This is a genomic window from Flavobacterium caeni, assembly GCF_900101895.1.
Classification (GTDB): Bacteria; Bacteroidota; Bacteroidia; order Flavobacteriales; family Flavobacteriaceae; genus Flavobacterium; species Flavobacterium caeni.
Genome location: NZ_FMVF01000005.1, coordinates 66,463 through 121,763, shown reverse-complemented (window position 1 = coordinate 121,763; position 55,301 = coordinate 66,463). Strand labels below are relative to the sequence as shown.

General features: G+C 47.7%; 66 protein-coding genes and 1 pseudogene (1 of these 67 running past the window's edge). 20 read left to right on the top strand and 47 right to left on the bottom strand.

Going from position 1 to position 55,301, the window contains the following annotated elements:
• The 3 genes from eno to BLP55_RS06120 form a co-directional block, all read right to left on the bottom strand.
• Window positions 1-774, bottom strand: partial view of a phosphopyruvate hydratase gene (gene eno, locus BLP55_RS06130; protein ID WP_091141454.1) — the 5' portion only. 522 nt of this gene lie to the left of the window's left edge; only the first 774 of its 1,296 coding nucleotides appear in the window; it begins with the start codon at window positions 772-774; its stop codon lies off the left edge, out of view.
• Window positions 775-912: 138 nt separating this feature from the next.
• The gene (locus BLP55_RS06125) at window positions 913-2,421 is read right to left on the bottom strand and encodes a sensor histidine kinase (RefSeq protein ID WP_091141453.1); all 1,509 of its coding nucleotides are present in this window, start codon (window positions 2,419-2,421) and stop codon (window positions 913-915) included.
• Complete coding sequence (locus BLP55_RS06120) at window positions 2,422-3,156, bottom strand: LytR/AlgR family response regulator transcription factor (protein ID WP_091141452.1); 735 nt, start codon at window positions 3,154-3,156, stop codon at window positions 2,422-2,424.
• Between the two features lie 237 nt (window positions 3,157-3,393).
• Between BLP55_RS06120 and BLP55_RS06115 the strand changes: the two genes are divergently transcribed.
• On the top strand, window positions 3,394-7,119 hold the full coding sequence (locus BLP55_RS06115; protein ID WP_091141451.1) for a tail fiber domain-containing protein: 3,726 nt from the start codon (window positions 3,394-3,396) through the stop codon (window positions 7,117-7,119).
• A 45-nt stretch (window positions 7,120-7,164) separates the two neighbouring features.
• On the opposite strand, the gene carA is transcribed toward BLP55_RS06115, so the two are convergent.
• From carA to BLP55_RS06090, 5 genes are all read right to left on the bottom strand, one after another.
• Window positions 7,165-8,274, bottom strand: coding sequence for a glutamine-hydrolyzing carbamoyl-phosphate synthase small subunit (gene carA / locus BLP55_RS06110; protein ID WP_091141450.1), 1,110 nt, complete (start codon window positions 8,272-8,274; stop codon window positions 7,165-7,167).
• Window positions 8,275-8,531: 257 nt separating this feature from the next.
• On the bottom strand, window positions 8,532-10,220 hold the full coding sequence (locus BLP55_RS06105) for a DEAD/DEAH box helicase family protein (RefSeq protein WP_091141449.1): 1,689 nt from the start codon (window positions 10,218-10,220) through the stop codon (window positions 8,532-8,534).
• A complete protein-coding gene (locus BLP55_RS06100) occupies window positions 10,201-12,483 on the bottom strand; it encodes an ATP-binding protein (RefSeq protein WP_091141448.1) in 2,283 nt (760 codons plus the stop codon). Before BLP55_RS06100 ends, BLP55_RS06105 begins: the two co-directional genes overlap by 20 nt.
• A 2-nt stretch (window positions 12,484-12,485) precedes the next feature.
• The gene (locus tag BLP55_RS06095) at window positions 12,486-12,785 is read right to left on the bottom strand and encodes a hypothetical protein (RefSeq protein ID WP_091141447.1); all 300 of its coding nucleotides are present in this window, start codon (window positions 12,783-12,785) and stop codon (window positions 12,486-12,488) included.
• A complete protein-coding gene (locus tag BLP55_RS06090; protein ID WP_139149618.1) occupies window positions 12,763-14,370 on the bottom strand; it encodes a DNA cytosine methyltransferase in 1,608 nt (535 codons plus the stop codon). The genes BLP55_RS06095 and BLP55_RS06090 overlap by 23 nt, the downstream gene beginning before the upstream one ends.
• Window positions 14,371-14,710: 340 nt before the next feature.
• On the opposite strand from BLP55_RS06090, the gene BLP55_RS06085 reads away from it, so the two are divergent.
• A complete protein-coding gene (locus BLP55_RS06085) occupies window positions 14,711-15,235 on the top strand; it encodes a helix-turn-helix domain-containing protein (RefSeq protein ID WP_091141446.1) in 525 nt (174 codons plus the stop codon).
• A gap of 127 nt (window positions 15,236-15,362) precedes the next feature.
• Here the strand turns inward: BLP55_RS06085 and BLP55_RS06080 are convergent, their stop codons facing one another.
• Window positions 15,363-15,737, bottom strand: coding sequence for a type II toxin-antitoxin system death-on-curing family toxin (locus tag BLP55_RS06080; protein WP_091141445.1), 375 nt, complete (start codon window positions 15,735-15,737; stop codon window positions 15,363-15,365).
• Complete coding sequence (locus BLP55_RS06075; RefSeq protein WP_091141444.1) at window positions 15,734-15,925, bottom strand: hypothetical protein; 192 nt, start codon at window positions 15,923-15,925, stop codon at window positions 15,734-15,736. The genes BLP55_RS06080 and BLP55_RS06075 overlap by 4 nt, the downstream gene beginning before the upstream one ends.
• A 165-nt stretch (window positions 15,926-16,090) precedes the next feature.
• Here BLP55_RS06075 and BLP55_RS06070 point away from each other — a divergent pair, with 165 nt between their 5' ends.
• From BLP55_RS06070 to BLP55_RS06010, 12 genes are all read left to right on the top strand, one after another.
• Window positions 16,091-16,573 (top strand): LPXTG cell wall anchor domain-containing protein, encoded by a 483-nt coding sequence (locus BLP55_RS06070; protein WP_091141443.1) that lies wholly within the window; start codon window positions 16,091-16,093, stop codon window positions 16,571-16,573.
• The gene (locus BLP55_RS06065; protein ID WP_091141442.1) at window positions 16,557-16,757 is read left to right on the top strand and encodes a helix-turn-helix transcriptional regulator; all 201 of its coding nucleotides are present in this window, start codon (window positions 16,557-16,559) and stop codon (window positions 16,755-16,757) included. The genes BLP55_RS06070 and BLP55_RS06065 overlap by 17 nt, the downstream gene beginning before the upstream one ends.
• A gap of 39 nt (window positions 16,758-16,796) precedes the next feature.
• Entirely contained in the window at window positions 16,797-16,985 is a 189-nt protein-coding gene (locus BLP55_RS06060) for a hypothetical protein (RefSeq protein ID WP_091141441.1), read from the top strand.
• Window positions 16,986-17,188: 203 nt separating this feature from the next.
• Window positions 17,189-17,617, top strand: coding sequence for a hypothetical protein (locus BLP55_RS06055; protein WP_091141440.1), 429 nt, complete (start codon window positions 17,189-17,191; stop codon window positions 17,615-17,617).
• A gap of 419 nt (window positions 17,618-18,036) precedes the next feature.
• Entirely contained in the window at window positions 18,037-18,609 is a 573-nt protein-coding gene (locus BLP55_RS06045) for a Crp/Fnr family transcriptional regulator (RefSeq protein ID WP_091141438.1), read from the top strand.
• Between the two features lie 72 nt (window positions 18,610-18,681).
• Window positions 18,682-19,044 carry a hypothetical protein gene (locus BLP55_RS06040; protein WP_091141437.1) on the top strand — a complete coding sequence of 121 codons (363 nt, stop codon included), beginning with the start codon at window positions 18,682-18,684 and terminating at the stop codon, window positions 19,042-19,044.
• An 86-nt stretch (window positions 19,045-19,130) separates the two neighbouring features.
• Complete coding sequence (locus BLP55_RS06035) at window positions 19,131-20,000, top strand: CPBP family intramembrane glutamic endopeptidase (RefSeq protein ID WP_091141436.1); 870 nt, start codon at window positions 19,131-19,133, stop codon at window positions 19,998-20,000.
• Between the two features lie 72 nt (window positions 20,001-20,072).
• Window positions 20,073-20,456 carry a hypothetical protein gene (locus BLP55_RS06030; RefSeq protein WP_091141435.1) on the top strand — a complete coding sequence of 128 codons (384 nt, stop codon included), beginning with the start codon at window positions 20,073-20,075 and terminating at the stop codon, window positions 20,454-20,456.
• Window positions 20,457-20,612: 156 nt separating this feature from the next.
• Window positions 20,613-21,143 (top strand): hypothetical protein, encoded by a 531-nt coding sequence (locus BLP55_RS06025; RefSeq protein ID WP_139149617.1) that lies wholly within the window; start codon window positions 20,613-20,615, stop codon window positions 21,141-21,143.
• Window positions 21,144-21,268: 125 nt separating this feature from the next.
• Window positions 21,269-21,934 carry an O-methyltransferase gene (locus tag BLP55_RS06020; RefSeq protein WP_091141433.1) on the top strand — a complete coding sequence of 222 codons (666 nt, stop codon included), beginning with the start codon at window positions 21,269-21,271 and terminating at the stop codon, window positions 21,932-21,934.
• A 41-nt stretch (window positions 21,935-21,975) separates the two neighbouring features.
• On the top strand, window positions 21,976-23,058 hold the full coding sequence (locus tag BLP55_RS06015) for a serine hydrolase domain-containing protein (RefSeq protein ID WP_091141432.1): 1,083 nt from the start codon (window positions 21,976-21,978) through the stop codon (window positions 23,056-23,058).
• Between the two features lie 36 nt (window positions 23,059-23,094).
• A complete protein-coding gene (locus tag BLP55_RS06010; RefSeq protein ID WP_139149616.1) occupies window positions 23,095-23,880 on the top strand; it encodes a DUF3108 domain-containing protein in 786 nt (261 codons plus the stop codon).
• A gap of 72 nt (window positions 23,881-23,952) precedes the next feature.
• Here BLP55_RS06010 and BLP55_RS17390 read toward each other — a convergent pair whose 3' ends face one another.
• From BLP55_RS17390 to rpsL, 33 genes and pseudogenes are all read right to left on the bottom strand, one after another.
• A complete protein-coding gene (locus tag BLP55_RS17390; RefSeq protein WP_317040280.1) occupies window positions 23,953-24,339 on the bottom strand; it encodes a PKD domain-containing protein in 387 nt (128 codons plus the stop codon).
• Window positions 24,340-25,224: 885 nt separating this feature from the next.
• Window positions 25,225-25,671, bottom strand: a pseudogene (rplQ, locus tag BLP55_RS06000) (50S ribosomal protein L17); the annotation flags it as partial.
• Window positions 25,672-25,732: 61 nt separating this feature from the next.
• Window positions 25,733-26,725, bottom strand: a complete 993-nt coding sequence (locus BLP55_RS05995) for a DNA-directed RNA polymerase subunit alpha (protein WP_091141428.1) — start codon at window positions 26,723-26,725, stop codon at window positions 25,733-25,735.
• Between the two features lie 17 nt (window positions 26,726-26,742).
• A complete protein-coding gene (gene rpsD, locus BLP55_RS05990; RefSeq protein ID WP_091141427.1) occupies window positions 26,743-27,348 on the bottom strand; it encodes a 30S ribosomal protein S4 in 606 nt (201 codons plus the stop codon).
• Window positions 27,349-27,565: 217 nt separating this feature from the next.
• On the bottom strand, window positions 27,566-27,949 hold the full coding sequence (gene rpsK / locus BLP55_RS05985) for a 30S ribosomal protein S11 (RefSeq protein ID WP_091141426.1): 384 nt from the start codon (window positions 27,947-27,949) through the stop codon (window positions 27,566-27,568).
• Window positions 27,950-27,958: 9 nt separating this feature from the next.
• Window positions 27,959-28,333, bottom strand: coding sequence for a 30S ribosomal protein S13 (gene rpsM, locus BLP55_RS05980; protein ID WP_091141425.1), 375 nt, complete (start codon window positions 28,331-28,333; stop codon window positions 27,959-27,961).
• Between the two features lie 2 nt (window positions 28,334-28,335).
• Entirely contained in the window at window positions 28,336-28,452 is a 117-nt protein-coding gene (gene ykgO, locus BLP55_RS05975) for a type B 50S ribosomal protein L36 (RefSeq protein ID WP_002987490.1), read from the bottom strand.
• 83 nt (window positions 28,453-28,535) lie between these two features.
• Window positions 28,536-28,751 (bottom strand): translation initiation factor IF-1, encoded by a 216-nt coding sequence (infA, locus tag BLP55_RS05970; protein WP_007136545.1) that lies wholly within the window; start codon window positions 28,749-28,751, stop codon window positions 28,536-28,538.
• Between the two features lie 4 nt (window positions 28,752-28,755).
• On the bottom strand, window positions 28,756-30,099 hold the full coding sequence (gene secY / locus BLP55_RS05965; RefSeq protein WP_091141424.1) for a preprotein translocase subunit SecY: 1,344 nt from the start codon (window positions 30,097-30,099) through the stop codon (window positions 28,756-28,758).
• Window positions 30,100-30,112: 13 nt separating this feature from the next.
• Window positions 30,113-30,565, bottom strand: a complete 453-nt coding sequence (gene rplO / locus BLP55_RS05960; RefSeq protein ID WP_091141423.1) for a 50S ribosomal protein L15 — start codon at window positions 30,563-30,565, stop codon at window positions 30,113-30,115.
• A gap of 14 nt (window positions 30,566-30,579) precedes the next feature.
• A complete protein-coding gene (gene rpmD / locus BLP55_RS05955; protein ID WP_091141422.1) occupies window positions 30,580-30,762 on the bottom strand; it encodes a 50S ribosomal protein L30 in 183 nt (60 codons plus the stop codon).
• A gap of 12 nt (window positions 30,763-30,774) precedes the next feature.
• Entirely contained in the window at window positions 30,775-31,296 is a 522-nt protein-coding gene (gene rpsE, locus BLP55_RS05950) for a 30S ribosomal protein S5 (protein ID WP_091141421.1), read from the bottom strand.
• A 4-nt stretch (window positions 31,297-31,300) separates the two neighbouring features.
• Entirely contained in the window at window positions 31,301-31,654 is a 354-nt protein-coding gene (gene rplR / locus BLP55_RS05945; RefSeq protein ID WP_091141420.1) for a 50S ribosomal protein L18, read from the bottom strand.
• Between the two features lie 11 nt (window positions 31,655-31,665).
• Window positions 31,666-32,208, bottom strand: coding sequence for a 50S ribosomal protein L6 (rplF, locus tag BLP55_RS05940; RefSeq protein WP_091141419.1), 543 nt, complete (start codon window positions 32,206-32,208; stop codon window positions 31,666-31,668).
• Window positions 32,209-32,226: 18 nt separating this feature from the next.
• A complete protein-coding gene (gene rpsH / locus BLP55_RS05935) occupies window positions 32,227-32,625 on the bottom strand; it encodes a 30S ribosomal protein S8 (RefSeq protein ID WP_091141599.1) in 399 nt (132 codons plus the stop codon).
• 153 nt (window positions 32,626-32,778) lie between these two features.
• Window positions 32,779-33,048: a 30S ribosomal protein S14 gene (gene rpsN, locus BLP55_RS05930; RefSeq protein ID WP_091141418.1), complete on the bottom strand. Its 270-nt coding sequence runs from the start codon at window positions 33,046-33,048 to the stop codon at window positions 32,779-32,781.
• Between the two features lie 3 nt (window positions 33,049-33,051).
• Window positions 33,052-33,603, bottom strand: a complete 552-nt coding sequence (gene rplE / locus BLP55_RS05925) for a 50S ribosomal protein L5 (RefSeq protein ID WP_091141417.1) — start codon at window positions 33,601-33,603, stop codon at window positions 33,052-33,054.
• 2 nt (window positions 33,604-33,605) lie between these two features.
• The gene (rplX, locus tag BLP55_RS05920; protein WP_091141416.1) at window positions 33,606-33,920 is read right to left on the bottom strand and encodes a 50S ribosomal protein L24; all 315 of its coding nucleotides are present in this window, start codon (window positions 33,918-33,920) and stop codon (window positions 33,606-33,608) included.
• Window positions 33,921-33,932: 12 nt separating this feature from the next.
• Window positions 33,933-34,301: a 50S ribosomal protein L14 gene (rplN, locus tag BLP55_RS05915; RefSeq protein WP_007803649.1), complete on the bottom strand. Its 369-nt coding sequence runs from the start codon at window positions 34,299-34,301 to the stop codon at window positions 33,933-33,935.
• Window positions 34,302-34,303: 2 nt separating this feature from the next.
• Complete coding sequence (gene rpsQ, locus BLP55_RS05910; RefSeq protein ID WP_091141415.1) at window positions 34,304-34,564, bottom strand: 30S ribosomal protein S17; 261 nt, start codon at window positions 34,562-34,564, stop codon at window positions 34,304-34,306.
• 15 nt (window positions 34,565-34,579) lie between these two features.
• Window positions 34,580-34,771 (bottom strand): 50S ribosomal protein L29, encoded by a 192-nt coding sequence (gene rpmC / locus BLP55_RS05905; protein WP_091141414.1) that lies wholly within the window; start codon window positions 34,769-34,771, stop codon window positions 34,580-34,582.
• A gap of 12 nt (window positions 34,772-34,783) precedes the next feature.
• On the bottom strand, window positions 34,784-35,209 hold the full coding sequence (rplP, locus tag BLP55_RS05900; RefSeq protein WP_091141413.1) for a 50S ribosomal protein L16: 426 nt from the start codon (window positions 35,207-35,209) through the stop codon (window positions 34,784-34,786).
• Window positions 35,210-35,229: 20 nt separating this feature from the next.
• Window positions 35,230-35,991 carry a 30S ribosomal protein S3 gene (gene rpsC, locus BLP55_RS05895; protein ID WP_091141412.1) on the bottom strand — a complete coding sequence of 254 codons (762 nt, stop codon included), beginning with the start codon at window positions 35,989-35,991 and terminating at the stop codon, window positions 35,230-35,232.
• Between the two features lie 5 nt (window positions 35,992-35,996).
• Window positions 35,997-36,407 carry a 50S ribosomal protein L22 gene (gene rplV, locus BLP55_RS05890; protein WP_091141598.1) on the bottom strand — a complete coding sequence of 137 codons (411 nt, stop codon included), beginning with the start codon at window positions 36,405-36,407 and terminating at the stop codon, window positions 35,997-35,999.
• Between the two features lie 4 nt (window positions 36,408-36,411).
• On the bottom strand, window positions 36,412-36,690 hold the full coding sequence (gene rpsS / locus BLP55_RS05885; protein WP_091141411.1) for a 30S ribosomal protein S19: 279 nt from the start codon (window positions 36,688-36,690) through the stop codon (window positions 36,412-36,414).
• Window positions 36,691-36,696: 6 nt separating this feature from the next.
• Window positions 36,697-37,521 (bottom strand): 50S ribosomal protein L2, encoded by an 825-nt coding sequence (gene rplB, locus BLP55_RS05880; protein ID WP_091141410.1) that lies wholly within the window; start codon window positions 37,519-37,521, stop codon window positions 36,697-36,699.
• Window positions 37,522-37,535: 14 nt separating this feature from the next.
• Window positions 37,536-37,826: a 50S ribosomal protein L23 gene (gene rplW, locus BLP55_RS05875; RefSeq protein ID WP_091141409.1), complete on the bottom strand. Its 291-nt coding sequence runs from the start codon at window positions 37,824-37,826 to the stop codon at window positions 37,536-37,538.
• A gap of 7 nt (window positions 37,827-37,833) precedes the next feature.
• Entirely contained in the window at window positions 37,834-38,463 is a 630-nt protein-coding gene (gene rplD, locus BLP55_RS05870) for a 50S ribosomal protein L4 (protein ID WP_091141408.1), read from the bottom strand.
• Window positions 38,463-39,080: a 50S ribosomal protein L3 gene (gene rplC, locus BLP55_RS05865; RefSeq protein WP_091141597.1), complete on the bottom strand. Its 618-nt coding sequence runs from the start codon at window positions 39,078-39,080 to the stop codon at window positions 38,463-38,465. Before rplC ends, rplD begins: the two co-directional genes overlap by 1 nt.
• 111 nt (window positions 39,081-39,191) lie before the next feature.
• Window positions 39,192-39,497 carry a 30S ribosomal protein S10 gene (gene rpsJ / locus BLP55_RS05860; RefSeq protein WP_091141407.1) on the bottom strand — a complete coding sequence of 102 codons (306 nt, stop codon included), beginning with the start codon at window positions 39,495-39,497 and terminating at the stop codon, window positions 39,192-39,194.
• An 11-nt stretch (window positions 39,498-39,508) separates the two neighbouring features.
• A complete protein-coding gene (fusA, locus tag BLP55_RS05855; protein WP_091141406.1) occupies window positions 39,509-41,668 on the bottom strand; it encodes an elongation factor G in 2,160 nt (719 codons plus the stop codon).
• A gap of 6 nt (window positions 41,669-41,674) precedes the next feature.
• A complete protein-coding gene (rpsG, locus tag BLP55_RS05850) occupies window positions 41,675-42,151 on the bottom strand; it encodes a 30S ribosomal protein S7 (protein WP_091141405.1) in 477 nt (158 codons plus the stop codon).
• Window positions 42,152-42,269: 118 nt separating this feature from the next.
• The gene (gene rpsL, locus BLP55_RS05845; protein WP_007136570.1) at window positions 42,270-42,653 is read right to left on the bottom strand and encodes a 30S ribosomal protein S12; all 384 of its coding nucleotides are present in this window, start codon (window positions 42,651-42,653) and stop codon (window positions 42,270-42,272) included.
• Window positions 42,654-42,915: 262 nt separating this feature from the next.
• On the opposite strand from rpsL, the gene BLP55_RS05840 reads away from it, so the two are divergent.
• From BLP55_RS05840 to rlmB, 4 genes are all read left to right on the top strand, one after another.
• Window positions 42,916-44,583 (top strand): BamA/TamA family outer membrane protein, encoded by a 1,668-nt coding sequence (locus BLP55_RS05840; RefSeq protein WP_244503427.1) that lies wholly within the window; start codon window positions 42,916-42,918, stop codon window positions 44,581-44,583.
• A gap of 101 nt (window positions 44,584-44,684) precedes the next feature.
• On the top strand, window positions 44,685-47,924 hold the full coding sequence (locus BLP55_RS05835) for a SusC/RagA family TonB-linked outer membrane protein (RefSeq protein ID WP_091141404.1): 3,240 nt from the start codon (window positions 44,685-44,687) through the stop codon (window positions 47,922-47,924).
• A gap of 12 nt (window positions 47,925-47,936) precedes the next feature.
• Window positions 47,937-49,415, top strand: coding sequence for a SusD/RagB family nutrient-binding outer membrane lipoprotein (locus tag BLP55_RS05830; protein ID WP_091141403.1), 1,479 nt, complete (start codon window positions 47,937-47,939; stop codon window positions 49,413-49,415).
• Between the two features lie 65 nt (window positions 49,416-49,480).
• Window positions 49,481-50,215, top strand: a complete 735-nt coding sequence (gene rlmB / locus BLP55_RS05825) for a 23S rRNA (guanosine(2251)-2'-O)-methyltransferase RlmB (RefSeq protein ID WP_091141402.1) — start codon at window positions 49,481-49,483, stop codon at window positions 50,213-50,215.
• A 92-nt stretch (window positions 50,216-50,307) separates the two neighbouring features.
• Here rlmB and BLP55_RS05820 read toward each other — a convergent pair whose 3' ends face one another.
• Entirely contained in the window at window positions 50,308-51,075 is a 768-nt protein-coding gene (locus BLP55_RS05820; protein WP_091141401.1) for a rhomboid family intramembrane serine protease, read from the bottom strand.
• Window positions 51,076-51,200: 125 nt separating this feature from the next.
• On the opposite strand from BLP55_RS05820, the gene BLP55_RS05815 reads away from it, so the two are divergent.
• Window positions 51,201-52,478, top strand: a complete 1,278-nt coding sequence (locus BLP55_RS05815) for a replication-associated recombination protein A (RefSeq protein ID WP_091141400.1) — start codon at window positions 51,201-51,203, stop codon at window positions 52,476-52,478.
• On the opposite strand, the gene BLP55_RS05810 is transcribed toward BLP55_RS05815, so the two are convergent.
• The 3 genes from BLP55_RS05810 to radC are packed head-to-tail and all read right to left on the bottom strand — an operon-like array spanning window position 52,475 to window position 54,625.
• Complete coding sequence (locus BLP55_RS05810) at window positions 52,475-53,203, bottom strand: hypothetical protein (protein WP_091141399.1); 729 nt, start codon at window positions 53,201-53,203, stop codon at window positions 52,475-52,477. The genes BLP55_RS05815 and BLP55_RS05810 overlap by 4 nt on opposite strands.
• The gene (locus tag BLP55_RS05805) at window positions 53,200-53,883 is read right to left on the bottom strand and encodes a YjjG family noncanonical pyrimidine nucleotidase (RefSeq protein ID WP_091141398.1); all 684 of its coding nucleotides are present in this window, start codon (window positions 53,881-53,883) and stop codon (window positions 53,200-53,202) included. Before BLP55_RS05805 ends, BLP55_RS05810 begins: the two co-directional genes overlap by 4 nt.
• Window positions 53,884-53,929: 46 nt before the next feature.
• A complete protein-coding gene (gene radC / locus BLP55_RS05800; protein WP_091141397.1) occupies window positions 53,930-54,625 on the bottom strand; it encodes a RadC family protein in 696 nt (231 codons plus the stop codon).
• Window positions 54,626-54,688: 63 nt separating this feature from the next.
• Between radC and BLP55_RS05795 the strand changes: the two genes are divergently transcribed.
• Window positions 54,689-55,258 (top strand): DUF1287 domain-containing protein, encoded by a 570-nt coding sequence (locus BLP55_RS05795; protein ID WP_091141396.1) that lies wholly within the window; start codon window positions 54,689-54,691, stop codon window positions 55,256-55,258.
• Window positions 55,259-55,301: the final 43 nt, after the last annotated feature.

Sequence of the window (55,301 nt, the reverse complement as noted above, 5' to 3'; positions counted from 1 at the left end):
TTTGCTGTAATCGTATTTGCCGTCTTTGTAGAATTCAGACGCGGCGCAATCGAGCGCGATCATGATCTCGTCGCCGAATTTGTAACCCGCCATCTCGACCGCTTTCTTGATCGTATCGAGCGCATCTTCGGTACCGCCCGCGAGGTTGGGCGCAAATCCGCCTTCGTCGCCCACGGCCGTAGACAAATGACGGTCGTGCAATACTTTCTTGAGGTTGTGGAAAATCTCGGTACCCATTTGCAACGCCTGCGTAAAAGTCTTGGCCTTGACCGGCATGATCATGAATTCCTGGAATGCGATAGGCGCATCGGAGTGCGACCCGCCGTTGATGATGTTCATCATGGGTACCGGCAACGTATTGCCCGAAACCCCGCCCACATAACGGTACAACGGAAGCCCGAGTTCGTTGGCGGCCGCCTTGGCCACGGCCAATGAAACGCCCAAAATGGCGTTGGCGCCCATGTTGCCTTTGTTGTGCGTACCGTCGAGCTCGATCATTTTCTGGTCGATCAAATTCTGTTCGAACACCGACATGCCGATCAGTTCCTCGGCAATGTGCGTGTTGACATTCTTGACCGCCTTCAAGACGCCTTTGCCCATGTAGGTTTTCCCGCCGTCGCGCAATTCCACCGCTTCGTGTTCGCCCGTAGACGCCCCAGAAGGAACGGCAGCGCGCCCGAGGACGCCATTTTCGGTAACCACATCTACCTCTACGGTAGGATTTCCGCGTGAATCAAAGATTTGCCTTGCGTGGATTTTGATGATGATGCTCATGATTTATTGTTTATTGTTTATTATTATTTTTTATTGTTGTTGTTTATTTGTTATTTCTCGATGGCAATTTTTTCGAAATATTTACAAATATAACCATTACGGGCATACCAAAATAGAATGTTATCAACGATAACGTTTTCAAGGCGACTGTGTAGATGTCAAGGATCGGTCGAAGCAAAACACCACGCGTGTCCCCGCGGCCGCGGCCGCATCGTCGTACAAATCCTCGAACGCAAACGAGTAGGCCGTGCCGTTCTTCGCGTTGAAATGGTTGAGCCGCTCGGCCGCCAACTTGACCCCGAACGACTCGCTCTGATACGGTTTTTGCGCGGCTTTCTCGGCCGCCCTTTCCCTGCCTATGCCGTTGTCGGTGACCGATAGTTTGTATACGCCGTCTTCCTGGTAGACGCTAACCGAAAGCGTCTTCTCACCTTCCTTGAGCATCAGCCCATGCCAAAGCGCGTTTTCGATGAAAGGCTGCAAGATGAGTCCCGGCAGTTGGATTTGCGCCGACACCGCATCCAGTTCGGGCAGGTCGGTCTTGATTTCGTGGCGGTACCGGATGCTTTCGATGCTCAGGTAGACCTTTATGATTTCGAGCTCCTCGGCCAATGCGATGCTGTTGGTTCTCGAAGTCTCGAGGATTTTTCGAATCAGCAGCGCAAACTTGCTCAGGTAAAAAACCGCTTTTTCCTTGTCGTTCTCGATCAGGTAGGCCTTGATCGAATTGATCGCATTGAAAATGAAATGCGGGTTCATCTGCGACCGAAGCGCATCGAGCTTAAGCCCCGAAAGCTCCGATTCAAACGCCACAGACAACGCCCGGACACGCTGCTCTTCATTCCCTTTCAACTCTTTCTTAAGCGCCGCGATGTGCGTCTTGAGCGAGGCTTCCAACTCTTGCTGGTAATGTCGTTCGAGTTCGTGCTTTTCGGCCTGTTCGGCCATCAACCGCTCTTGGCTGTTGATCTTTTCCACATACAACTCGCGAATCTGATACCCCAACCCCAGCATAAAAATGATCGACTCGATGATGATGCCCACATAAAAATACAGGATCGGGTAATCGGTGTGGTGTGTCGGGTACATCGACTTGTACAACGCCACATAGGCGAGCAACTGGTAACTGGCCAGGCCCGCGATGACAAAATACCTGAATTTGCCCGGAATCCTGGCCACATAATACAACGCATAAACGGCAAAGAAGGTGATGGTTGGGATAAAGACGAAGTTAAAGAACCTTACAAAAAGATTGACCTCGCCCGCCACCATCGCGCCGACCCACAAAACGGTAGACAATACAAGCATCGCGCGCAAATACGTGACGATCGCCCTGTATGCTTTGGGGAAGTGGTTCTTGAACGACAAAAACTCGAGGTAGAAAAAAAACATGAACGAATTGTACACCACCTGGACATACCAAAAAAAAGACCCGAACCAATGCTCCCTAAGGTCCCGTGCCAGTTCGCTCGAAATATAAGGATTGAGCCTGAGCATGTACAGGAACAGAAAAAAATTGTACAACCCGTAATACAAAAAAGTCCTGCGGCGGCTTTGTGCAAAAATAAGCATGCTCACCAGGAAATAAATCAGGAGGCCCGAGAAGACAAAATTCCATACGATACCTGCTACGACGGCCTGGTTCATCTAAAATTGATTTAAGAATTGTGCTTTCTTGAGTCGCGAAACGGGCAGCTCGGTACCGTCTACGAGCACCACCACATCCTGTTGCCTGCGGTATTCGGCAATCTTGCCCATGTTGACCAGGTAGGAATTGTGGATCCTAAAGAAATTGAACCCCACAAGTTTGGCATCGATGGCCTTGAGTTGCTGGGTGACAAACAACTTCTCGCCACTGTCGAAAAACAGGTAACAATAATTGCCGTCGCCTTCGCAATAAGTAATTTGCGCTGGATTCAGGAACAATATCTTGCCCTCGTACGGAATCCCGATTTTTTTTGTAGCACCAAATTCAGGCGAAACCGGCACCGGCTTCCCTTTTGATTCGCGCGCGATTTTGTCGTTCTTGGTTTGCCGTGCCTTTTCGATGGCCGTCTTGAGCTCGGCCTCGTCGATGGGTTTGAGCAGGTAGTCGAGCGCCATTTCCTTGATGGCCTTGATCGCATATTGGTTGAACGCCGTGGTGACGATGACCGAAAATGGCCTTTCCGGAAACGCCTCGAGTAACTTGAACCCGTTCAAATCGGGCATCTCGATATCGAGAAAAATACAATCGACAGGGTTGTCGCGCAAAAAATCACGTGCCTCGGTGGCGCGTTCGAACGCGGCCAACACCACCACATCGTCGCAACTGCGTTCGAGCTCCCAACGCAGGCTCACCAGCGCATTGGGTTCGTCATCGATCAAGACTACCTTTAACATAAAAACGGCGTTATCTTGCTAAAGTAAGACAAATTCCGGCACATCGCGCATCGCAAAACGGCTTTGAACGTACAAAAGAGAACACCCGCAAGCTTTTTTTCGACCGATTACAAGGCAACGGCTACCGGTTACCCGTCATTTCCTACCGATTGTACATTCGCGCATTTTATCTTTTGACTTCCAGCCGATTAAAGATAATTTAGACCTACCCGGAATCTGCCTAAAAATCACATCTTTATGAAAAAAATATACCTCCTCGGTATGCTGTGGATCGCACCGTTTTCGATCCACGCACAGGTAGGTGTGGGCACCACCACGCCAGACGCCCAACTCGACATCCGTTCGAGCAACCAGGCCACGCCGTCCAGCACCGACGGTATCCTGATTCCCAAGATCGACGCCTTTCCCGCCGCAAACCCGACCGCCGCACAACAAGGCATGCTCGTATACCTGACGACGGCCGCAGGCCCCAACCCACCCGGCTTTTATTTTTGGAACAACCCCACCACGAGTTGGCAACCACTCAAAGGCGCCGACGGCGGCACGCTCGACCAGGCGTATGATTTTGGCGGCGCAGGTGTAGGACGCACCATTACCGCCGATGCGGGTGCGGTAACCATCAACGGCAACGATGGGTTTATCGCAACGGGAACGTTTGGAAGCGGCGCAACCATACCCGTCCTAAGCGGGCCGCGTATGATTTGGAATCCGCGCAAAGGAGCATTCAGGGCGGGCCACAGTAGCTCGACCAGTTGGGACGAGGCCAACACAGGCGACTACTCATTGGCCGCAGGCCTTGCGACAAGGGCATCGGGCGTTATGGCTACCGCGCTGGGCAACACCACCACGGCAAGTGGCATCGCAGCTATGGCTTTTGGAAGCCATACCGTAGCCAGCGCCAATACGGCAACCGCCTTTGGATTCTCTACGGTGGCAAGCGCCGACAGATCGACGGCTTTTGGCGTCTTTAGTACCGCGTCCGGAAACAATTCCTTCGCTTCCGGGGTAGCGAACACCGCGCCCAGCTATGGCGAAACGATCCTGGGCATAGGCGCAACCGACTATACCCCTTCTACGAACGGTGCCAGCCAGTTCCGGGCGGCCAATGCCACCGACCGTCTCCTTGCGGTAGGTAACGCCATAGATGCCAACGATGACGATGTTATCAACCTCACCGAACGCTCCGACGCACTCATCATCCTCAAAAACGGCCTCACACGATTACCCTCTACCACCAACGCCATGATCGATGCCGCCGACGGCAAGGCCATCGTGACCAAAGAATACCTGCAAGGCAACACCTCGGGTACGCTCGACCAGGCGTATGACTTTGGCGGTGCGGGTGCAGGACGTACGATTACCGCCGATACGGGCGCGGTGACCATCGACGGCACCGACGGCTTGGTTTCGACAGGAACGTTCAACTCGGGGGCGCAAGCGCCAACAGGCGACGGAATCAGAATGGTATGGAACCCGAGACGCGCGGCTTTTCGGGCCGGAATAGTATTTGGAACCGCGTGGGACGATGTCAACATAGGGAACTACTCTACCGCTTTCGGGAACAATACCCGCGCAAGCGGCCAAACTTCAACTGCGTTTGGGTCTGGATCGACGGCCTTAGGGGCCGCCTCGACCGCATTTGGGGTTAACACTGTGGCAACCGGAAATTTCACTACCGTTTTTGGTATAAACAACGCAGCACCCAGCTATGGGGAAACGACTTTCGGTCTTGGCGCTACCACCTATGCGACTTCGGTTAACGGCGCCAGTCAATTCCGCGCGGCCAATGCCACCGACCGGTTGTTTGTGGTGGGCAATGCGCTTGACCTCAACAACAACGGTTCGATCGACTTCGCCGAACGTTCGGATGGATTGATCATGCTCAAAAATGGCCTCACCCGCCTACCCTCTATGACCAACGCCCTAATCGATGCCGCCGACGGCAAGGCCATCGTGACCAAAGAATACCTGCAAGGCAACACCTCGGGCACGCTCGACCAGGCGTATGATTTTGGCGGCGCGGGTGCCGGGAGAACCATTACAGCCGATACGGGTGCGGTGACCATCAACGGCACCGACGGCTTGGTTTCGACCGGGACGTTCAATACCGGCGCGCTCGTTCCTTCGGGAGCCGGCGTAAGGATGGTTTGGAACCCAAGGCGTTGCGCCTTCAGGGCCGGGCGTGTCACCGGGGCGCAGTGGGACGACGCAAACGTAGGCTTCTATTCCTTTTCGGCGGGCTATGACAACATAGCCTTGGGCCCCGCCGCCATTTCGCTTGGCTATGCGTGCGACGCCACTTCCCAGGGCGCTTTTGCCGTGGGCGGAGAAAACAACGCCAACGCCTACTATACGGTAGCGGCGGGATGGCGAAATAATGCAAACGGTTTCACTTCGTCTGTCTTTGGTGCCGGCAGCACCGCACACTCCTACGGCGAAACAGTACTGGGCATAGGAGCCACCAACTATGTCGCCTCGGCGGGCGGTGACTTGTCCTTTGGGGTGGCCAATAACAACGATCGGCTGTTCACCATCGGCAACGCAGTCGATGTCAACAACAACAATCAGGTGGAACTCTTCGAACGTTCCGATGCACTCATCATGCTCAAAACGGGTCTTACACGCCTGCCGTCGACCACCAACGCCATGATCGATGCCGCCGACGGCAAGGCCATCGTCACCAAGGAATACCTGCAAGGCAACACCTCGGGCACGCTCGACCAGGCGTATGATTTTGGCGGCGCGGGTGCAGGGAGAAACATTACCGCCGATACAGGCGCGGTGCTCGTCTCTGGCAACGATGGCCTGCAAGTGACGGGCACGTTCGGCAGCGGGGCAACCATCGACTTGGCGGGCGCCGGAACAAAAATGTTCTTCAACCCACGCAAGGCCGCTTTCAGGGCAGGTCGCGCGTTGACCGCCAATTGGGACGATGCCAATGTGGGCAACTATTCGATGGCTTTAGGGATCAATACATTGGCCAGTGGATACACCACGTTTGCCGGAGGCTATTATACCGAAGCCACGGCATCGTATGCCACCGCCATGGGATTCCAATCGGTGGCCAGCGGAAACACATCGAGCGCTTTTGGTAGCGGCACGTTGGCAAGCGGGTCTGGTTCGACAGCCATGGGCGTCAATACCACCGCCAGCGGCAACTATTCGACCGCCACTGGTTTCGCCACGACTGCGGCCGGTATTTATGCTATCGCCACAGGGATCAATTCTACGGCCAACAATTCGGCCTCGACCGCGATGGGTAACGACACCACGGCCAGCGGCAACGCCTCTACGGCCATGGGGCACAACCACACCGCCTATAGTTTTGGCGAAACTGTCGTGGGCATCGGGGCAACCGTCTATACCCCCTCGGTCAACGGCGCGACACAATTCAGGTTGGCCAATGGCACCGACCGTATTTTTGTGGTGGGCAATGCGGCAGACACCAACAACAATTCGGTAGTGGATGCCGCCGAACGCCGCGACGCCTTGGTGGTGCTTAAAAACGGAAGGACGGGTCTTGGCACGGCTACCCCGCTTGGGCAATTCGAGCTCACGGTAGACCAGGGCCGCAAACCGGGCACGAGCACCTGGACCATCGTGTCGGATGCGCGTTTAAAAAATGTCACGGGCGATTTTACGGCGGGGCTCGAAGAAATCAAACAACTGCGCCCGGTACGCTACCGCTACAAAAATGCGGGCGCGCGCACATTCGACCAGCAGGTGCTCGACACCGAATTCGGCGGGTTTCTTGCGCAGGATGTACAACGTATTTTCCCGAATTGCGTGGGCACCGACGACGACGGTTACCTGAACCTGAACATCAACGACATACTCGTGGCATCGGTCAATGCCGTCAAACAGCTCGACGCACAAAATAAAACACTGCAAACCGAACTCGACGAGCTCAAGAAAATAGTGGAGGCTTTGTCCGAGCGTATCAAAACCGTTGAGAATAAGTGAATAGATTGTCCCGGAACCCGTGGGGAAGCCTCAAAAAAAAGCCACCTACACGGTGGCTTTTTCTATGTTCTCGATGAACTGGTCGAACAGGTACGACGCGTCGTGCGGGCCGGGGCTCGCCTCGGGATGGTACTGTACCGAGAAGCAGTTCTTGTTTTTCATGCGCATGCCCGCCACGGTCTGGTCGTTGATGTGCAGGTGCGTGATCTCGAAATCGGGGTGCGCCTCGAGTTTTTCTTTGTCTACGGCAAACCCGTGGTTTTGCGACGTGATCTCGCCCTTGCCCGTGAGCACATTGGCTACCGGGTGGTTGATGCCGCGGTGCCCGTTGAACATCTTATAGGTCGGGATGCCGTTGGCCAGCGCCAAAATCTGGTGGCCCAAGCAGATGCCGAATACCGGATCGTTGTTTTTCAAAATTTCCTTGGCCACCTCTTGCGCCAAAACCAAAGGCTCGGGATCGCCGGGGCCGTTCGACAGGAAATACCCGTCGGGGTTAAAGGCTTTCATGGTTTCGTAATTGGTGTCGTACGGGAACACCTTGATGTAGCAGTCGCGTTTGGCCAGGTTGCGCAAAATATTTTTCTTGATGCCCAAATCGAGCGCCGCGATTTTGTAGGTGGCCGTCGGTTCGCCCACGTAATACGGCGCCTTGGTAGACACCTTTGACGCGAGCTCGAGTCCTTTCATATCGGGGGCATCGGCCAAAATTTGCTTCAACTCTTCTACCGATTTGCCATCGGTCGAAATCACCGCATTTTGCGCCCCATGATCGCGGATGTAGCTCACCAGCGCGCGCGTATCGACGTCTGAAATGCACACCAGGTTGTGCTTCTCGAAATAATCAAACAAGCTGCCGCTGGCGTTGTCGCGCGAATAATTAAAGCTGAAGTTCTTGCAGACCAATCCCGAAATCATGATCTTATCGGCCTCGATGTCCTGTTCATTGACCCCATAATTCCCGATGTGCGCGTTGGTGGCCACCATGATCTGGCCAAAATAACTCGGGTCGGTAAAAATCTCCTGGTAGCCGGTCATGCCGGTGTTGAAGCAGACTTCGCCTACGGTGGTGCCGGAGATGCCGATGGATTTGCCGTGGAAGATGGTGCCGTCTGCTAAAAGCAAGATGGCGGGTTGGCGGGTGTTGTGTTTCATTTGTAGTGCGTTGTGGGTGGTAGTTGGGGTGCAAATTTAGGGATTTAACGCAAAGCGCGCAAAGGTTTGGGGGTAAAGATTTGAAAGTTTGGAAAGGTGTTGCAAAAATTTTGTTGCAGATTTTTTGCAACAGAAATTTTGCAACAGAGTTTGGCTATCAGAATAAGAGTTGTTGATGATTCGGAGTCATGGGTAGGATTTGCGCGAATTATCGACGCCTACTTCATCTGGGGTAAAAAATCCAATTGTAAAACGGCTTAAACCGAAAGAAAAAATTCCTCATCGTCCTCGGCTTCTTCAGAAATATCGCGCGTAACTAAATCTAAGAAATTATTGGTTTGTTCTAACTTAAAATTAAGTTCAAAATCAGATTCAAAATAAAGGTTCTCTATTTCGTTTTTTCTTGTAGCGGCGAATTCATTTTGAAATGACTGCACACGTTTGACCCTCCTAATATCTGCGACAAAGTCGTGTACAATTAGAGTTTTGCCTTCTTTGTATCGCAATCCTCTCCCTAACTGTTGCAGAAAGTACACTCGGCTGTGGGTCACTCTTAGAAATACAATAAAATCTACGTCTGGAACATCAACACCCTCGTTGAGCATATCATAGCAAGTAATAATCTTACAAGTTCCGTTTCTAAATTCTCGAAGTCTCTTAGTGCGTTCACGCGAATCCTTAACTCTGGTTGTTAATGATCTTACCGGCAACTGAAAATTTACACTGAGAAGCTTTTCGATTCTTTCCGCGTGCTCACTACTATTGCAAAAAACAATCCCCTTTTCTAAACTATTCTTAGTCCAAACGTCATATATAGTTTCGCAAATGACATCATCTCTCTCAGGGAGAAAAATCTTTTTATTTAGCTGCTTGAGAGTGTGGCCTTTTCTACTATTTTGGGTGATCCAATCTTCGTCGATATTGTCGTTATGTAGATGATATTCGACTTTCGCTAAAAAGCCTTTTTGCAAAGCTTTATAAACTGAATAATATACTAATGGTTTTCCGAACAAATAAGTAACATCCCTGTCGTCTTTCCTGAATGGGGTTGCCGTTAACCCTAATAAAAACCTTGGATCTAGCTTTTTAACAATTTCGGAGTAAGTATCTGCTGGCGCGTGATGGGCTTCATCTACTATCACGATGTCATAGCGAAAATCTTCATTACGTTTATGAAAATCCATAAAACTTTGAAACGTAGATAGTGTTACGCCCTCGAGAAATGCTGGCTTTTCAGAATCGTATAACAAGTGTGTAGAAACCCATTTCGGAATATTTGACCAAATTGCCCGGTCAAATTGTTCGACCAAGGCTTTCGTATTAGCTAAAATCAACACGTTCAAGTCTGGATTACATTCAAACAACCACCTTAAAAAAGTCGCCGCAACAAACGTCTTACCAAGTCCTGTTGCTAAACATATTAGACCTCGTTTGTCGCCTCTCATATATGCTTCCTGTAATTCCGACAAAGCTTCATATTGGTACTTTTTCAATGCCCTTTTTTCAATTGGCCAATCCGCTAATCGTACATAGGAATCAAAAACGCTTTTGGAAAGAAAGGTTTGTATGTTATATCCGTTTGCTTGTAATTGTTTCAATCGCAAATTTTGAGACTCTCCTAGCGAACGATTTGAAGCTGCTATCCCATTATCTATTCCATAATATTCCATTGCTCGTTTTACATCGCCGATAATGTCTACAGACAAAGGCTTGTTCGTTTCTGAAAATTTCGCTTGGTAAACAAACTCATTTAAGGCTCCGTCCGCCCCCCTTACAGCCCCGATTATATCGGCGCCGTGATCTCCTGATCCGCCTACAATCTCTGAAATCTCCCAGCCACTATGTACAAGCAACCTTGCTATACCCCTTTCAAACGCCTGCCACGGCCCTCTTGACAAACGCTCAGTAGAAAGAAATCCTTTTGAGTTAGACTGTAATTCTCTCATCTAAGAGCTCGATGCTATAACGGTTACGAATAATTTCCTGTTTCATTTTTTTTACTGCCTCATCACCCTCGTTCGCTAGTTCGATCATGAACCATCGCACGTCACTTAGATAACTGGAATATTTTGCTTTCTGATGTACTTTGGTTTCCGAATCTAAATCCGAATATGGAAGGTCGAACACTTTACCATCATAAACCAACTCTGGAAATTCGTCAATAAATTTGAAAAGGTAGTTTAAATCTATGTACTTCAAAAAACCTGTGGTAGAAAGCAAATCATTGTAATCGATCAATGCCTCTTTTTCTAGATCAATATACTTTTTTTTAATCGAGATTTCTTCAGCTTGAGACAGACTCGGAATTTTAGGTAATTGATATCCTTCCCCTCTGATCAGTTTGTTTTGCACTTTGCGCATAAGCTTATTAGCGTTTGACACAAGATTGGGCACACTCAACATTGTACTGGGTGCGTATTTTAACTTTAACTCATAATAAATTCTAGTTACTGGCCAATTATCGCTATTCTTCAATTGAGAATACTTAGCCGCCATCTCCATAAAAATCAAATCTTCGTAGCCATCTGCAAAATCCAAGAACATGTGATGCTTATTATTTATGTATACATCAAACTTCCCCATAGACCCTTTAGAGTCAAAAATTATCGGCAATTCAAGGTTTTCGGTAGGATAGTAATCCATAAGTGTTAGAACAAATGGTTTTTCGCCAAGTGTATTCTCAAGATCAAACGACAGAGTTTTTCTAAAAATTTTCTTCCCTGGAAATTTTTCTACTATTTCAGGTTCATTTGCCCGATCTGGCAATTTTGGTGACGGCAGCGGTTTAGGTAACGGATTTAGAGGATCGAAATCAGGTGGGCCATCTTTCATGTCTGCCCTAACTACAGCCTCCCACCATTTTTTGTCCGTTTGGAATTCCGGGTCTCCACCATAAAATTTTTGGGCCCAGTTCTTCGGAGTAATATGATCCACGTTTCCATTTTCTTTTCCAAAACAGAGTGTCTTGGCTCCTGGCTGATTAACTTTTCTATATGCGCTAAACAACCTGCCGATTGGAGAATGGTTTGGGAACTTGTAACCTCTTTGAGCCCCTAGCTCTGGCTGCAATGGCATCTCTCCTCGAATGAAGTTAATTACTCTCTTCCAATTGATATCGTCCCTTTCGAAATCATCTTTTGTATATTTGGGCACTACAAAATTTGCTTCTAATTGACCTACGATTCTTCCTCCCGCGTACGTTGTATCGCGAGGATATTCCGGATCAAATTTGTCGGGACTATCTTCTTTGCCTTCTTCCCAAACAAAAAATGTTTTGTCTAATTTGCTTAGAATTCTTCCATTTCTTGAAATGTCGATTCCATAATGATCTACATCAGAAAACCTTTGTATCCCAACCCATCCTGATATAGATATATTTTTTCTGATTATTGAACCATTTGAACTACATTTCGGACAAGCTATGTTCAGCGATGTGTCGACAGGAATATCCCCAATCCACGTTAAGCACTCCTCGCAAAACATCTGATCACTCCAATGTTTATCAATGCCTATATATGCAGGAACCTCCTCATATTTATGCTTAACCGTTCGAGTTTTGTCCCAAACGCAAAATTTAAAAGGCTTAATTTCCTCGTTATTTATCAAAATTCTTAACCGATACTCATCAAAAATTTTTTCAGAATATGCTCGTTGAAGTTCTTTAATAATTGTTTTTGATTGAAGAAGACCTACTGCCTGATCCTTGAAATCAAAAATCTCTATCCTTGTCCCAGATGACTTGTTGGATTTTACTCTTTCCATTTTTGGCCGGTAAAATGATCCCTCCTTTTTCATCTCCCTCAAGTCAATACAAACCCCAATCTCTTTGTCCATTTCAACAGTTGAAGTCCATATTTGCACTACGTTTGCTAATCGCGAAGTGGCGACATTAAACCCCATTCCAAACAATCCTAAATTAGCAGACGTTTTCTTACTTGAAAAACCAGCTCTTACAGCATTTTCAAGTTGAGTTGAGTTCATACCAATTCCCCAATCTTCAATAACAAGTGGTTGATTTTCAGAAATACCTTTCTTGGTTGGAATATGCACCGATATTTGTTTCTGGTATTCCTGTAAAAGACTTTCATTACTAATTATTGCGTCAATTGAATTGTCTACTAGCTCAGCCACACATTGCCATCCTTTAAAGGGGATTTTACCCAAAAGATCCAATAGAGCCGGGCTGGGGCTTAAATTAAATTGTTCCATACTTATTTTATTGAGCTATCAATATATTCGGACCATAGTTCTCGGCATATCTTATTCATGTTACCGTAACCATAAAATCCAAATTTATCTAAATTACGAAACATTAGCAGTTGGGCTTCAACGCTTCGCGTTGTTCGCCCTAATTCTTCAGCCAAATTTTGAATCGTAATATTTGATTCATGCACTTTTAACTGCCTATCATTCAAGTATAATTGTAAAACTTTTCCAAGTTCGTCTCTGGTCCACTTTTGACCCGACTTGGTATTTTTCTCACCTCCTTTAGTTCTTGTTACTCTTGCCATCTTTTATCGAAAGTAAAGTGTTTCTTATTGTTTCTCCAATACGATACGCCAATAAAGGCGGAACTGCATTACCAACCTGAGTATATTGTGGAACCTGAAACTTTCTCATACTGCCTCCAGTCGTGACTTTGGATTTAAATTCATACCAATCTGGAAATGATTGGAATCTCGCCATCTCTCGGACCGTTAAGGTTCTCAATTCCTCTGAATCGTAATGACATAGATCATCCGGAATAGTAAGTTGCGCTGGAGCTGGTTCAAATTCTCGTAAAGACCGTTGAGAATGTTTCTTTGTTGGAATCGACTTTATTAATTCCTCGACCTCGGATATCTTATCAGGAAACATTAAGACTTTTCTTCCTTTCTTATCTTTGAAAAGAAGCGAATAGTGAGTAAATTCCTCGATTAGTTCTTTCTGCAACTCTTTGGAAACATTTTTCCCTGTAAATAAGTCGACGGCTCCTTTTTTTAATCCATTCTGGAACTGTTCAATTACTTGATAAAATCTAAATCTAGCCTCGACTGTAAAATCGTGTTTTCTTGGCTCATGATTCTTTATCGTCGATTTAAATGGCATTTCCTTATAAAACAAATCATTTATTGAACAAGCATATTTCCCTGGCGTATGATTAATCGTATATGCTAGACGAGTTTTTCTAATATCATTGATAGCTTCACCAGCGTGTACGAATTGACGCTCACTATGCGTTAGCTTCGGCAATATTATCCCATCAAATAAATCCGGGCTTGTCTCGATATCATAATATTTAAACTCTTTAATTCCAATATTTTCTGGAGAGTTTCGGTTTAATGCCGTTTTTTCATAAAATTCCTGAGACAGGCTCAATACTTTATTATCCTTATTCCTTTTGTAAATTTCCCTGAAAACATCTTCCCTATATGCAATTAGGATAAATCTCGGTCTATTTTGAGCGACTCCAAAATATTTCGAGTTTAGCATCATACATATTGGAACAAACCCTTCTAACGCAAAGGCCTTAGAGACTTCCAGCCAAGCAAAAAACTTTTCTCCATCTTCCATAAATGGGGATGTGATTCCCTTGACATTTTCCAACAATATAGCTTTTGGCTTAATTAGTCCTGCGAATCTTGAAAAAGACAACGGAAGTTGATTTTTTTCATTATTTTTTTCTCGTTTACCCGCCAAACTGAAACTTTGGCATGGAGGTCCTCCCGACATCAGATCTATATCCTTTTTTTTCAGACTCTCTATCAATTTAGGTTGTTGTATAAAAAATTCTAGGAGGTCGTCAATATTTCCGATTAAAAGCTTCTTATTTAAATCAACTTTAAAATTGAGATCCGAAAATTTCCCTTCGCGCGTCGAGAGTGGATTCTCATTAAGACGTTCTTTTAAATTCTTAAAATTACTCTTAATCCACAACGTACTTGTGGGCGTCTTCCCTTCCGCTACACATTTTTCGATATCCTCGTTTAAGATATTATAGGCGAATGTTTCACCAGCCATTGGTGACAATTCATTCGCAAAAAATATTTCGAAACCTGATCTTCCAAGCCCCAAACTCATTCCGCCACACCCGGCAAACAATTCAATATGCTTCAATTAGAGAGTTTATTATAATTTTAAAATAATTGCTAAGTGTGCTGCTAATCCACAAATACTTTGCGCTCCCACCGACTGCTAATATATTAATAATAAAACATTGCGCGGTAGGTACCTCTTAGAAATTTATTCTTCATAATTTTATTGATTCCCAGTAAAGTGGTTGACGACGCGAGTCTAAAAATCTCCATATATGTCTTTTTTACCCGAAAAAACGTCAATATCCATTTAAAAAGAACAGTTGCAAATCCACCGTTGCAAAAATTCCGCAACAAAATACTTGCAACAAAACACCCGTGGCAAAATATTTGCTCATCGCAAAATTGCAACACCCATCATTATGAAAAAACAAAACTCCCTCCGCACCCTGCTCGGCCTTTCACAACAGGACATGGCCATGCTGCTCAACGTAACCCGTGGCCAATACTCCATGTACGAATGCGGCCACCGCAACCTCCCCCACCACGCCGCCCAGCTCCTGTCCGAACTGCTGCTGCACGCCAACGCACCGCAAACTGTACAAAAGCAAAGTAACGCGCACGACACCGAGCGTCACCACCTCGAAGCCCTGCTGCGCGAAAACCAATACCAACAATTGTTGCTCGAGAAAAAGACCAAGGCGCTCGAAAAGAAACATAACGCTTCCCTGCATGCGGGGCGTGTGGTAGACTTTGTCAAGGCGCGCAACGCGCAACGCAAAAACAACGACAGGCCGCTGGCGGTTCCGGCGCGCAAGGCATCGGCAAACGATGACTACGTAAAGATGGGCATCGACTTCGAGATCAAACGCGAACTCCTGGTTTATGAAAAAAAGCTTCTGGAACAAAAAATAAAGGACATGGCGCGCTTGCGTGGTGATGTATAACGTTAGGCCGCTTCACGCGGTTGCGGTTCAAAGCGGATTGAGTTTGCCGAAGATAATCTTTTCGTGAAATAAGATTTCCGACGACGAAAATCTCCGCAATGGCTTGAAACGGCGGTTATGAGCCGTTTTATTTTTCAAGATTTAATTCAATCCAATTTTTGATTTCATCAAATCTATAATCTCCAGTGCTCACTAAAATGACTAGATCATATTTTTCGTCTTGACTTGCCATTATATCGAATTGATATTCCAATAAAATTAACCGCATTAATGTGTAAGCGGTTCGCTTGTTTCCGTCAATAAACGGATGATTAATGGCTATGCTTTCCAAAATTGCAGCCGCTTTATCGACTGGATTTGGATATAAATCATTATTGTCAAAAGTTGCGAAAGGTCTAGCCAACGCCGATTCCAATAATCCTAAATCTCGGATTCCTTTACTTCCGCCAAATTTATCGATTAAGATGTTGTGGATAATTTCAACTTCTTTTAAAGAAATCATTGAGCAAGTTTATGAAGTACGTCGCTATCTTCAGAAAGAATTTTCTTGAAATTTGATGTCAAAGTGTTTGGGTTTGAAGATTTATCAGATTGAACTTCCTTTATTAAATCTAAAATATCTACAAGAAGTTTTTCTGGAACTTGATCCAACACTTTATTGATTTCTTTTTTAATTTGAACAGTTGTCATATTCCAAAGATAATAAATTTTTCGATTGACGCGATACCGTCTCGAAAATGGCACATAACACATGGGCTTGCGGTGCCTACGGAAAATATTCTAAACAAAATATCCAATATTCTTGTCTAAATGTAAAATAAACTATACATTTGGACGAATCTAAAATTTTGAGATATGAAAACACCACTGTTATTGCCGTACCGTTACAAGAGGATCGGTTGGCTGTTGTTTGTACCGGCGCTCATCGTCGGTTTGTTGGCGCTCACGGTACACGACCATTTGTTGGGATGGCGGCTGACGTTGCCGTCGGTGGTTTCCGACGGGCTGTTGTCACCCTCGCGGTATTTTACGCTCGTCAAGGCCGAAATCACCTATACGCTGGCGGGCAGCCTGACCATCATCGGCGGGTTGTTGGTCGCCTTCTCGCGCGAAAAAGAGGAAGACGAATATGTGGCGCAACTGCGGCTGTCGAGCTTGCTTTGGGCCGTTCTGGTCAATTATGGCTTGCTGCTGTTGGCGTTCCTGACCGTTTACGGCACGGCCTTTTTGATGGTGTTGCCGCTGAACATGTTTACCGTGCTGGTGCTGTTTATCGCGCGGTTCGAGTATGCGTTGTACCAAAACCGTAAATGGGCCACCGATGAAGAACACGCTTAAGGTATACCGTGCCATGCACGACATGACCCAGGAAGACCTCGCGCAGGCCGTACAGGTCACGCGGCAAACCATCAACGCGATGGAAAAGAACAAGTATGCGCCCAGTACGGTGCTCGCGCTCAAGATCGCACGGCACTTCAAGGTGCCCGTCGAATCGTTGTTCCAGCTCGAAGACACCGATTGACGCAGCGCCGTTTCACCAATTTATCAAAATCACATCCTTATGGAGCGAATCATCCTTTACAACAAAGACCTGCAGTTGCTGACGGGCAAAAGCGAGAAAGCGTGCTACCGCCTGATGCACAAGATCAGGGACAAGATGGGCAAACCCGCCGACATCCCGATCACGATACACGAGTTTTGCGAGTACATGCGCATAAGGCCCGAATTGGTTCGGGTGTACATCAAATAGAAAAGCGTCCTTCGGGGCGTTTTTTTTTTTTTTTTGGCGATGAAAACCGTCCGGGCGATGGCGCTAAATTCGGCGTGGTCGAACCGGGTCATAACGGGTCGTTTTCGGTCGTTTCCGGTCGCTTTTTTGCACGCCTCGGGCTACCGCGCTACTTTCGACGGGAATCCTTAAAGTAAGGAACGTTAACCAAATTCATTATCATCATGACGTACTCTGTACAAAACCTGACCCTGGTAGCCGACTGCGACGTATTGCTCGCGCTGGCCGCCAAAGAAAAAGCCGATTTGGATTTCAAACGGCTTTCTGACGAACGATTGAGGGAAAAATTTGCCGAATCCTCGATTGCGATCGACGCCGAACTGCAAGGCGTGATCGCCGAACTCGCGGCCGTCGAAACCGTCCTGGCGACATTGCCCGAAGGCCAGGTCAGGGAAGACACCAAGGACCGCAAGACCCGTCTCGAGTTCCGGAAGTTCACGCTCGAGAACCGCAGAGAGACCTCGGGCACCGTGGCGTTGCTCGGCAAGGAAATGGACATCGAACGCACCAATGGCGAAATCGCAGAAGTCGACGGCTTCATCGCCGCCATCGACGCCCGCAAAACGGCCATCATTTCCCAACCGCCGAACTAAACCACCCGCGGAAAACGAAACGGACAACTTAAAGTTGTCCGTTTTTATTTTGTAGAAAAAACAATCAATTCGCGGCCGCGGCTGCTACGTGATGATGGACACAACCGCCACCATAAACGTTCTAAGCGAGGACCGTTTTTGCGCTGCGCCAGCGAGCAGGGCCGAGCGTCAAGAAACAGTCCGGTGGACTGTTTTAGCGAAGGAGCCAGGAGGCGCGTTGGCCCCGTTCGAAGATGGCGCAAAATTAAAAGCTGTTTGGGCGAAGCGAGTTCTTTTAATTTAGCCATTGAAAGCTAGCAGGCCGCCGAAAGGTCTTGCGCTGGGCATTTTTGCTACTTTTGTCTGGCAACAAAAGTAAGCCCGCGGCAACAACACTAAATTTTAATACCTTTGAACCCAATTCCCACGCCAGCAAACCCATGGAAAAAATCCTATTCGACTACCTTGCCCACCACATAGACCTTTCGGACGACGAAAAACAAATCATCAGGGACTTAAGCCTGATCCAGTCGTTTAAGAAAGGGACCATCTTGCTCGAGGAAGGCAAAAAATCAAAGGATTTCTATTTTGTATTGAAGGGTTGCCTGAGGCGTTATTACCTCAAAGACGGCGTACAAAGAACCACCGAGTTCTATACCGAACTCGAGAGCCTGACCCCCGTTTGCATCATAGACGGCTCGCCTTCGGCCTACACGATCTCTTGCGAGGAAGACACGGTGCTTTTGATAGGCAACGAAAAAAACAACGCCGAAGCCTTTGCAAGATTCCCGCGTTTCGAAAGCCTGTGCCGCGTCATGTCTGAACAATTGGCCGCCAAAACCAAGACGGAATTCGACGAATTCAAGAATTCGACGCCAGAGGAGCGCTACCTGTCGCTGGTCGAAAACCGTCCCGCGCTGCTGCAACGCGTACCCCAACATCAATTGGCGAGTTACCTGGGACTCACGCCGCAATCGCTGAGCAGGCTGCGCAAACGACTGATCCAAAAGTAACGGTGTTTTCTTAACTTAAGTGAACCAATCGGGGGCAACCGACTTCATAATATTGCAAGACAATTGCTATTTATGAAGACAAAAATATTGTTGCTCGTACCGGCATGTATCGTCTGGTTTGCCGCACAAGCCCAACAGAAGCCACAAAAACACCCCGTTCAAGATTCGGTTGCCGAAACCCAGTTTGTGGTTGGAACCGCTGGCGTCGGCAATTCCCCGGCGGGGATTGGGTTCGGGTTCGACTACCAAATCCTACACGACACGACGGTTTCGATGTCGTTCGTAGCCCCCGGGCCTGCACCGTGGCTGCGGATAGGACTCGGCCCGTCTTTGGCCTCTAAAAAAAATTCACGTGGCGGGCGCGCCAATCAAAATCCGTTTCTGCGTTTATCGGCAATTTTTGGCGGGAAATGGTACCGATGGGAAATCCTTTGAACGAACCTGCAAGCGCTGCGCAAAATCAGTGAGTGCCGGGCGGCGTTTAGGCATCAAACCACCCGACCATCCAAATCATATGTTTCATGACCAACAGACAATTATTTACCTATTGCGGCGCCGTGTTCCTGGCCGGTTGGACATGCCAGGTCCTGACCATCGTTTTCACCGATGATTTCGACAGCCTTGGCGCAAAATCAGGGCTCATGGCCACCATGGTGTCGCCGCTGCTGGTGACCATCGGATTTATGGTTTTCGACCGTTCGTTGCTACAAAAAATAAGGTGTAAACCGAACAAGCGTTTTTGCTGCACCGCCTTGCTTGCGATCCTGGTACCGACGTTTACCGCCTTTGCGGTCTTGTTCATCGCAACGGGTTTGCACTGGGGGCAGTCGGGGTGGTTTGGGTTTTCGGCAAATGGCGTCGCGGTTTCGGGCGGTCCGTTCCTGCTGGGGTTGGGACAACAGACGTGGGTATGGTTCGCGGCAAACGTCTTGGTCACCGCAGCGGCCTATTCGCTGCTAACGGGCCTCGTCGCCGTGGGCGAGGAAGTCGCCTGGCGTGGATTGCTCCAGGGTGTACTGACCGAACGGTTCGGGCCCCTCTGCGGGATCGTGATCCTTGGGTTTCTATGGGCCATGTGGCACCTCCCGATACAATTGGCGGGTTACAATTATCCCGAAAACCCTGTCCTCGGAAGTCTTGTCATTTCGCCGTTGATGCTGATTTCGGTTTCGCTGTTCTACGGCTGGTTGACTTTAAAAAGCAACAGTTTCATCCCGGCCGCCATCGCACACGGCGCTTACAATACGATCGAAGAAGGGATCATTTCGAACATCGACCTGGCGGTCCCTTTGCTGTACCTGATCACCATCAAACTGGCCGTCACCGCAGCGACCGGTTTGCTTTTCGGCTGCCTGATCAGACAAAGGCTTGATTCGCCTACCTGTTGCTAAGAATGGTCAAAAACACCGCCGATTTGATTCCAATAACTTGCAAAAGACACTGTAAATCTCAACCATCAACTTATGAAAAAAATAGCGCTTCTACTGTTTACCGCCTACGCCTTGTGCTCCTGTGACAAAGACGATGACCACCAAGATGTGGCCCTGTCGCGCACGCTGACCTACGATTTGAGCGGTACTTTCTCGGGTAGCCTTTTTGCTTCTTACACCAACGCAGGCGGTGGTACCACCAACGAAGAACTGACGTCGCTCCCTTGGCACAAAGAGATAACGTTCAATGCCGGCGTAACGGCAGCCAACATTGTCATCAGCGGCAACGGCGGCACGGCCGGGCAACAGGTAACGCTTGTGATCAAACGGGGCGGCGTAGCCATAGGCGCGCCGGTTACCGCAACGGCAGATGCTTCGGGAAGTTTTAGCCGCGCGGCACCCGTGGTGGTATTTTGATCGACCTAAAAAAACCGCCAAAAAAGACAATTCATCATCATCAAAAAACGAACAGCAATGCGGTTCATTTTCTATTCATTGGCGCTTTCCCTTTTTGCGGCTGCTTGCTCGGTCGGGCGGAAAGCGCCCGCCGCCCGGATAACGTCCAACGAATTATTGGAAAGACTCTATTTGAAAGACCTCTCGATAAGGGCACTGGATGCCGAAACCGACACAGTAAATTTGGAAAAACACGACCAAATACACCGGGAGCAGGTTTTTCAATTGCTTGCCGAGAACAAAGTAATAACGGCAAAAGATAAAATGAGGGCCGCTTGGATCTTGCAGCATACGGCCGCCAAATTTTGCGACGGGGAACTGACGAGCACCAGCGCCGAAAATTTCCTGTTGGCCTACAAACTTTCGTCAACCGCACTTGCAATGCTCGAAAAAGACCGGGACACGTTGACGATCCAAAAAGAAAACCTTGCAAGGATTGTGGCGTTGAATTATGACCGGTACCTGTTGTTTACCAAGGGCTACCAAAAATTCGGGACGCAATTCATTTTTGACGACCACACGCAGGAAATGCTGCTCGCGCCCATCGACACCACTTTGGCCAGCGACGCGGAAAGGGCCAAACACCATGTCGAGCCCCTAAAGACGTTACTGGCGAAAAACAAATACAAACCGCTTCGGGACGAATGAACCGGCAGAATGTCTAAATTAGTGGAGTTGTCGCTTCGCAAAAATCGGAATTGCAAAGGTTGGGCAACCAACTTTGATCAACGATCAACAATAATCAGCGATCCGTTCGCATGGAAACAACACTTATGGAACGAACCCTCTTTGAAAAAGTAGACCATTACATCGCCGGTTTGACGGCCAAAGAAAATCCCGCTTTGCTGCACGCTACGGCCACCATCGACGGGGCGAACCTTTTTAACCAAAGCATCTCTGCGGTGCAGGGCAAAATGCTGCAGGTGTTCCTGAAGGCCTGCAATGCCCAACGCGTGCTCGAACTGGGTACGTTCAGGGCCTACAGCACCATTTGGCTCGCGCAAGGCTTGCCAAAAAACGGGAAATTGGTCACCATCGAGTTTGACCAGACCCATGCCGAAGTGGCACGGCAAAATATTGAACACGCCCACCTCGAAACGATCGTCGAGCTCAAAGTGGGCAATGCATTGGAAATCCTTGCAACGATGATCCAGGACAACGAACCGCCTTTCGACCTTTTTTTCATCGATGCCGACAAACCACCCTATTTGGAGTATTTTCAAATGGCTTTAAAAATGTCCCGAAAAGGAAGCATCATTATTTGCGACAACGTCATCCGCAACGGTAAGGTGTTGGACGAAGATTCAACCGACGAAAAAGTAAGAGGTGTGCAACGACTGAACGACTTCCTTAAAAATTGCGACCAGGTCACGGCAACCATCTTACAGACGGTAGGCACCAAGGAGTATGACGGAATGTTGATCGCGGTAGTCAACTAAATCATTCGGCCGATAAGGGAAACCAATCCACAAATGAACCCATGAGAAAGATTTCACTATTTGTCCTCACGCTGGCGGCGCAATGCTGCTTCGGGCAGAAAAATGTACGTTTTGCCGACAGCATCCGCAGCGCTTACCACATTCCAGAATTGTCGTATGCGGTGGTCGGTGCCGAATCGACACTCGAAATCGCAGCAACCGGCAACCATTCGGCGGCCCTGCCCGATGGGGCCACGTTGGACGATCGGTTCCACATCGGTTCGAACACCAAGGCGATGACCGCGTTCATCATCGCCAAATATGTCGAAAAGGGCAAGTTAAACTGGAACACGCGTTTCTTTTCACTGTTCCCGGAATGGGAAAAGGCATCCAAACCCGAGTACCGCCACATCACATTGCAACAACTGCTCTCGCACCGCGCAGGCATACAGCCGTTCCAAGGGGAAAACGACCCTCCGATCCCCGGCTTTAAAGGGACCAAGCAGGAACGAAGGAGACAATTCGGGCAATTCGTACTGGGGTTGGCGCCCGCAACAGCCGATTCGCACCAACCGTTCGTTTATTCAAACGCAGGCTATACGTTGGCCACTTTGATGCTGGAAAAGGCCACCGGCAAGAGCTGGGAGCAGTTGGTCGAGAAGGTATTCAACAAAGACCTCCGACTGGATGTCAAATTTTCGTGGCCAGAGAACCAAAAGCGCAAGGATACCTGGGGCCATTCGTATGAGAATGGCCAATTGATTCCCATCCCCTCGACCGCCGGATACAGTTTGGATTTTACCGAACCCGCCGGTGATTTGAACATGACGCTCAAAAACTACGTCAAATTCATCCAATTGAATCTGCAAGGTTTGGCTGGCCAGGACAATTACCTCAAGGCGGCCACGTACCGGTTCATCCACGAAGGCGTCGACAATTATGCAATGGGCTGGTTCAATATCCATGAAAACGGAAATGTGCTGTCGGTACATTCAGGGACGGGCGCCTTCACCTACTTCACGATCGCACATATCGACCGCATCGGCAACAAGGCTTACATCATCTTCGCGAATTCCTTTAACGACGATACCCAACAGGGCGTTAGGGTATTGATGCGAAAACTCAAGGAGCGTTACCGCAGTTGATTACAACGTCCAGACGCAATAATAAAACCAGCAAATATGCCAGTGAAACTCTTATTCCTATTTTTAAGTCCCCTGTGTTTGGGCAATGCGCTCGCGCAACAAAACGATACGGTCTATATCAGCGCGGCCAACATCAAGACCCACCAGCTGAAGGAAGGAAGAAGCACCTATCTGGTGTACATGAAGACGGGCAAAGAGGTCCCGCGGTCGATGACGCAGTTTTGGAGCATCGATGTCAAACGAAAAAAAGAACGGGACAAAGACGTCATCGAGGTCTGGCAATCGTGGGAATACAAAGATACCATCGTGCATACGGCGACTTCCATTTGCGACGCGCAAACGTTCAAGCCGCTTTCCCATGAAAGCTGGTGGAACAAAAACGGCAAAAAGACGACGTCGGTATTCGATTACCAAGCCAGGTGCATTACGGTAGACGGCGCAGATGCGACCAAAGACCGGTCTGAGAAGGGCACGCAAACCACCAACGGTTTCTTGGCTGCGGTACACCACTACCACCTGAACTGGCATCTGGACCTGGAAGTCTTTTCGACGTTGCCGTTTGCCTTGCATACCACTTATGCCATCCCTTTTTATGAAGCGGGCTACAAACAGCCAGAATATATTTTTTATACGGTGGCCGGCGAAGACAATTTAGAAGGATACGGCGGGCATGATGTGGCCTGTTGGCTGTTAACGCATGAAACGCCCGGAAACATAGAAAAATACTGGATCAGCAAAACGACCTACGAAGTGCTTAAATTGGAGCAGGATATCGGTGGGAAGATGTCGCGCTATAAAATCAAACTGGCACTCGACAACTAACGGCATGGGATTTTGACCAACGTACAAAAAAAAGGACAAGCAAACCTGTCCTTTCAACAAACGCCGCGAAAATCAATCTCGCGCGTACACCATCGGATTCGCCCGATGCCGCGGCACCGTGCAAAACACATCCACGGCCTTTTCGGTAGTAAACGTCTCCCCGCTTGCATCGGTCACGGTCAACTTCACGGTATAGGTCCCACACCTGTCGTGCTTGTGTTGCGGCGACGCCTCGGTCGAGGTCGTGCCATCGCCAAAATCCCAAAGAAACGACTTGGCGTTTTGCGAGGTGTTCACCAAATTCAGGTAGGTCCCTTCCTTGATGATCTCGTTGGGGTTGGTCAGTTGAAAATCGGCCACGGTCGCGGCGTTGGTTTCGGGGTTTTGCATCGCTTGTTCATCGGCATCGCAACTGCATGCCAGCAGCCCGATACCGGCCGCCAAAAATAGCATCTTCATACTCATCAGGTTAAATTAATAAAACTCGAGGTGCATAGTCAAGTCTAGTCAAGTAACCTACGATTCAAACGTACGACAAAGATAACATTCACCGCACAACGTCATTTTAATTAACGTTTATTAGCGTCTTATAACTCTTTTTGGGAAGGTTTATTGTACTGAATTCAAAAGGGTTGTGAAAATTTTAGATTTGTCTTCTGGTTTTCCCAGTTCGTCGGGATAACAAACGCAATCGCAAGACCAAAGTTCTAAGCGAGCCCTTCGTGACGACAAAACCAATCGCCAAGGTAAACGTGCTGAGCGACGATCATTTTTGCGCTGCGCCAGCGTGATGATCGACCCAATCTCCACCACAACCGTTCTAAGCGAGGGCAATTTTTGCGCTGCGCCAGCGAGCAAAAAGTATAAAGCCCATTCCGCTTAGTCGCGCCATTGGTTGCGCAGGCGGAGGGCCGAGCGTTAAAAAACAGTCCTGTGGACTGTTTTAGCGAAGGAGCCAGGAGGCGCGTTGGCCCCGTTCGAAGATGGCGCAAAATTAAATGCTGTTTGAGCCGCAGGCGAGTTCATTTGTTTTAGCCAGCGAAAACTGGCAGGTCGCCGAGCAACCTGGCACTAGCTGTTTTTGCTTCTTTTGTCAGCAGACAAAAGAAGGCCCGCCGGCAGGCACAAAAAAAAAGGGCAAACGTAAGTTTGCCCTTCTTAATATCGAATAAAAAAAGATTACTCCTCTTTCTTCTCTTCTGCCTCATCAGCAGCCGGAGCTTCCGGAGCCTCTTCAACAGCAGGTGCTTCAGCTACAGGAGCTTCAACAACCGGAGTTTCTTCTACTACCGCTTCTGCAGTCGGTTCTTCGGCCGGTGCCTCTTCTACAGCTGGTGCTGCAACTTTGGCTGCTGGAGCTGTGGTAGCGCCTTTGGCTTTAGAACGACGGCTTCTGCCTTTTTTCTCCTCTTTCTTGCCTCCGTTGTAGAGTTCGTTGAAATCGACGAGTTCGATCATCGCCATATCGGCGTTGTCACCCAAACGGTTACCCACTTTGATGATACGTGTATACCCACCCGGACGGTCGCCTACTTTGGCGGCCACGTCGCGGAACAAATCGGTTACGGCGTATTTGTTACGCAGGTAAGAGAACACAATACGACGGTTGTGTGTCGTGTCTTCTTTCGATTTGGTGATCAGCGGCTCAACATACTGTTTCAAAGCCTTGGCCTTGGCAACGGTAGTGTTGATGCGTTTGTGCTCGATGAGTGAGCAGGCCATGTTGGCCAACATTAATTTGCGGTGCCCGGCTTGTCTGCTCAGGTGGTTGTTCTTTTTTCCGTGTCTCATGACATTGTTTTTAAGACTTCCTCTTGCTCAATCCGCCTTGGAGAGCAAAATAGGAAGCGGATTATTCTTTATCTAATTTGTATTTTGACAGATCCATCCCGAAGGTCAGGTTTTTGTTCGCCACGAGCTCGTCGAGTTCGGTAAGCGACTTTTTCCCGAAGTTGCGGAACTTCATCAAATCGTTTTTGTTGAACGATACCAGGTCGCCCAAAGTATCGACTTCTGCAGCCTTCAAGCAGTTCAAGGCGCGGACAGACAAATCCATGTCTACCAACTTGGTCTTGAGCAACTGACGCATGTGCAGCGACTCCTCGTCGTAAGATTCCGTCTGGGCGATTTCATCGGCCTCGAGCGTGATTCTTTCGTCAGAGAACAACATAAAGTGGTGGATCAATACTTTGGCAGCTTCGGTAAGCGCGTCTTTTGGTGCAATCGAACCATCGGTCTTGATCTCCAAAACCAATTTCTCGTAGTCGGTCTTTTGCTCGACACGGAAGTTCTCGATCGCATATTTCACGTTCTTCACCGGGGTAAAGATCGAATCGGTAAAAATGGTACCGATGGCGGCGTTCTGCTTTTTGTTTTCCTCGGCAGGAACATAACCACGGCCTTTTTCGATCGTGAGTTCCATGTTCAATTTGACTTTGCTGTCGAGGTTGCAGATCACCAATTCCGGGTTCAACACCTGGAATCCAGAGATGAATTTCTGGAAATCACCGGCAGTAACCTGATCTTTGCCTGTAACTGAAATCGTTACTGATTCATTGTCGACGTCTTCGATCTGGCGTTTGAAACGAACCTGTTTGAGGTTCAGGATGATTTCAGTAACGTCCTCAACTACACCTGAGATGGTAGAAAACTCGTGGTCTACTCCTTCAATCTTGACGGATGTAATTGCGTAGCCTTCCAGAGCGGAAAGCAAAACTCTTCTAAGTGCGTTACCTACGGTCAATCCGTAGCCCGGTTCCAAAGGACGAAATTCAAATTTGCCTTCGAAATCGGTCGAATCGATCATGATAACCTTATCGGGTTTCTGAAAATTAAATATTGCCATAGTTCGACTAAGTCTGATTATTTGTTGTACAATTCGACGATGAGTTGTTCTTTGATGTTTTCTGGGATCTGCAAACGCGCTGGAACCGACACGAAAGTACCTTCTTTTTGGTCGTTGTTCCAAGTGATCCACTCGTATACATGTGAAGAATTCGCCAATGAACGCTCGATGGCCTCCACTGATTTCGATTTCTCACGAACGGCAACTTTATCGCCTGGTTTTAGGTGGTACGAAGGAATGTTTACCACTTCACCGTTGACGGTGATGTGACGGTGCGAAACGATTTGACGCGCCGCGCGACGTGATGGGGCGATGCCCATACGGAACACAACGTTGTCCAAACGTGCCTCGCACAATTGGATAAGTACCTCACCGGTAACGCCACGTGATGCAGCCGCTTTTTCGAAGAGTCCACGGAATTGCTTTTCCAAGATTCCGTAAGTGTACTTCGCTTTTTGCTTTTCCATCAACTGTACAGCGTACTCTGATTTCTTACCTCTTTTTTTGGCCATCCCGTGTTGTCCTGGGGGATAGTTTCTTTTTTCGAAGGCTTTGTCGTCTCCGAAAATCGCCTCGCCGAATTTACGGGCGATCTTTGTTTGTGGACCAGTATATCTTGCCATTTTAAAAAATTTTGGAACAGCGGTTATGAATTCAGGTCAAATCCTTCGATAACCTCTAACCTGCTCCGGTTATACTTATTGTTTATTATTTATTATTTATTGCTATTGATTATTAACCAACAGCAACAAGTCCGGTCGCCTGATCGTGCCTTTCGCCTTTATGACTTTAAGACTTTAAGACTTTAAGACTTTAAGACTTTACGACCTTAAGACTTCACTAGACGCGACGTCTTTTTGGAGGACGACAGCCGTTGTGCGGCATTGGCGTAACGTCGATGATCTCGGTTACTTCGATGCCTGAGTTGTGTACCGAACGGATCGCAGACTCACGTCCGTTACCCGGTCCTTTGACATACACTTTCACTTTCTTCAAACCGGCTTCCAATGCTACTTTTGAGCAATCTTCGGCAGCCATCTGCGCAGCGTACGGGGTGTTCTTTTTAGAACCGCGGAAACCCATTTTACCGGCAGAAGACCAAGAGATAACTTCACCTTTCTTGTTGGTCAACGAGATGATGATGTTGTTGAAAGTAGCGCTGATGTGCGCTTCGCCAGTCGATTCAACGACTACTTTACGCTTTTTTGTTGTTGCTTTAGCCATTACTACTTATTATTTGGTTGCTTTTTTCTTGTTAGCAACAGTTTTACGCTTACCTTTTCTGGTTCTTGAGTTGTTTTTGGTTCTTTGACCACGCAATGGCAATCCAGATCTGTGACGGATACCACGGTAGCAGCCGATGTCCATCAAACGCTTGATGTTCAACGATGTTTCAGAACGCAATTCACCTTCGATCTTGTAGTACGATACCGCATCACGGATGGCTCCGATCTGGTCGTCGTTCCAGTCTTGAACTTTGATGTCTTCGCTAACGCCTGCTTTTGCCAGGATTTCGCTCGCACGGCTTCTACCGATTCCGAAGATATAGGTCAAAGCGATAACGCCTCTTTTGTTTTTTGGGATATCAACCCCTGCTATTCTTGCCATAATTATCCTTGTCTTTGTTTGAATCTAGGATTCTTTTTGTTGATTACGTACAATCTGCCTTTTCTGCGCACGATGATGCACTCGGCACTTCTTTTCTTAACTGATGCTCTTACTTTCATCTTAATTTGCTTTAGGCTTTAGGCTTTAGGCTTTAGGCGAAGCTCTGATGGCTTATGGCTTAGGGCTTACAGCTTACAGCTTTTTAGTATCTGTATGTGATTCTTGCTTTGGACAAGTCGTAAGGGCTCATTTCCAGTTTCACCTTGTCGCCCGGGAGCAACTTGATGTAGTGCATGCGCATCTTTCCTGAAATGTGAGCGATGACGATGTGTCCGTTTTCTAATTCTACGCGAAACATTGCGTTGGACAATGCCTCAATGATCGATCCGTCTTGTTCTATTGCCGACTGCTTTGCCATAAAATTAAGCTACTGCTTTTCTGTTTTTACCGCTTTTCATGAGTCCGTCGTAGTGCTTGTTCAAGAGGTACGAGTTGATCTGCTGGATGGTATCGATCGCGACACCTACCATGATGATCAAAGACGTACCGCCAAAGAACATCGCCCAAGATTGCTGTACACCAAAACTCACGACGATGGCCGGGAACACGGCAATCAAAGCAAGGAAAAGTGAACCTGGGAACGTGATCAAAGACATGATGTGATCGAGAAAATCGGACGTTTCCACACCCGGACGTACGCCTGGGATGAATCCGCCGCTGCGTTTGAGATCGTCTGCCATCTTGTTGGTCGGTACGGTAATGGCCGTGTAGAAATACGTGAAGATAATGATCAACAACGCAAACACGAAATTGTACCAGAAACCAAACATGTCGCTGAACGTACCCGCAATGGTTTGCGAGGTTTCAGACTGTGACAACCCTGCCAATGCGGCCGGGATGAACATGATGGCCTGTGCAAAGATGATTGGCATTACACCCGAAGCGTTGAGCTTGAGTGGAATCCATTGTCTGTTGCCGCCGGCCATGTCTTGCTCGTAGTCGCCGGTGGTCGTACGACGCGCGTACTGTACCGGAATCTTTCTCACAGCCATTACGAGAAGGACACAAGCGATGATGACGAGTAACCAAACGATGATCTCGATAACCAATAACATCGGACCTCCGTTGTTGTTGGTGATGGTCGAGGTGAATTCCTGGATGAATGCCTGCGGCAAACGCGCCAAGATACCAACCATGATCAACAGGGAGATACCGTTTCCGATTCCTTTGTCTGTAATCTTCTCACCCAACCACATGGCGAAAATGGTACCCGTGGTCAAGATCAAAACCGAAGAAAATAAGAATGCGAACGAGTTCACATCCAACAAGAATGCATTAGCCGGCAAGGTTCTGTTCAGGTTGTAAATGTAACCTGGGCCTTGCACCAGCGTGATGGCAATGGTCAACCAACGTGTGATTTGGTTGAGCTTCTTGCGTCCGCTCTCGCCGTCTTTCTGCAATTTCTGCAAGTAAGGGATCGCGATACCCATCAACTGCACCACGATCGACGCAGAGATGTAAGGCATGATACCCAATGCAAAAACCGAAGCTTTCGAGAAAGCACCACCTGTAAACATGTCGAGGATTGAACCAATACCGCTATCGGTTTGGCCGGCCAGGTTGGTCAGCTGCGTCGCATCGACACCCGGAAGGGTTACGTGCGCACCAAAACGATATACCAGTAAAAGACCTAAGGTGAATAGAATCCTGTTTTTCAGTTCTTCTATTTTCCACACATTAGCTAATGATTCAAAAAATTTCTTCATATACAGGGTTGGATTATAATTCTACCGCTTCGCCGCCTGCTGCCTCGATGGCCGCTTTGGCGGTAGCTGTAAATTTGTGAGCGCTTACTTTGAGTTTTGCTTTCAATTCACCACGTCCGAGGATTTTAACGACCTCGTTCTTGGTAGCCAAACGGTTGCCGACGATGGTAGCGAAATCTACGGTATCGGTAACGATTTTGTTGTCTACCAAAGCCTGAAGCGTATCAAGGTTGATCCCTTGGTACTCGACACGGTTGATGTTCTTGAAACCAAACTTAGGTACACGTCTTTGAAGCGGCATCTGACCACCTTCAAAACCAATCTTTTTAGAGTAACCAGAACGCGATTTGGCTCCTTTGTGGCCACGTGCGGAAGTACCGCCTTTGCCGGAACCTTCACCACGGCCTACTCTTTTGTTTTGGTTGTGCGTAGAACCTTCTGCAGGTTGTAAGTTACTTAAGTTCATAACTATCGTACGTATTATTTAACTTCCTCTACGGAAACTAAGTGTTTAACTTTATTGATCATCCCGAGGATAGCAGGATTTGACTCATGCTCCACAGTTTGGCCTATCTTGCGAAGACCCAAAGCCTCAAGCCCACGCTTTTGTGTAAGCGGGCAGTTGATTTTGCTTCTAACTTGTTTTACTACTAATTTTGCCATGTTTTCCTGTGATTATCCTTTAAAAACTTTCTCGAGCGACACGCCGCGTTGCTTGGCAACCGTGTGTGCGCTTCTCATTTGCAACAACGCATCGAAAGTGGCTTTCACCACGTTGTGCGGGTTAGATGATCCTTGTGATTTTGACAATACGTCGTGGATACCTACCGACTCGAGTACCGAACGAACAGCACCACCGGCAATTACTCCAGTACCGTGAGACGCTGGCATCAAGAAAACGCGCGCGCCGCCAAATTTACCTTTTTGCTCGTGTGGCACCGATTGACCTGCAAGCGGAATACGCACCAAGTTTTTCTTGGCATCTTCTACCGCTTTGGCAATCGCCTCAGAAACGTCTTTTGACTTTCCGAGACCGTGTCCTACCACGCCATTCTCGTCACCAACAACCACAATCGCAGAAAAGCCGAACGCTCTACCACCCTTGGTTACTTTGGTTACACGATTTACACTCACCAGACGGTCTTTCAATTCCAATCCGCTTGGTTTTACTGCTTCAATATTTCTATTTTTAGACATACGATTAGAATTTAAGACCTGCGGCTCTTGCGCCTTCGGCTAATGATTTAACACGTCCGTGGTACAAGTAACCACCTCTGTCGAACGATACGGTATCGATACCTGCTTTCAAAGCTTTCTCGCCGATGAGTTTTCCAACTGTGGCAGCTACTTCTGTAGCGGTACCTTTCGTATCTACACCTTTTTCTCTAGAAGAAGCGGCAGCCAAAGTCACACCGTTTACGTCGTCGATGAGTTGAGCGTAGATCTCTTTGTTACTTCTGAATACAGAAAGTCTTGGTGTAGCGGCAGTTCCGCTGACGATCTTTCTGATTCTGAATTTGATTCTCTGTCTTCTCTCTGTTTTATTCAATGACATATCCTTAACTTTTAAGCTGATTTACCTGCTTTTCTTCTCAATACTTCACCTACGAATTTCACACCTTTTCCTTTGTAAGGTTCAGGACGACGGAATCCGCGGATTTTGGCGGCAACAGCACCCAACAATTGCTTGTCGTGTGAAGTCAGTTTTACGATTGGGTTTTTACCTTTTTCAGAAATCGTCTCGAGTTTAACCTCTGGAGCGACCTCAAGGATGATGTTGTGTGAGAAACCCAAAGCTAGGTCCAATTTCTGGCCCGCGTTTGATGCTCTGTAACCTACACCTACCAATTCGAGTTCTTTCGTGAATCCGGTAGAAACACCGGTGATCATGTTGTTGATCAATGCTCTGTACAATCCGTGCTTTGCTCTTTGATCTTTTTGGTCTGAAGAACGTTCAACCGTTACGTTGCCTTCTTCTACAGTCACAGTTACATCGCTGTATTCCTGCGAAAGTTCGCCTAATTTTCCTTTTACTGTAATCACGCCGTCGGCTACATTTACTGTAACGCCTGCCGGGATTGCAACTGGATTTTTACCTATTCTTGACATCTCTTTCGTCTTTAAATATTAGTATACGTAGCAGATTACCTCACCACCTACGTTGAGTTGTTTCGCTTGTTTTCCGGTCATAAGTCCTTTGGAAGTGGAAACGATGGCAATGCCCAATCCGTTGAGGATACGTGGCAATTTGTCGGCACCTGCGTATTTACGCAAACCTGGTTTACTGATTCTTTGGATATCCTTGATTACAGGCTCTTTCGTCTCTTTGTCATACTTCAGAGCGATCTTGATCGTGCCTTGCGGGGCCGTATCCTCGAACTTGTAACTCAAGATGTATCCTTGATCAAATAAGATCTTGGTAATCTCTTTCTTTAGATTAGATGCAGGGATCTCGACAACTTTGTGGTTTGCAGCCACGGCGTTTCTTACCCTTGTCAAATAATCCGCAATTGGATCTGTGTACATATAATTAAAATTGCGGTTTTGGTATTCGTCCCGGACCTTCCGGTAGAACCTGAAACCATTAAAACTTACAAAATGAATCAATAGATAGTTGCCAGTTCGCGGCAAAAATCCGGCAAACTTACAACTATCTATCGAAATAACAAAATATGTTTTTTACCAGCTGGCTTTTTTCACGCCTGGGATCAACCCACTGTTGGCCATTTCACGGAAAGTAACACGTGAAATTCCGAACTGACGCATATAACCTCTTGGTCTTCCCGTGAGCTTGCAACGGTTGTGCATTCTGACAGGTGAAGCGTTTTTCGGCAACTTTTGCAACCCTACGTAATCGCCTGCTTCGAGCAAAGCTTTTCTTTTGGCTGCGTATTTTGCTACCGTTTTTTCTCTTTTCACCTCACGGGCTTTCATTGATTCTTTAGCCATGTCTTAGTTCTTTTTAAATGGTAAACCTAATTCTCTAAGCAACGATTGCGCTTCTTTATCGGTTGGCGCAGAAGTCACGAAAGTGATGTCCATACCCGAAATCTTGTTCACCTTGTCGATGTCGATCTCCGGGAAGATGATCTGCTCGGTTACCCCAAGGTTGTAGTTTCCACGTCCGTCGAAACCAGTAGCCTTGATACCGCCAAAGTCACGTACACGCGGCAAAGCGGCAGTGATCAAACGGTCGAGGAACTCATACATTTTCTCGCCACGCAAAGTCACTTTGGCACCGATTGGCATGCCTTTTCTCAGTTTGAACGACGCAACGTCTTTCTTAGAGATGGTAGCAACGGCCTTTTGTCCGGTGATTTTGGTGAGTTCGTCTACGGCGTAGTCGATCAGTTTTTTGTCAGATACGGCAGATCCAACACCACGGCTCAAAACGATTTTCTCCAATTTAGGAACCTGCATTACGTTTTTGTATCCGAATTCTTCTTTAAGAGCAGACACAACGCGGTCTTTGTACTCTTGTTTCAATCTAGGTGTGTATGCCATGACTATAATACTTGATTAGATTTCTTTGCAAATCTTACTTTCTTATCTCCTTCGGTCTTGAAACCAACACGGGTTGCAGTTTTGGTTTTTGGATCAACCAATGCAATGTTGGAAATGTGGATAGGAGCTTCTTTCTTAACGATACCGCCTTGAGGATTCTTAGCGCTAGGCTTGGTGTGTTTAGACACCATGTTGATCCCTTCGACAACGGCTTTGTTTTTCTCTTTGTACACGCGCAAGACCTTACCTTCAGAACCTTTGTGGTCGCCGGCAATGACTTTTACGGTGTCGCCTGATTTTATTTTCAGCTTTATCATCGTCTTAACTAATTAAAGCACCTCTGGTGCCAATGATACAATTTTCATGAATTGCTTCTCGCGCAATTCTCTTGCTACCGGACCAAAAACACGGGTTCCTCTCATCTCGCCTGCCGCGTTCAACAAAACGCAAGCATTGTCGTCGAAACGAATGTAAGAACCGTCGGCTCTTCTCACCTCTTTTTTGGTACGTACAACCACTGCAGTAGAAACCGCGCCTTTCTTAACGTTTCCGTTTGGCGTAGCGTCTTTAATGGATACTACAATTTTATCTCCGACAGAGGCGTAACGACGTTTCGTTCCACCCAATACACGGATTGTAAGGACTTCCTTCGCTCCAGTGTTGTCTGCTACTTTTAATCTTGATTCCTGTTGTACCATAATTACTTAGCTCTTTCAATGATTTCAACTAATCTCCAGCATTTGGTTTTAGACAACGGACGTGTCTCAGAGATACGCACGGTGTCACCAATGTTGCAGTCATTTTTCTCGTCGTGTGCGTGAAACTTCTTGGTTTTCAACACGAACTTACCGTATAATGGGTGTTTCACTTTTGTAGTTTGCGCCACCACGATAGACTTGTCCATCTTGTTTGACGTCACAACACCAATTCTTTCTTTTCTTAAATTTCTTTTTTCTTCCATGATGCAGAAATACGATTATTGTAACGCTCTTTTGGTAAGCTCCGCAGACAAACGTGCTACGGTTCTACGAACGCTTCTGATTTGCATTGGGTTCTCGATCGGTGAAATCGCATGGGCCATTTTCAGGTCGCTGTACGTTTTCTTGGTCTGGCTCAATTTTTCCTGCAATTCTGCTACGGAAAGATCTTTAATTTCTTTTTGTTTCATAATTGCTTGATATTATGCTTCGAAATCTCTAGCGATGACAAATTTAGTTTTCACCGGGAGTTTTTGTGCAGCAAGACGCAACGCCTCTTTTGCAACGGCCAATGGCACCCCACCCACTTCAAACATGATTTTTCCAGGTTTTACGACAGCTGCCCAATATTCGACGGCACCTTTACCTTTACCCATACGTACCTCAAGTGGCTTCTTGGTGATAGGCTTGTCTGGGAAAATCTTGATCCAAAGTTGACCCTCACGTTTCATGTAACGGGTTGCAGCGATACGCGCAGCCTCGATTTGACGTGAAGTAAGGAACATTCCTGTTTCGTGTACCGATTTGATTCCGAACATGCCGTTTGAAAGTTCGTGGCCACGCATGGCGTTCCCTTTCATTCTACCTTTCTGTACCTTGCGGTATTTTGTTCTTTTAGGCTGTAACATTTTCTTTACTTTTTAAAAAATTACTTTCTTTTACGGTCTCCGCCCGGTTTGCGGTCTTTGTTAAAACCACCTTTGCGCTCGCCGCGTGGCGCGTCGCTTTTACCACCTTGGCCGGCTTGTTTTTTGTCCATGCCTACCAACGGAGAAAGATCTCTCTTTCCGTAAACTTCACCTTTCATGATCCATACTTTGATACCCATACGACCGTAAGTAGTATGCGCTTCAGCCAAAGCGTAATCGATATCGGCTCTGAAAGTTGACAAAGGAATACGACCTTCTTTGAAACCTTCCGAACGCGCCATCTCGGCACCATTCAAACGACCAGAGATCAAGACTTTGATACCTTCTGCGTTCATACGCATAGAGGCAGCAATCGCCATCTTGATGGCTCTTCTGTAAGAGATACGGCTTTCGATCTGACGGGCGATGCTAGATGCAACTAAAAAAGCATCGAGTTCAGGTCTTTTGATTTCAAAGATGTTGATTTGAACTTCCTTGTCGGTAACCTTCTTGAGTTCCTCTTTCAACTTGTCTACCTCCTGGCCGCCTTTCCCGATGATGATACCCGGACGAGCGGTGGTGATAGTAACGGTTACAAGCTTCAAAGTTCTCTCGATGATTACTTTTGATACACTAGCTTTAGACAAACGGGCGTGGATGTACTTTCTGATCTTGTAATCCTCGGCAATTTTGTCGCCGTAGTCATTACCTCCAAACCAGTTAGAGTCCCATCCTCTGATGATCCCAAGTCTGTTTCCGATTGGATTTGTCTTTTGTCCCATTTCTCTTAGTTGCTTTGTGTGTTATCTAATTGTCCCAATACGATGGTTACGTGGTTGGAACGTTTTCTAATTCTGTGTGCTCTTCCTTGCGGCGCAGGACGAAGTCTCTTCAACATCATTCCTCCGTCTACACGGATTTCCTTCACGATCAAACCAGCCTCGGCAACATTGCCTTCTGCGTTTTTCTGCTCCCAGTTATTGATGGCAGACAACAACAGTTTCTCGAGTTTGCGTGACGCTTCTTTGGTGCTGAATCTCAAAATATTCAACGCCTTTTCTACCTTCTGACCTCTTACCAAGTCTGCTACCAAGCGCATTTTTCTAGGCGAAGTAGGGCAGTTATTCAACTTTGCGAAAGCGATCTGCTTGTTAGCTTCTTTGATGCCTTCGGCTCTTTCTCTTTTACGAACTCCCATTTTCTTACTTTTTACCTTTGTTTTTAGCTCCAGCGTGACCACGGAATGATCTTGTTGGCGAAAATTCTCCTAATTTATGTCCTACCATGTTCTCGGTAACATATACCGGAACGAACTGGCGGCCATTGTGAACTGCGATAGTCTGCCCGACGAAATCAGGGGTAATCATAGAAGCGCGAGACCAGGTCTTCACGACACCTTTGTTGCCACCTTCGATGTTGTCGAGAACTTTCTTCTCTAATTTATAATGAACGTAAGGTCCTTTTTTTAATGAACGTGCCATGTCTTATTATTTCTTTCTGCGTTCTACAATGTACTTGTTGCTCGGGTTTTGCTTGGCGCGGGTTCTGTAACCTTTAGCCGGCAAACCTTTTCTTGAACGTGGGTGACCTCCAGACGAACGTCCTTCACCACCACCCATCGGGTGATCGACAGGGTTCATCGCTACCGGTCTCGTTCTTGGACGTCTGCCCAACCAACGTGAACGTCCAGCCTTACCTGAAACGATGAGTTGGTGGTCTGAGTTAGAAACCGCACCAATCGTAGCCGAACAAGTCAGCAATATCAAACGGGTTTCGCCAGAAGGCATTTTGATCGTAGCATACTTTCCGTCACGCGCCATAAGCTGTGCGAAAGTACCGGCCGAACGCGCGATAACCGCACCTTGACCCGGACGCAATTCGATACAAGAAATAACAGTACCCAATGGAATTTTGCTCAGTGGCAAAGTGTTTCCGATTTCAGGCTGCGCGTCTTCGCCAGAAACCAATTTCTGACCAACTTGCAAACCATTTTGGGCAATGATGTACGTTTTCTCACCATCGGCATAAGCCAACAAAGCGATGAACGCCGTTCTGTTCGGATCGTACTCGATGGTTTTAACCGTAGCAGGAATACCGTGCTTGGTTCTTTTGAAATCGATGATACGGTACCTTTGTTTGTGACCACCGCCTGTGTAACGCATGGTCATCTTTCCTTGACTATTTCTACCGCCTGAACCTTTTTTCGATGCGATCAATGAACGCTCCGGCTTGTCAGTCGTAATAGTGTCAAAGCTATTCACGACTCTAAATCGCTGGCCTGGGGTAATAGGTTTTAATTTTCTAACTGACATAATGCTGCCTTATTTTAGATATTGTTATAAAAATCGATGGTTTCTCCTTCTTGCACTTGGACGATCGCTTTTTTGTAAGCGTTGGTCTTCCCGCTGATGAGTCCACTCTTGGTGTATTTCGTGCTTCTGTCTGGACGAACGTTCATGGTGTTGACCGCCAAGACGTTGACCCCGTAAGCAGCTTCTACCGCTTTCTTGATCTCGACCTTGTTCGCCTTTTTGTCCACGACGAAACCGTAACGGTTAGAAAGCTCGCTTTCCTTGGTTACTTTTTCAGTTACGATGGGCTTAATAATGATACTCATGTCGTAATTATTTGCTTAAATTTTCTACAATTCCTTCTACAGAACCTTCCAGAAGCACCAAATTATTTGCATTTAAAATTGCATAAGTGCTTAATTCTGAGCTAGTTACTACATTAGAAGCTTTCAAATTGCGCGAGGACAAATATACATTTTTATTTGTATCACCCAACACGAACAAAGATTTTTTGTTTTCTAACCCCAATGCTTTCAACACATTGATGAAATTCTTGGTGTTTGGCGTTTCGAAGTTGAAGTCTTCCAAAACAATCAAACTCGACTCTTTTGCCTTGATCGAGAAAGCCGATTTACGGGCCAAACGCTTCAAGTTCTTGTTCAATTTGAACGAGTAGCTTCTCGGGCGCGGTCCGAAAACGGTACCACCACCTTTGAACAAAGGGTTCTTCACAGATCCCGCACGTGCCGTACCGGTACCTTTTTGTTTTTTGATCTTACGTGTAGATCCGGTTACTTCAGCACGCTCTTTGGCTTTGTGCGTTCCTTGTCTTTGGTTGGCCAAGTATTGTTTCACGTCGAGGTAAACCGCGTGGTTGTTTGGCTCGATCCCAAAAACGTCGTCAGAAAGCTGTACTTTTCTTCCAGTTTCTTTTCCGCTGATATTTAAAACTTTTACTTCCATTACTTCTGAATGATTACATAAGAGTTGTTGTGTCCTGGAACCGCACCTTTAACCAACAACAGGTTTTTGTCGGCGATTACCTTCAATACTCTCAAGTTTTGAACTTTAACATTTTCACCGCCCATTCTGCCGGCCATACGCATTCCTTTGAATACGCGTGACGGATAAGACGATGCACCCACAGATCCCGGTGCTCTCAAACGGTTGTGCTGACCGTGTGTAGACTGACCTACACCACCAAAGCCATGACGCTTGACGACACCTTGGAAACCTTTACCTTTTGAGACGCCTTGAACGTCCACAAATTCACCTTCTGCAAAAACGGTTACATCAAGGATGTCACCCAATTTTTGTTCTGTTGCGAAATCCTGGAATTCGACGACTTTTTTCTTGGCAACAGTTCCCGCTTTCTTAAAGTGGCCAGTAGCCGCTTTTGTGGAATGTTTTTCAGATTTGTCATCGAAACCAAGTTGCAACGCTTCATACCCGTCGACCGCTGTGGTTCTGACTTGGGTAACGACACATGGACCTGCTTCGATTACGGTACAAGGGATGTTTTTCCCGTTCTCGTCAAAGATTGAAGTCATGCCGATTTTTCTTCCGATTAACCCAGACATAATTACTAATTTATTGATTATTAAAAAAAATTCTTTATTGTTCCTTTTAGACATAAGTATAAAGCATCGAGACGCAAAATCCCGATACTTTATACCAAATCTTATGGATACTTATACTTTGATTTCGACCTCGACGCCGCTAGGCAATTCGAGTTTCATCAACGCGTCGATGGTTTTTGAAGACGAAGAGTAGATGTCGATCAATCTTTTGTAAGACATCACTTCGAACTGCTCACGTGCTTTCTTGTTTACGTGCGGCGAGCGCAAAACGGTAAACAATTTTTTGTGTGTAGGCAACGGAATCGGGCCAGTTACAACCGCTCCAGTGCTCTTTACTGTTTTTACGATCTTCTCAGACGACTTGTCTACGAGCATGTGATCGTAAGATTTCAATTTTATTCTGATTTTTTGACTCATCTTTTAAAATATTAAGCGGTTACTCCTTTTGCCTTTTTGATAACGGCTTCCGAAATGTTCGAAGGCGTTTCCTCGTAGTGTGAGAACTCCATGGTAGAAGTCGCACGACCCGAAGACAACGTACGCAACGTAGTCACGTAGCCGAACATCTCAGACAACGGCACATTGGCTTTGATGGTTTTAGCACCATTTCTGTCGCCCATGTCGTTCACTTGTCCGCGACGACGGTTCAAGTCACCTACAATGTCACCCATGTTTTCTTCTGGCGTAATCACCTCGATTTTCATGATCGGCTCAAGGATGATGGCACCCGCAGCTTTCGCTACTTCTTTGTAACCCATCTTGGCCGCCAATTCAAATGACAAGGCGTCAGAGTCGACCGCGTGGTACGATCCGTCGAGCAACGTCACTTTCAAGCTGTCTACCGCATAACCGGCCAAAGGACCCGTTTTCATCGATTCGCGGAAACCTTTCTCAACGGCAGGGATAAATTCCTTAGGAACATTACCACCTTTTACTTCGTTGACGAACTGCAAGCCCATCGGCACTTTGCCATCGACTTCGTCAGCCGGCTCCAAACGGAACACGATGTCACCAAACTTACCACGACCACCCGATTGTTTCTTGTACACTTCGCGGTGCTGTGCAGATCTTGTGAATGCTTCTTTGTATTCTACCTGCGGCTCGCCTTGGTTCACCTCTACCTTGAACTCGCGCTTCATACGGTCGATCAAGATGTCAAGGTGCAACTCGCCCATACCCGAGATGATGGTTTGTCCCGAAGCTTCGTCGGTACGAACGGTAAACGTTGGATCCTCTTCGGCCAATTTCGCCAAAGCCATACCCATTTTGTCTACGTCGGCCTTGGTTTTAGGCTCGATCGCGATACCGATTACCGGATCAGGGAATTTCATCGATTCGAGGATGATTGGGTGTTTCTCGTCGCACAAAGTATCACCTGTTTTGATGTCTTTGAAACCTACAGCTGCACCAATGTCACCTGCCTCGATGTACTCGATTGGGTTTTGTTTGTTGGCGTGCATCTGGTAGATACGGGAGATACGCTCTTTGTTACCTGAACGGGTGTTCAAGATGTAAGAACCTGCATCCAAACGACCTGAATAGGCACGGAAGAACGCCAAACGACCTACGAACGGGTCGGTAGCAATCTTAAATGCCAAAGCCGCGAAAGGCTCTTTTACGTCTGGACGACGCAAGATTTTGGTTTGGTCTTCTTCGAGCAAATCAGCATCATCCGGGTCGATACCTTCGATACCTTCTTTGTCGAGTGGAGACGGCAAATATTTACAAACAGCGTCGAGCATGAACTGAACACCTTTGTTCTTGAACGAAGAACCGGCGATCATCGGGATGATGGCCATGTCGATCGTAGCGGCACGCAATGCATTGTTGATCTCTTCTTCAGTGATTGAATCCGGATCTTCCATGTATTTGTCGAGCAAGCTGTCATCGTAATCGGCAACCGCCTCGATGAGGATGTCTCTGTATTGTTTTACTTCGTCTACCATGTCGGCAGGGATGTCAACGATGTCGAAGGTAGCGCCTTGCGTTTCATCGTGCCATACGATTGCCTGGTTTTTCACGAGGTCAACGACACCTTTAAAGTCGATTTCGTCACCGATTGGCAACGTGATCGCCACGGCGTTTGATTTCAACATGTCGCGAACTTGCTGGCATACGCCCAAGAAGTTCGAACCTTGACGGTCCATCTTGTTCACGAAGCCCATACGGGGTACGCGGTATTGATCCGCCAAACGCCAGTTGGTTTCCGATTGTGGCTCAACGCCGTCAACTGCAGAAAACAAGAATACCAATCCGTCGAGTACACGCAATGAACGGTTTACCTCTACGGTAAAGTCAACGTGTCCCGGGGTGTCGATGATGTTGAAGTGGTATGGTTTTGAATCGGCGGTAGGTTTACCTTGATTCGTTGGGAAGCTCCACTCACAGGTTGTCGCAGCAGAAGTAATCGTGATTCCACGCTCTTGCTCTTGCGCCATCCAGTCCATCGTTGCAGCACCATCGTGCACCTCACCGATTTTGTGTGACTTTCCGGTATAAAAAAGGATACGCTCGGTTGTTGTCGTTTTACCGGCATCAATGTGAGCAGCAATTCCAATATTTCTGGTGTATTTTAAATCTCTTGCCATTGCTGATTAGAATCTAAAGTGAGAGAATGCTTTGTTTGCTTCGGCCATTTTGTGCGTATCCATACGCTTTTTCACCGCAGCACCTTCTTCCTTGGCAGCAGCCAGGACTTCAGACGCCAATTTGGCAGCCATGGATTTCTCATTTCTACGACGCGCGTAAAGGATCATCCATTTCATCGCCATAGAGATTTTACGGTCTGGACGAATTTGCATCGGGATTTGGAAGGTAGCACCCCCTACACGACGCGAACGTACTTCTACGTGCGGCATGACGTTGGTCAATGCATCTTTCCAGATTTCGAGCGCCGATTTTTCGGCGTCTTGCTTTTTAGACTCTACGATATCGATCGCATCATAGAATACTTTGAAAGCGGTTGATTTCTTACCGTCCCACATCAAGTTGTTCACAAAACGCGTTACCAATTGGTCGTTAAACCTTGGATCTGGTAAAAGAGGTCTTTTCTTTGCCTGTCTTTTTCTCATGTCTTTTCTTAAAGTTTTGGTCTTAAAGTCTTAAGGTCTTAAAGTCTTAAAGGCATCCGAACCGTAATTTGTCTTCGCCTTTATGACTTTCGACTTTACGACTTTATGACTGTTAAAATTACTTTTTCGCTTCTTTAGGGCGTTTTGCACCATACTTCGAACGACGTTGCGTACGGCCTGCGACACCTGAAGTATCGAGTGCTCCGCGTACAATGTGGTAACGAACGCCTGGCAAATCTTTTACCCTTCCGCCCCTAACTAATACTATCGAGTGCTCTTGGAGGTTGTGTCCTTCACCTGGGATGTAAGCGTTCACCTCGTTCCCGTTGGTCAAACGTACACGCGCTACTTTACGCATCGCCGAGTTTGGTTTTTTAGGGGTGGTGGTGTAAACACGCGTACAAACGCCACGTCTTTGCGGACATGAATCCAAAGCAACCGATTTACTCTTCTTAGTTATCTGGGTTCTTCCAGTTCTTACTAATTGTTGAATTGTTGGCATAATGAATACTAAAAATATATTACGTTATAAAAATCCCGCTTTTTACGGGGTTGCAAATGTAGTGATAATTTTGAACGAAACAAATCTTAAAACATTAATTTTCATAACAATTAAATATTTGTGGTTGTCAGCCGATTGCAACGTCGTGGCCTTGCGATTTTGGGGATGCTTTTTGAAGGCACCGTACAATTATCAACCGAACCTTTTTCAGGCAGATATGAAACGGCTTATTTTTGCGTTACTTTTATCAAAAAATCTACGGTTGAAAAATTGGTTCGGATTGGTTTTGTTGCTGTTGCTCGGAAGCCCGCTTTCGGCCCAAACCCTGCGCCTCAAAATCAACGGGGCCTCCGACGCCGAAACCAAGACGATCGACTCCATCGGATACAACCCACAACACACCAACGCCAAATCGATCACCGACGAAGTGCGAACCGTTTCGCAAAAACTCGCACGCGCCGGATTTGTCACCCACGAAATCCTTGGCAACGAAAAACCCACCGACTCGACCTTTTTGTTCCGGTTTGCGCTCGGCTCGGTTACCAAAACACTACACCTATATATCGGAACGGTTCCCGAATTGCGAACCATCGCCTTCCCGAGCGAAACCAACGACACACTCGCGATGCCGTATACCGAAGTCGAAAATTTCCTCAACGCCACATTGTCGCGATTGGAGAAAAAAGGCTACGCGATGGCCAAATTGCAATTGACCGATTTGTCCGACCGTCAGGGCAGCCTGCATGCCAATCTTAAGCTGACACTCAACGCGCCGCGGCAGGTAAATGATATTGTCATCAACGGCTACACCAAATTCCCCGAGGGCCACAAGCGGCAAATCAAACGGATGTACCGCAACCGAACGTTCAACCAGGAGACGTTGCAGCAACTGCGCACCGATTTCGACAAATTCCGTTTCGTCAAACAAATCAAGCACCCCGAAATATTGTTCGAGACCGATTCGACCAAAATCTACGTCTACCTCGAAAAAAACAAAGCCAACACGTTTGACGGCTTTATCGGATTTTCGAACGGCGACGACAACAAGGTCCGTTTCAACGGCTACGTCGATTTGATTTTGAACAACATCCTCAACACCGGCGAAACGTTCACCATTTACTGGAAAAGCGACGGCAACGACCAAAAGACGTTCAATGCCGCAATCGAACTGCCTTATATTTTCAAATCGCCGTTTGCGCTCAAAGGAAACCTCAATATCTTCAAACAGGACAGCACATTCCAGAACACGCGCACAGCGTTAGACTTGGGATATTTTTTCAATTACAACACGAGGTTATATTTGGGCTATCAGTCGACCGAATCGAGCGACATCCAAAATGTAAACCTATCGAGTTTGAGCGATTTTACGAGTACTTTTTTTACGACGCATTTCGAGTTCATGGACTTCAAGCCCGACGACTTTCTGTTCCCCGAAAAAACACGGCTTTATGCAAAAGCAGGCTTGGGTTCGCGCGAATCGAAATTCGAAAAAAACGGACAGTTTTTCGCCCAGCTCGAACTCAAGCACAACTTCTATTTGAACGAGAAAAACCTGTTTCATCTCAAGACCCAAAACTTCCTGCTCGACAGCGACAAATACATCGTCAACGAACTGCACCGGTTTGGCGGGATCAACTCGATCCGCGGCTTTAACGAGAACAGCCTGCAAGGCAATCTATTTACCTCATTGTTAACCGAATACCGCTATGTATTGACACCGGGAATTTATGCACACACGATCATCGATTACGGGTACTTTCGCGACGACTCTTCAGACAACGGCGGAAGCCTTCTGGGGCTTGGGTTTGGCTTCGGACTTTTGACCAAAACAGGACTGTTCAACATCGTCTATGCCAACGGCAGTACGAACGACCAGGCAATCAAACTCTCAAACTCTATTGTGCATATCAGTTTCAAAACCAGTTTTTAAGCGTTTTTTCTTGAAAAATTTTGCAAAAAAAGTCGCTACACCATTAGGATAGTTAACAATTTATTTGGAAATTTGGGCTAACTAATTCAAAATAATTAAAAATGAAACTAAAGTTCAATGGATTATTAGCGCTATTTTTTGCGCTAATTACGCAAATCACTTTTGCGCAAGAGATCACGGTGAACGGAACGGTACAGGATCAGGCTGGCCTTCCGCTTCCCGGTGTAAACGTTCTCGTCAAAGGCACCACTACAGGGGTCCAGACCGACATTGACGGGAAATTCCAAATCAAGGCAACCCAGGGGCAGGCGCTCGTGTTCAGTTTCCTTGGCATGAAAACGGTTGAGCGTCCGGCTTCCCTCAACATGACCGTAAGTTTGGCCGACGATTCCGTACAACTTGAAGGCGTTGTGGTAACAGCGTTGGGTATCACCCGAGACAAAAAATCGCTCGGATACGGCACCCAAAAGGTCGACGGTGATGAAGTGAACCGTGTTCCAAACACAAACTTTATCAACAACCTTTCCGGTAAAGTATCGGGGCTTCAGGTTAAAACCAACGGCAACTTAGGTGGTTCTACCAACGTCATTATCCGCGGTTACAAATCCCTGAACAACAACAACCAGGCGTTGTTTGTTATCGACGGCGTTCCGCTCGACAACACCAACAACAACAATGTCAATCAAACGACAGGTCGATTCGGCTATGACTATGGTAACGCGGCAGCGGATATCAACCCTGCCGATATCGAATCAATCAACGTTTTGAAAGGTGCGGCTGCGACTGCTTTGTACGGTTCTCGTGCCGCGAATGGCGCAATCATGATCACAACAAAGAAAGGCAAGCAAGGCTCTGGATTGGGCGTAACGCTTGACACAAGCATTAGCGTTGGAAATATAGACAAGAAAACCTTTGTCGACTATCAAAAAGTTTACGGACAAGGTTATTTTGGGGAATTATTCAGAACTTCACGTGACGTAAACGGTGACGGTGAAGCAGATACTGCGGTAAGAACCGGCGACGATGCCTCTTTTGGTCCGGCCTTTACCGGAAACCTGGTATACCAATGGGATTCATTCGTGCCAGAGCACCCGAACTACCAAAAAGCAACGCCTTGGGTAGCTGCCCAAAACGATCCTTCTAAATTCTTTCAAACAGCCTTTACCCGTAGCAATACGGTTAGCCTTAATGGCGGTAACGACAAAGGCGCGTTTAACATGTCATTCACCAATTTGGGGTCTACAGGGATCATGCCGAACAGCGAGCAAAAGAAAAACTCGGTGTTGGCCAATGCATCTTATAACCTGACAGACAAACTCAAAGCGTCGTTCATGGCTAACTTTATCGACACCAGAACACAGGGTCGTAACGGAACAGGCTACAACGGAAACTTGGTTGCAGGTTTTAGACAGTGGTGGGCTACCAACGTAGATGTTTATGACTTGCGCAACATTTACAACGCCACTGGCAAGAATTACACTTGGAATGCCTCTTTGGGTGGTGTATCCTTGGCTGGCGGTCAACCTAACCTCTCACCGGCATACTGGAACAACCCTTATTTCGAGCGTTATGAAAACTACCAGAACGACCAGCGTACCCGCTTTGTAGGTAATGCTGCCGTTACATATGAAATTGCAAAATGGTTGGATGTGACCGGCCGTTTGTCGGTGGACACTTATGCTGAAGTACAAGAAGAGCGTCGTGCACAAGGATCTTATGCGGGCGACACTTTCGGAACGCAAAACACCAACGAATCTTCAGGATACATGAAATTCATGCGCAACAGAACAGAATCTAACTATGATATGTTCTTTGACTATCATTTCGATTTGACCGAAAAATTAAACCTTAAAGGTGTTTTGGGCGTCAACATCCGCAGAGAAGAAATGTCTTCATTGCGCGCTTCGACCCTTGGCGGAATTTACGTGCCTAACCACTACACCATCAACAACTCACTCAATGCGAACGCCATTGTTCCTGAAGGACAATACACACGTGAAGTAGATGGTTATTATGCCAGCGCATCCCTCGGATATGACGACTTCTTGTATTTAGACGGTACTTATCGTCATGACGTGTCCTCTACTTTGCCGGATGGATTTAACGACTACGGATACTATTCATTGTCGGGAAGTTTTGTGTTCTCTGGACTGGTTGACGCCAACTGGTTACAACTTGGTAAAGTTCGTGTAGGTTACGCACAAGTAGGTAACGATGCACCTAGCTATAGCTTGGTAGATACATTCCCTACCGTTCCTGCCTTCTATTCTAACATGTATTCAGTGCCTTCGACAAAACAAAATCCAGATTTGAAACCGGAGAGAACCGAAAGTATCGAAGCTGGTCTCGAATTGCAGATGTTCCAAAAGCGCGTAGGCCTCGATGTATCGGTGTACAAAACCGAAACACGCGATCAAATCGTCGACTTGCCAATTTCGGAAGCGACAGGATACACCAGAAAGTGGACCAACGTTGGTTTGGTAGAGAACCGCGGTATCGAAGCGTCGTTGAACCTGGTTCCGGTAAAAACAGAGAATTTCACATGGGATATGACCGCCAACTGGGCAGTAAACGTCAACGAAGTAAAAGAACTCGACGAAGGAATCGACAACTACCAGTTGGGTAATTTCCAAGGTGGTGTATCAATCAATGCACAAGTTGGACAGCCTTATGGTGTAATACAAGGATCTGACTACATTTATGTCAACGGCCAACGCATGGTTGACCCTGAAACAGGCAAGTGGGTGATTTCTTCAACCAACGACAAAAACCTCGGAACTTTCCTTCCGCAGTGGACCGGTGGCTTGAACAACCGTTTTACCTACAAAAATGTATCTTTGAGCTTCTTGATCGACGTACAAAAAGGCGGAAAGGTATTCTCGCTTGACCAATGGTACGGACAAGGAACAGGTCTTTACAACAACACTGTTGTAAATGGCGGACAGGCTATCCGTACACCGGTTGACGGTGATACCGGTGGTGTAATCCTCCCTGGTGTTTTCCCTGACGGCACACCAAACAATGTGCGTTTGGATCAAAGTACAGGAACCGACGGCTATCTTGGATACTTGGGCTCGGCTTCATCTGACTACGTATACGACGCTTCGTTTGTGAAGCTTCGCGAAATGACCTTGGGTTATACATTCTCTAAAAAAGTGCTCAACAACACTTTCCAAGACTTGTATATCGGCCTTTCCGGCACCAACTTGTGGATCATCCACAAAAACTTGCCTGATGCCGATCCTGAAGCTGGTTTAAGTTCAGGTAACCTTCAAGGTTTCCAATCTGGGGTATTGCCTACCGTAAGAACGTTTGCGCTTAACCTCAAAGCTAAATTCTAAAAAAAAAAGACGATGAAAAGAATATTTTTGATATTAGGGGTGATGGCGTTCACGGTATCGTGTAACGACGACCTCACCAATTTGAACGTAGACCCGAAGAATCCGGCGTCGGTTCCAGCGGAATCTTTGCTTGCCAACGCCGAAAAGAACCTCTTCGACTACATGACCAGCACCAATGTGAACACCAACGTGTTCCGATTGTTTTCTCAACATTGGACAGAAACGACTTATTTGGACGAATCGCGTTACGACGTTTTGCAACGTAACATTGGCGATAACACTTGGCGTACACTTTACCGTGACGTTTTGCGCGACTTGCAGGAAGCTCAAAAAACAGTAATGTTGGAAGAGCCTGTAACCCCAGCAGAACAAGCGGCCAAGAACAATCGCTTGGCAATTATCGAAACTTTGAACATCTATACCTATAGTGTGTTGGTCGATATTTTCGGCAATGTTCCATACTCAGAAGCACTTGATGCAGAAGGTCATCCGACACCAGCTTATGATGATGCCGAAACCATCTATGCAGATTTGTTTGAGCGTTTGGATGTAGCAATTGCTAACATCGATCCTGATGGAGACAGTTTTTCTGCAGACGTCATCTACGGAGGCGACATGGCGCAATGGCTCAAATTTGCCAACTCACTGAAATTGCGTATGGCGATTACTGTTGCCGACGCACCTGGTTTGGCTTCAACTGCACAAACAGCCGCCGAAGAAGCAGTGGCTTCTGGCGTGTTTGAATCAACCGGAGACAGTGCAACAGTGCAATATTTGTCTGTTCAACCAAACACCAACCCTTTGTATGAGGACTTGGTCACGAGCGGTCGTTACGACTTTATCGCAGCAAACACTTTGGTTGACTACATGAACGGCGTTAATGACCCGCGCAGAGGCCTCTACTATACTTCTGTCGGCGGTGCTTACATTGGTGGCCCATATGCCGAAGGTGGAGACTTTTTTGAGTACTCATCTGCAGGTGACCCTGCCGACGGCGACGCCGAGCATACCGTATTGCTAGACCCTACGCTCGAAGGAATCCTCATGAACTACATCGAAGTCGAGTTCCTTTTGGCCGAAGCTGTAGAGCGCGGATGGTCTGTAGGAGGTACCGCAGCAAGTCACTATAACAATGCCGTCAATGCATCCATCCTATACTGGGGTGGTTCGCAAGCCGACGCCGACGCCTATCTGTTACAACCTAGTGTGGCCTATGCCACTGCAGGAGCAACCTGGCAAGAGAAAATCGGAATGCAGGCCTGGTTAGGGCTTTACAACCGTGGTTTCGAAGCTTGGACTTCATACAGAAGATTGGACTACCCACAATTGGTAGCTCCGGCAAGCGCGGTTGCAGCGGCAGAAGGACAAGTTCCAAAACGTATCACTTACCCAGTATTGGAACAAACACTAAACGCCACGAACTACAATGCCGCAGGTTCGGCCATTGGGGGAGACAAACTCGCTACGAGATTGTTTTGGGACGTCGACTAATTTGACCAAATTCCATATCACAAAACCACCAGCATCCACTGGTGGTTTTTTTATATCTTTGCGCCATGGAAAAAGACAATCAAATATTCGGCCTGCGCGCCATCATCGAAGCCATCCAATCGGGCGCGGTCATCGACAAGGTATTCGTCCAGAAAGAAGCCGCGGGCGACTTGATGAAAGAGCTCATGAAAGCCATCAAAAAAGCCAATGTCAACTTTTCCTACGTGCCCGTCGAAAAACTCAACCGGCTCACGTCGCACAACCACCAAGGCGCGGTGGCCACCATCTCTCCTATCGCGTTCCACGACCTCGAATCGCTCGTCAATTCAATTACCGAATCGGGACAAATGCCGCTGCTGCTCATCCTCGACCAATTGTCGGATGCGCGCAACTTCGGGGCCATCATCCGCACCGCAGAATGTACGGGCGTCAATGGCATCATCGTGCAAAAATCGGGGTCGGCCCCCGTCAACGGCGATACGGTCAAAACCTCGGCCGGCGCGGTATTCAACGTGCCCATCTGCAAGGTCGAACACATCAAGGACGCCATTTTTTACCTGCAGGGCTCGGGCATCAAAACCATGGCCGCCACCGAAAAAACCGACGTCAATATTTACGACATCAACTTCAACGAGCCCGTCGCCATCATCATGGGCAGCGAAGACCGCGGCATCAACCCATCGGTGCTCAAAATCGTAGACGAAAAAGCCAAATTGCCCATGTTCGGCACCATCGGCTCGCTCAATGTTTCGGTGGCTTGCGGCGCATTTTTGTACGAAGCCGTACGTCAGCGCAGTTGATTTTTTAGGAGCTTTTTCCCGCTATTCGTTTCAATCTTTTGATTGCCGTCACTGCGTTTTGGCAAGCAAAAGGATTTCCACTCCTATCGGGGCTAGGGCTTCTCGTCCCGCTCCTCTTTCGGGACAAAAAAGTATGTAATTTTCACCGCAGGAGACGCGGCAAACTCATCTGATTCTGGTTCCGGTTCAGGCGGCGGTAAATTCACAAAATTTCCGTTCTCGTCAAACCGTTCGAGAAACTTATCACCCGCCGGATTAAAATCGGGTCGTTCCCAATCGTACTTGATCGGACGATGGTAATCAGGCGTCTTAAACAGCATCGCAAACGCAAAACCGGTAACAAGGCCGGCCAGGTGACCTTCCCATGAAATTTCCTTCTCGATGCCTGGGAACACATACCAAATCGTACTGCCATACACCATGACCACGGCAAGCGACAACGCTACAAGCCGGTAATGCTTGGTACGGATGCCTTTAAAGAAAATAAATGCCGTGAGCACATAGATCAACCCGCTCGCGCCAATGTGAAACGACGATCGCCCGATGATCCACGTAATCAACCCCGAAATCAAGATCCCATAGCCGATGACCGCCCACGATTGCTCGCGGTAAAAATACCGCAACGCGGCCATAAGCACCAACAGCGGAATCGTGTTGTTGTACAAATGTTCGAGATTGCCGTGAATGAACGGGCTCAACACCACGCCGCGTAAACCTTCGAGTGTTCGCGGGTAAATGCCCCAGTCGGCGGCATCGAGGTTGAACTTGATGTCTATATAGAATGCCAGCCACAGCGTCAGTACAAACGCAAACGGCAGCAAAATCACCGAGGCCGAAAACTTGAATTGATCGTCGTTCATGAGTGTTGGTTTTGCGCAGGCCTATCAAACAGGAAGCCACGGGACAAAACGTGCTATTTTGTCAGTTTATAAATTTACGTGAAATCCAATTTTGACAAAAATCAAAAGTCGTATTTTTACCATCTATGGAAGCACCGCTCGCAGAACGCATACGCCCGCAACAACTCGAAGACTACATCAGCCAGCTGCATTTGGTGGGCCCCAGTGGCTCGCTCACGCAGCAAATTAGCAACGGCATCGTCCCGTCGTTGATTTTTTGGGGGCCGCCGGGAACGGGCAAGACCACGCTCGCACAAATCATCGCGCAACAGTCCAAACGACCATTTTACATCTTGAGCGCGATCAATTCAGGCGTCAAGGACATCCGCGAAGTCATCGACAAGGCCAAACAAACGGGTGGCTTGTTTACGGCCAGGAACCCGATCTTGTTCATCGACGAGATCCACCGTTTCAGCAAATCGCAACAGGACTCGTTGCTGGCCGCCGTCGAAAAAGGCTGGGTCACACTCATCGGCGCAACCACCGAGAACCCAAGTTTCGAGGTGATTCCCGCGCTACTGTCGCGTTGTCAGGTGTACATCCTCAATGCCTTTTCCAAACAGGATCTCGAAGCGTTGCTCGAGCGCGCGATGAAAACCGACGAAATCCTGCGCACCAAAAAAATCAAACTCAAGGAAACCGAAGCGTTGTTGCGTCTATCGGGCGGCGACGGCAGAAAATTGCTCAACATTTTCGAGCTCGTCATCAATGCGTCTCCAGAAAGCCCGGTGGTGATCACCAACGAAAAAGTGTTCTCGATCGTACAACAAAACACGGTGTTGTATGACAAAACGGGCGAACAGCATTACGACATCGTCTCGGCGTTCATCAAATCGATGCGTGGCAGCGACCCCAATGGTGCGGTATACTGGCTTGCGCGCATGATCGAAGGTGGCGAGGACGTCAAATTCATCGCCCGCCGCATGCTGATATTGGCCAGCGAAGACATCGGCAACGCCAACCCTACCGCACTGGTGATCGCCAACAACACGTTCCAGGCGGTATCGGTCATCGGAAACCCCGAAAGCCGCATCATTTTGAGCCAATGTGCGGTGTACCTGGCCACGTCGCCCAAAAGCAATGCGAGTTATGAAGCCATCGGCAAGGCGCAACAACTGGTCAAACAAACCGGCGATTTGCCCGTGCCGCTGCATTTGCGCAACGCGCCCACCAAACTCATGCAGGAATTGGGCTATGGCGACGATTACAAATATGCGCACAGCTACGACAACAATTTCGCCGAGCAGGAGTTCCTACCCGACGCAATCCGCAACACCCCGCTTTACGTCCCGGGCAACAATGCACGGGAAAACAGTACGCGCGAATTCCTCAGAAACCGCTGGAAAGACAAATACGGTTATTAAAATTTGATTTGAATGGGCTCGGCGACGAGTTTTCCGGCCTGGTAGTATTCGAACAGCCATTGGCCGTTTTGCTGGCGTACAACGCCTTCTAAAGCTTCTTTTTCGGCCAGGTAAACCGTCGAGGCACCCGTCTTGAGGATTTTCATGACAATCTTGGGCGTGCTGTCGATCAGTTGAAAACCGTTGGCGATGGGCTGGGCAAAAAGCAACTGCCCTTCGCCTTGATTGACCGGCGCAACCGGCGCCGCGGGTTCAACGACCAAAGCCGTTGCGGCGTTTTCGCTTACGCCACCATTTTTGCCGTTGTAATGGTAATGCAGCACATCAAACGATCTGCCCGCATCGCGCAACGCCTCGTTGTAGCCCACGCGCCATTCTTTGGTGCGGCTCTTGCCTTGTGCCGTCTGGTACACCACCGTACCTTTGCAATCTTTCAATACAATCGAAAGCTTGGTGGTGGTAATGGTGTTGTCTTCGATCACGTCGGCGTAAAGCTTGTTGCAGTTGAACCGAAGAATTTCGTCGGGAATGGCATCGGTATCCAGAAAAGCCTTGAATTTGTACTTTTCAAGCAGGCCCTTGGTCAGCGTACTGATGCCAAATGGGTTCACTTCTTTCGAAAACGCAAACTTGGTGGGCACCAGCACATACTGGTAATCGCTGACATTTTGCGCGAAAGACAGGCCGGAAAACACCAGCAAAACAATACAGGCTAACTTTTTCATAAATAGTTCTTGAGGTCCGATAAATGGGAGATTTGTTTGATGTAAGGATCGGTTTGCGTTTGGGCATCGGTGAACAAAATGGCGTCGATCCCGCAACCGAGCGCCCCGCGCACGTCGGCATCGATACAATCGCCAATCATGATGCTTGTCTTTCGATCGGCTTGGGCCGCCGTCAGTGCATACTCGAAAATAATCGGGTTGGGTTTTTTGACGCCCGCCATTTCAGAATCGGTGATGGTCGTAAAATAATGCCCAATGTTCGCATTGTCGATCTTGCGCCTTTGCACTTCCGAGAACCCGTTGGTGATGATGTGCAAACGGTATTTGGGTTTCAGATAATCGAGCAGCGCGATGGTCCCGTCGAACAGGTGGTTGTAGATCGGCAAATGCGCAATGTAATCGTCCGAAAGCAAGTCGATGGTGTCGCGGTCTATGGCATAACCCGCCAAATCGAAAGCATCCTTGAAACGCCCGTAGCGCAATTGCTCGCGCGTGACCTTTTCGTCGCGGTACCAATTCCAATACTTAAGGTTGATGGGCACATAGTGCGTCAGGAATTCATCGAGCGGCACCTGTATCGCGTGTTTTTCGAAAATCGCCGCAAAGGCCAACGCCGAATTTCTTTCAAAATCCCAAAGCGTGTGGTCGAGGTCAAAAAATACGTCGGTGATGGTTTCCATGCCCCAAAAATACGCTTTTGCACGTTACCAAAATCACAAAATTTTGCTAGAGCAACCCTTCGTCGGCAAAACTGAGCCAACCCGATTCGGTGACAATCACATGGTCGAGCACCTTGATGTCGAGATGCTCGCCAGCGAGTTTGAGCTTGCGCGTGATTTGCCGGTCCGATTCGCTTGGTTTGAGCGCACCCGACGGATGGTTGTGGCTCAAAATGATGCCCGTGGCGCCCAACTCGAGCGCGGTCTTGTACACCAGCCGCACATCTACGAGCGTGCCTGTGATACCGCCCTTGCTGAGCTGGCTCTTGCCGATGACGCGGTTGGCGTTGTTCAGGTAGATGATCCAGAATTCCTCGTGCGGCAAATCGCCGATAACGGGTTGCATGAGTTCAAAAACACTTTGGCTCGATTGGATTTGTGTGAGCGCGGCCGATTCAGACATCCTGCGACGTCGCGCAAGTTCAACCGCCGCGACAATCGTGAGCGCCTTGACCTCGCCAATTCCCCTGAATTGCATCAGTTGCGCAACCGATAGCTTACCCAATGCCGCCAGATTGTTGCCCACCGAAAGCAGGATGCGCTGGCCCAATCCCACCGCCGATTCGTTGCGGCTGCCCGACCCGATCAAAATGGCGAGCAGTTCGGCGTCGGTCAGGATCGATTTGCCCTTGAGCAATAATTTCTCGCGCGGACGGTCATCTTCGCACCATTGGCGGATCGGGAAAGGCGTGTGTTCGGACATAATCTTAAAGGCGTATAATTTGCAGGACGGGCGTTGCGTTATCTAAACAACCCAGGCCAAATTATGAAAATCCTGCCGATCGCCATTACAGTTTTTCTGTCGTTTTTTGCCCCAGACGGTTTTTACGACAGACTATCGGAAGCCGCCATTGGGCTGACCAAAACAAAGGTTACCTACGACGGTTCGTACTTTGCCATCCCCTACCCAAACGGCGATGTGCCCGCCAACAAAGGCGTGTGTACCGATGTGGTCGTCCGTGCCTATCGAAAAATGGGGATCGACGTGCAAAAAGAAGTGCATTTGGATATGACCGCGCATTTTGGCCTGTACCCGAAGATTTGGGGATTGCGCCGCCCCGACCGCAACATCGATCACCGCCGGGTGCCCAATTTGCAGGTGTTCTTCACACGGTTCGGAAAAAAACTAGCGACCACGGCCAATCCCGCCGATTACAAACCGGGTGATCTGGTTACCTGGATGGTGGACGGCAAACTGCCCCACATAGGTATTGTGACACACAAAAAATCGGCCCGCGGCACGCCGTTGGTGGTGCACAACATCGGGGCCGGGCAAGTACTCGAGGATTGTTTGTTCAAGTATCCGATGACAGGTCATTACCGTTTTGGAAGTTAACCACAAAGGCCGCAAAGTTTGCGCAAAGTCCGCAAAGTGTAAC

Excerpts from the sequence above, each read along its gene's own strand:
- BLP55_RS06125 (WP_091141453.1), bottom strand. The coding sequence starts at position 2,421 with ATGAACCAGGCCGTCGTAGCAGGTATCGTATGGAATTTTGTCTTCTCG.
- BLP55_RS06120 (WP_091141452.1), bottom strand. The coding sequence starts at position 3,156 with ATGTTAAAGGTAGTCTTGATCGATGACGAACCCAATGCGCTGGTGAGC.
- BLP55_RS06115 (WP_091141451.1), top strand. The coding sequence starts at position 3,394 with ATGAAAAAAATATACCTCCTCGGTATGCTGTGGATCGCACCGTTTTCG.
- carA (WP_091141450.1), bottom strand. The coding sequence starts at position 8,274 with ATGAAACACAACACCCGCCAACCCGCCATCTTGCTTTTAGCAGACGGC.
- BLP55_RS06105 (WP_091141449.1), bottom strand. The coding sequence starts at position 10,220 with ATGAGAGAATTACAGTCTAACTCAAAAGGATTTCTTTCTACTGAGCGT.
- BLP55_RS06100 (WP_091141448.1), bottom strand. The coding sequence starts at position 12,483 with ATGGAACAATTTAATTTAAGCCCCAGCCCGGCTCTATTGGATCTTTTG.
- BLP55_RS06095 (WP_091141447.1), bottom strand. The coding sequence starts at position 12,785 with ATGGCAAGAGTAACAAGAACTAAAGGAGGTGAGAAAAATACCAAGTCG.
- BLP55_RS06085 (WP_091141446.1), top strand. The coding sequence starts at position 14,711 with ATGAAAAAACAAAACTCCCTCCGCACCCTGCTCGGCCTTTCACAACAG.
- BLP55_RS06080 (WP_091141445.1), bottom strand. The coding sequence starts at position 15,737 with ATGATTTCTTTAAAAGAAGTTGAAATTATCCACAACATCTTAATCGAT.
- BLP55_RS06075 (WP_091141444.1), bottom strand. The coding sequence starts at position 15,925 with ATGACAACTGTTCAAATTAAAAAAGAAATCAATAAAGTGTTGGATCAA.
- BLP55_RS06070 (WP_091141443.1), top strand. The coding sequence starts at position 16,091 with ATGAAAACACCACTGTTATTGCCGTACCGTTACAAGAGGATCGGTTGG.
- BLP55_RS06065 (WP_091141442.1), top strand. The coding sequence starts at position 16,557 with ATGAAGAACACGCTTAAGGTATACCGTGCCATGCACGACATGACCCAG.
- BLP55_RS06060 (WP_091141441.1), top strand. The coding sequence starts at position 16,797 with ATGGAGCGAATCATCCTTTACAACAAAGACCTGCAGTTGCTGACGGGC.
- BLP55_RS06055 (WP_091141440.1), top strand. The coding sequence starts at position 17,189 with ATGACGTACTCTGTACAAAACCTGACCCTGGTAGCCGACTGCGACGTA.
- BLP55_RS06045 (WP_091141438.1), top strand. The coding sequence starts at position 18,037 with ATGGAAAAAATCCTATTCGACTACCTTGCCCACCACATAGACCTTTCG.
- BLP55_RS06040 (WP_091141437.1), top strand. The coding sequence starts at position 18,682 with ATGAAGACAAAAATATTGTTGCTCGTACCGGCATGTATCGTCTGGTTT.
- BLP55_RS06035 (WP_091141436.1), top strand. The coding sequence starts at position 19,131 with ATGACCAACAGACAATTATTTACCTATTGCGGCGCCGTGTTCCTGGCC.
- BLP55_RS06030 (WP_091141435.1), top strand. The coding sequence starts at position 20,073 with ATGAAAAAAATAGCGCTTCTACTGTTTACCGCCTACGCCTTGTGCTCC.
- BLP55_RS06020 (WP_091141433.1), top strand. The coding sequence starts at position 21,269 with ATGGAACGAACCCTCTTTGAAAAAGTAGACCATTACATCGCCGGTTTG.
- BLP55_RS06015 (WP_091141432.1), top strand. The coding sequence starts at position 21,976 with ATGAGAAAGATTTCACTATTTGTCCTCACGCTGGCGGCGCAATGCTGC.
- BLP55_RS06010 (WP_139149616.1), top strand. The coding sequence starts at position 23,095 with ATGCCAGTGAAACTCTTATTCCTATTTTTAAGTCCCCTGTGTTTGGGC.
- BLP55_RS17390 (WP_317040280.1), bottom strand. The coding sequence starts at position 24,339 with ATGAAGATGCTATTTTTGGCGGCCGGTATCGGGCTGCTGGCATGCAGT.
- BLP55_RS05995 (WP_091141428.1), bottom strand. The coding sequence starts at position 26,725 with ATGGCAATATTTAATTTTCAGAAACCCGATAAGGTTATCATGATCGAT.
- rpsD (WP_091141427.1), bottom strand. The coding sequence starts at position 27,348 with ATGGCAAGATATACTGGTCCACAAACAAAGATCGCCCGTAAATTCGGC.
- rpsK (WP_091141426.1), bottom strand. The coding sequence starts at position 27,949 with ATGGCTAAAGCAACAACAAAAAAGCGTAAAGTAGTCGTTGAATCGACT.
- rpsM (WP_091141425.1), bottom strand. The coding sequence starts at position 28,333 with ATGGCAAGAATAGCAGGGGTTGATATCCCAAAAAACAAAAGAGGCGTT.
- ykgO (WP_002987490.1), bottom strand. The coding sequence starts at position 28,452 with ATGAAAGTAAGAGCATCAGTTAAGAAAAGAAGTGCCGAGTGCATCATC.
- infA (WP_007136545.1), bottom strand. The coding sequence starts at position 28,751 with ATGGCAAAGCAGTCGGCAATAGAACAAGACGGATCGATCATTGAGGCA.
- secY (WP_091141424.1), bottom strand. The coding sequence starts at position 30,099 with ATGAAGAAATTTTTTGAATCATTAGCTAATGTGTGGAAAATAGAAGAA.
- rplO (WP_091141423.1), bottom strand. The coding sequence starts at position 30,565 with ATGAACTTAAGTAACTTACAACCTGCAGAAGGTTCTACGCACAACCAA.
- rpmD (WP_091141422.1), bottom strand. The coding sequence starts at position 30,762 with ATGGCAAAATTAGTAGTAAAACAAGTTAGAAGCAAAATCAACTGCCCG.
- rpsE (WP_091141421.1), bottom strand. The coding sequence starts at position 31,296 with ATGTCTAAAAATAGAAATATTGAAGCAGTAAAACCAAGCGGATTGGAA.
- rplR (WP_091141420.1), bottom strand. The coding sequence starts at position 31,654 with ATGTCATTGAATAAAACAGAGAGAAGACAGAGAATCAAATTCAGAATC.
- rplF (WP_091141419.1), bottom strand. The coding sequence starts at position 32,208 with ATGTCAAGAATAGGTAAAAATCCAGTTGCAATCCCGGCAGGCGTTACA.
- rpsH (WP_091141599.1), bottom strand. The coding sequence starts at position 32,625 with ATGTACACAGATCCAATTGCGGATTATTTGACAAGGGTAAGAAACGCC.
- rpsN (WP_091141418.1), bottom strand. The coding sequence starts at position 33,048 with ATGGCTAAAGAATCAATGAAAGCCCGTGAGGTGAAAAGAGAAAAAACG.
- rplE (WP_091141417.1), bottom strand. The coding sequence starts at position 33,603 with ATGGCATACACACCTAGATTGAAACAAGAGTACAAAGACCGCGTTGTG.
- rplX (WP_091141416.1), bottom strand. The coding sequence starts at position 33,920 with ATGATAAAGCTGAAAATAAAATCAGGCGACACCGTAAAAGTCATTGCC.
- rplN (WP_007803649.1), bottom strand. The coding sequence starts at position 34,301 with ATGGTACAACAGGAATCAAGATTAAAAGTAGCAGACAACACTGGAGCG.
- rpsQ (WP_091141415.1), bottom strand. The coding sequence starts at position 34,564 with ATGGAAGAAAAAAGAAATTTAAGAAAAGAAAGAATTGGTGTTGTGACG.
- rpmC (WP_091141414.1), bottom strand. The coding sequence starts at position 34,771 with ATGAAACAAAAAGAAATTAAAGATCTTTCCGTAGCAGAATTGCAGGAA.
- rplP (WP_091141413.1), bottom strand. The coding sequence starts at position 35,209 with ATGTTACAGCCTAAAAGAACAAAATACCGCAAGGTACAGAAAGGTAGA.
- rpsC (WP_091141412.1), bottom strand. The coding sequence starts at position 35,991 with ATGGGACAAAAGACAAATCCAATCGGAAACAGACTTGGGATCATCAGA.
- rplV (WP_091141598.1), bottom strand. The coding sequence starts at position 36,407 with ATGGGAGTTCGTAAAAGAGAAAGAGCCGAAGGCATCAAAGAAGCTAAC.
- rpsS (WP_091141411.1), bottom strand. The coding sequence starts at position 36,690 with ATGGCACGTTCATTAAAAAAAGGACCTTACGTTCATTATAAATTAGAG.
- rplB (WP_091141410.1), bottom strand. The coding sequence starts at position 37,521 with ATGTCAGTTAGAAAATTAAAACCTATTACCCCAGGCCAGCGATTTAGA.
- rplW (WP_091141409.1), bottom strand. The coding sequence starts at position 37,826 with ATGAGTATCATTATTAAGCCCATCGTAACTGAAAAAGTAACCAAGGAA.
- rplD (WP_091141408.1), bottom strand. The coding sequence starts at position 38,463 with ATGGAAGTAAAAGTTTTAAATATCAGCGGAAAAGAAACTGGAAGAAAA.
- rplC (WP_091141597.1), bottom strand. The coding sequence starts at position 39,080 with ATGTCTGGGTTAATCGGAAGAAAAATCGGCATGACTTCAATCTTTGAC.
- rpsJ (WP_091141407.1), bottom strand. The coding sequence starts at position 39,497 with ATGAGTCAAAAAATCAGAATAAAATTGAAATCTTACGATCACATGCTC.
- fusA (WP_091141406.1), bottom strand. The coding sequence starts at position 41,668 with ATGGCAAGAGATTTAAAATACACCAGAAATATTGGAATTGCTGCTCAC.
- rpsG (WP_091141405.1), bottom strand. The coding sequence starts at position 42,151 with ATGAGAAAAAGACAGGCAAAGAAAAGACCTCTTTTACCAGATCCAAGG.
- rpsL (WP_007136570.1), bottom strand. The coding sequence starts at position 42,653 with ATGCCAACAATTCAACAATTAGTAAGAACTGGAAGAACCCAGATAACT.
- BLP55_RS05835 (WP_091141404.1), top strand. The coding sequence starts at position 44,685 with ATGAAACTAAAGTTCAATGGATTATTAGCGCTATTTTTTGCGCTAATT.
- BLP55_RS05830 (WP_091141403.1), top strand. The coding sequence starts at position 47,937 with ATGAAAAGAATATTTTTGATATTAGGGGTGATGGCGTTCACGGTATCG.
- rlmB (WP_091141402.1), top strand. The coding sequence starts at position 49,481 with ATGGAAAAAGACAATCAAATATTCGGCCTGCGCGCCATCATCGAAGCC.
- BLP55_RS05820 (WP_091141401.1), bottom strand. The coding sequence starts at position 51,075 with ATGAACGACGATCAATTCAAGTTTTCGGCCTCGGTGATTTTGCTGCCG.
- BLP55_RS05815 (WP_091141400.1), top strand. The coding sequence starts at position 51,201 with ATGGAAGCACCGCTCGCAGAACGCATACGCCCGCAACAACTCGAAGAC.
- BLP55_RS05810 (WP_091141399.1), bottom strand. The coding sequence starts at position 53,203 with ATGAAAAAGTTAGCCTGTATTGTTTTGCTGGTGTTTTCCGGCCTGTCT.
- BLP55_RS05805 (WP_091141398.1), bottom strand. The coding sequence starts at position 53,883 with ATGGAAACCATCACCGACGTATTTTTTGACCTCGACCACACGCTTTGG.
- radC (WP_091141397.1), bottom strand. The coding sequence starts at position 54,625 with ATGTCCGAACACACGCCTTTCCCGATCCGCCAATGGTGCGAAGATGAC.
- BLP55_RS05795 (WP_091141396.1), top strand. The coding sequence starts at position 54,689 with ATGAAAATCCTGCCGATCGCCATTACAGTTTTTCTGTCGTTTTTTGCC.